General features: G+C 38.8%; 56 protein-coding genes and 1 tRNA gene (1 of these 57 running past the window's edge). 10 read left to right on the top strand and 47 right to left on the bottom strand.

Annotated elements, in window-relative coordinates:
- The 3 genes in view from pseB to ABYD77_RS01840 are tightly spaced (each overlapping or abutting the next) and all read left to right on the top strand, a layout consistent with a single transcriptional unit that may run on beyond the window.
- Positions 1-376 carry the 3' end of a UDP-N-acetylglucosamine 4,6-dehydratase (inverting) gene (gene pseB, locus ABYD77_RS01850; RefSeq protein ID WP_372766449.1) on the top strand. Its footprint begins 626 nt before the window's first position, so 376 of the gene's 1,002 nt are visible here — the last part of the coding sequence; its start codon lies beyond the left edge, outside the window; it ends in the stop codon at positions 374-376.
- Positions 373-1,515, top strand: coding sequence for a UDP-4-amino-4,6-dideoxy-N-acetyl-beta-L-altrosamine transaminase (gene pseC / locus ABYD77_RS01845; RefSeq protein WP_372766447.1), 1,143 nt, complete (start codon positions 373-375; stop codon positions 1,513-1,515). Before pseB ends, pseC begins: the two co-directional genes overlap by 4 nt.
- A complete protein-coding gene (locus ABYD77_RS01840) occupies positions 1,512-2,372 on the top strand; it encodes an aldo/keto reductase (RefSeq protein ID WP_372766445.1) in 861 nt (286 codons plus the stop codon). The genes pseC and ABYD77_RS01840 overlap by 4 nt, the downstream gene beginning before the upstream one ends.
- A 36-nt stretch (positions 2,373-2,408) precedes the next feature.
- On the opposite strand, the gene ABYD77_RS01835 is transcribed toward ABYD77_RS01840, so the two are convergent.
- From ABYD77_RS01835 to ABYD77_RS01795, 9 genes are read right to left on the bottom strand one after another with little or no spacing between them, the layout of a single operon-like run.
- On the bottom strand, positions 2,409-3,146 hold the full coding sequence (locus ABYD77_RS01835) for a WbqC family protein (RefSeq protein WP_372766443.1): 738 nt from the start codon (positions 3,144-3,146) through the stop codon (positions 2,409-2,411).
- On the bottom strand, positions 3,143-3,775 hold the full coding sequence (locus ABYD77_RS01830; protein ID WP_372766441.1) for a class I SAM-dependent methyltransferase: 633 nt from the start codon (positions 3,773-3,775) through the stop codon (positions 3,143-3,145). The genes ABYD77_RS01835 and ABYD77_RS01830 overlap by 4 nt, the downstream gene beginning before the upstream one ends.
- Positions 3,772-4,707 (bottom strand): DegT/DnrJ/EryC1/StrS family aminotransferase, encoded by a 936-nt coding sequence (locus ABYD77_RS01825; RefSeq protein WP_372766439.1) that lies wholly within the window; start codon positions 4,705-4,707, stop codon positions 3,772-3,774. The genes ABYD77_RS01830 and ABYD77_RS01825 overlap by 4 nt, the downstream gene beginning before the upstream one ends.
- On the bottom strand, positions 4,698-5,366 hold the full coding sequence (locus ABYD77_RS01820; protein ID WP_372766437.1) for a class I SAM-dependent methyltransferase: 669 nt from the start codon (positions 5,364-5,366) through the stop codon (positions 4,698-4,700). Before ABYD77_RS01820 ends, ABYD77_RS01825 begins: the two co-directional genes overlap by 10 nt.
- Positions 5,359-6,312 (bottom strand): glycosyl transferase, encoded by a 954-nt coding sequence (locus tag ABYD77_RS01815; protein WP_372766435.1) that lies wholly within the window; start codon positions 6,310-6,312, stop codon positions 5,359-5,361. Before ABYD77_RS01815 ends, ABYD77_RS01820 begins: the two co-directional genes overlap by 8 nt.
- Positions 6,305-7,678, bottom strand: a complete 1,374-nt coding sequence (locus ABYD77_RS01810; protein WP_372766433.1) for an NAD(P)-binding protein — start codon at positions 7,676-7,678, stop codon at positions 6,305-6,307. Before ABYD77_RS01810 ends, ABYD77_RS01815 begins: the two co-directional genes overlap by 8 nt.
- Position 7,679: 1 nt before the next feature.
- Positions 7,680-8,738, bottom strand: a complete 1,059-nt coding sequence (gene pseI, locus ABYD77_RS01805) for a pseudaminic acid synthase (RefSeq protein ID WP_372766457.1) — start codon at positions 8,736-8,738, stop codon at positions 7,680-7,682.
- Position 8,739: 1 nt separating this feature from the next.
- Positions 8,740-9,507, bottom strand: coding sequence for a cytidylyltransferase domain-containing protein (locus tag ABYD77_RS01800; RefSeq protein ID WP_372766431.1), 768 nt, complete (start codon positions 9,505-9,507; stop codon positions 8,740-8,742).
- Complete coding sequence (locus tag ABYD77_RS01795) at positions 9,507-10,832, bottom strand: aminotransferase class III-fold pyridoxal phosphate-dependent enzyme (RefSeq protein ID WP_372766429.1); 1,326 nt, start codon at positions 10,830-10,832, stop codon at positions 9,507-9,509. Before ABYD77_RS01795 ends, ABYD77_RS01800 begins: the two co-directional genes overlap by 1 nt.
- An 82-nt stretch (positions 10,833-10,914) precedes the next feature.
- Between ABYD77_RS01795 and ABYD77_RS01790 the strand changes: the two genes are divergently transcribed.
- A complete protein-coding gene (locus ABYD77_RS01790; RefSeq protein ID WP_372766427.1) occupies positions 10,915-11,901 on the top strand; it encodes a hypothetical protein in 987 nt (328 codons plus the stop codon).
- Here ABYD77_RS01790 and ABYD77_RS01785 read toward each other — a convergent pair whose 3' ends face one another.
- The 22 genes from ABYD77_RS01785 to ABYD77_RS01680 form a co-directional block, all read right to left on the bottom strand.
- The gene (locus ABYD77_RS01785) at positions 11,902-12,384 is read right to left on the bottom strand and encodes a GNAT family N-acetyltransferase (RefSeq protein WP_372766425.1); all 483 of its coding nucleotides are present in this window, start codon (positions 12,382-12,384) and stop codon (positions 11,902-11,904) included.
- Positions 12,371-14,479, bottom strand: a complete 2,109-nt coding sequence (locus ABYD77_RS01780) for a 6-hydroxymethylpterin diphosphokinase MptE-like protein (protein WP_372766423.1) — start codon at positions 14,477-14,479, stop codon at positions 12,371-12,373. The genes ABYD77_RS01785 and ABYD77_RS01780 overlap by 14 nt, the downstream gene beginning before the upstream one ends.
- Before the next feature lie 5 nt (positions 14,480-14,484).
- Entirely contained in the window at positions 14,485-14,769 is a 285-nt protein-coding gene (locus tag ABYD77_RS01775; RefSeq protein ID WP_372766421.1) for a hypothetical protein, read from the bottom strand.
- Complete coding sequence (gene fliS, locus ABYD77_RS01770) at positions 14,759-15,184, bottom strand: flagellar export chaperone FliS (protein ID WP_372766419.1); 426 nt, start codon at positions 15,182-15,184, stop codon at positions 14,759-14,761. Before fliS ends, ABYD77_RS01775 begins: the two co-directional genes overlap by 11 nt.
- Before the next feature lie 10 nt (positions 15,185-15,194).
- Positions 15,195-16,589 carry a flagellar filament capping protein FliD gene (gene fliD / locus ABYD77_RS01765; RefSeq protein WP_372766417.1) on the bottom strand — a complete coding sequence of 465 codons (1,395 nt, stop codon included), beginning with the start codon at positions 16,587-16,589 and terminating at the stop codon, positions 15,195-15,197.
- 34 nt (positions 16,590-16,623) lie between these two features.
- The gene (locus ABYD77_RS01760) at positions 16,624-17,028 is read right to left on the bottom strand and encodes a flagellar protein FlaG (protein WP_372766415.1); all 405 of its coding nucleotides are present in this window, start codon (positions 17,026-17,028) and stop codon (positions 16,624-16,626) included.
- Positions 17,029-17,112: 84 nt separating this feature from the next.
- The gene (locus ABYD77_RS01755) at positions 17,113-18,081 is read right to left on the bottom strand and encodes a flagellin (protein ID WP_372766413.1); all 969 of its coding nucleotides are present in this window, start codon (positions 18,079-18,081) and stop codon (positions 17,113-17,115) included.
- A 206-nt stretch (positions 18,082-18,287) separates the two neighbouring features.
- Complete coding sequence (locus ABYD77_RS01750) at positions 18,288-19,259, bottom strand: flagellin (RefSeq protein ID WP_372766411.1); 972 nt, start codon at positions 19,257-19,259, stop codon at positions 18,288-18,290.
- A gap of 439 nt (positions 19,260-19,698) precedes the next feature.
- Complete coding sequence (locus ABYD77_RS01745; protein ID WP_372766409.1) at positions 19,699-20,667, bottom strand: flagellin; 969 nt, start codon at positions 20,665-20,667, stop codon at positions 19,699-19,701.
- Positions 20,668-20,971: 304 nt separating this feature from the next.
- Positions 20,972-22,198 (bottom strand): flagellar hook-associated protein FlgL, encoded by a 1,227-nt coding sequence (gene flgL, locus ABYD77_RS01740; RefSeq protein WP_372766407.1) that lies wholly within the window; start codon positions 22,196-22,198, stop codon positions 20,972-20,974.
- 6 nt (positions 22,199-22,204) lie between these two features.
- Entirely contained in the window at positions 22,205-24,217 is a 2,013-nt protein-coding gene (locus ABYD77_RS01735; RefSeq protein ID WP_372766405.1) for a flagellar basal body rod C-terminal domain-containing protein, read from the bottom strand.
- Positions 24,217-25,203, bottom strand: coding sequence for a flagellar assembly peptidoglycan hydrolase FlgJ (flgJ, locus tag ABYD77_RS01730; RefSeq protein WP_372766403.1), 987 nt, complete (start codon positions 25,201-25,203; stop codon positions 24,217-24,219). Before flgJ ends, ABYD77_RS01735 begins: the two co-directional genes overlap by 1 nt.
- A gap of 160 nt (positions 25,204-25,363) precedes the next feature.
- Positions 25,364-26,458 (bottom strand): flagellar basal body P-ring protein FlgI, encoded by a 1,095-nt coding sequence (locus ABYD77_RS01725; protein WP_372766401.1) that lies wholly within the window; start codon positions 26,456-26,458, stop codon positions 25,364-25,366.
- An 8-nt stretch (positions 26,459-26,466) separates the two neighbouring features.
- Positions 26,467-27,150, bottom strand: a complete 684-nt coding sequence (gene flgH, locus ABYD77_RS01720; RefSeq protein WP_372766399.1) for a flagellar basal body L-ring protein FlgH — start codon at positions 27,148-27,150, stop codon at positions 26,467-26,469.
- A gap of 12 nt (positions 27,151-27,162) precedes the next feature.
- Positions 27,163-27,951, bottom strand: a complete 789-nt coding sequence (flgG, locus tag ABYD77_RS01715; RefSeq protein WP_372766397.1) for a flagellar basal-body rod protein FlgG — start codon at positions 27,949-27,951, stop codon at positions 27,163-27,165.
- A gap of 18 nt (positions 27,952-27,969) precedes the next feature.
- A complete protein-coding gene (locus tag ABYD77_RS01710; protein ID WP_372766395.1) occupies positions 27,970-28,716 on the bottom strand; it encodes a flagellar basal body rod protein FlgF in 747 nt (248 codons plus the stop codon).
- A 149-nt stretch (positions 28,717-28,865) separates the two neighbouring features.
- Positions 28,866-30,188, bottom strand: a complete 1,323-nt coding sequence (flgE, locus tag ABYD77_RS01705; RefSeq protein ID WP_372766393.1) for a flagellar hook protein FlgE — start codon at positions 30,186-30,188, stop codon at positions 28,866-28,868.
- Positions 30,189-30,265: 77 nt separating this feature from the next.
- Positions 30,266-30,952 (bottom strand): flagellar hook assembly protein FlgD, encoded by a 687-nt coding sequence (locus ABYD77_RS01700; RefSeq protein WP_372766391.1) that lies wholly within the window; start codon positions 30,950-30,952, stop codon positions 30,266-30,268.
- Between the two features lie 12 nt (positions 30,953-30,964).
- The gene (gene flgC / locus ABYD77_RS01695; RefSeq protein WP_372766389.1) at positions 30,965-31,387 is read right to left on the bottom strand and encodes a flagellar basal body rod protein FlgC; all 423 of its coding nucleotides are present in this window, start codon (positions 31,385-31,387) and stop codon (positions 30,965-30,967) included.
- Positions 31,388-31,389: 2 nt separating this feature from the next.
- Complete coding sequence (gene flgB / locus ABYD77_RS01690; protein WP_372766387.1) at positions 31,390-31,794, bottom strand: flagellar basal body rod protein FlgB; 405 nt, start codon at positions 31,792-31,794, stop codon at positions 31,390-31,392.
- A gap of 64 nt (positions 31,795-31,858) precedes the next feature.
- A complete protein-coding gene (locus ABYD77_RS01685) occupies positions 31,859-32,683 on the bottom strand; it encodes a protein-glutamate O-methyltransferase CheR (protein WP_372766385.1) in 825 nt (274 codons plus the stop codon).
- A gap of 17 nt (positions 32,684-32,700) precedes the next feature.
- On the bottom strand, positions 32,701-33,633 hold the full coding sequence (locus ABYD77_RS01680; RefSeq protein WP_372766383.1) for a chemotaxis protein CheV: 933 nt from the start codon (positions 33,631-33,633) through the stop codon (positions 32,701-32,703).
- A gap of 140 nt (positions 33,634-33,773) precedes the next feature.
- Here ABYD77_RS01680 and flgA point away from each other — a divergent pair, with 140 nt between their 5' ends.
- The 3 genes from flgA to flgN all read left to right on the top strand — a co-directional run bounded on the left by flgA (position 33,774) and on the right by flgN (position 35,353).
- Positions 33,774-34,484, top strand: a complete 711-nt coding sequence (flgA, locus tag ABYD77_RS01675) for a flagellar basal body P-ring formation chaperone FlgA (protein ID WP_372766381.1) — start codon at positions 33,774-33,776, stop codon at positions 34,482-34,484.
- Positions 34,485-34,615: 131 nt separating this feature from the next.
- The gene (gene flgM, locus ABYD77_RS01670) at positions 34,616-34,936 is read left to right on the top strand and encodes a flagellar biosynthesis anti-sigma factor FlgM (RefSeq protein WP_372766379.1); all 321 of its coding nucleotides are present in this window, start codon (positions 34,616-34,618) and stop codon (positions 34,934-34,936) included.
- A gap of 3 nt (positions 34,937-34,939) precedes the next feature.
- The gene (flgN, locus tag ABYD77_RS01665) at positions 34,940-35,353 is read left to right on the top strand and encodes a flagellar export chaperone FlgN (RefSeq protein ID WP_372766377.1); all 414 of its coding nucleotides are present in this window, start codon (positions 34,940-34,942) and stop codon (positions 35,351-35,353) included.
- A 28-nt stretch (positions 35,354-35,381) separates the two neighbouring features.
- Here flgN and ABYD77_RS01660 read toward each other — a convergent pair whose 3' ends face one another.
- The gene (locus ABYD77_RS01660) at positions 35,382-35,846 is read right to left on the bottom strand and encodes an LPP20 family lipoprotein (RefSeq protein ID WP_372766375.1); all 465 of its coding nucleotides are present in this window, start codon (positions 35,844-35,846) and stop codon (positions 35,382-35,384) included.
- A gap of 110 nt (positions 35,847-35,956) precedes the next feature.
- On the opposite strand from ABYD77_RS01660, the gene ABYD77_RS01655 reads away from it, so the two are divergent.
- Positions 35,957-37,102: a flagellar assembly protein T N-terminal domain-containing protein gene (locus tag ABYD77_RS01655; RefSeq protein WP_372766373.1), complete on the top strand. Its 1,146-nt coding sequence runs from the start codon at positions 35,957-35,959 to the stop codon at positions 37,100-37,102.
- 296 nt (positions 37,103-37,398) lie between these two features.
- Here ABYD77_RS01655 and ABYD77_RS01650 read toward each other — a convergent pair.
- From ABYD77_RS01650 to rppH, 10 genes are all read right to left on the bottom strand, one after another.
- Positions 37,399-37,475, bottom strand: a tRNA-Arg gene (locus tag ABYD77_RS01650).
- Between the two features lie 48 nt (positions 37,476-37,523).
- The gene (locus ABYD77_RS01645; protein WP_372766371.1) at positions 37,524-38,084 is read right to left on the bottom strand and encodes a FlgO family outer membrane protein; all 561 of its coding nucleotides are present in this window, start codon (positions 38,082-38,084) and stop codon (positions 37,524-37,526) included.
- 10 nt (positions 38,085-38,094) lie between these two features.
- Positions 38,095-38,751, bottom strand: coding sequence for a FlgO family outer membrane protein (locus ABYD77_RS01640; RefSeq protein WP_372766369.1), 657 nt, complete (start codon positions 38,749-38,751; stop codon positions 38,095-38,097).
- Complete coding sequence (locus ABYD77_RS01635) at positions 38,751-39,350, bottom strand: FlgO family outer membrane protein (RefSeq protein WP_372766367.1); 600 nt, start codon at positions 39,348-39,350, stop codon at positions 38,751-38,753. Before ABYD77_RS01635 ends, ABYD77_RS01640 begins: the two co-directional genes overlap by 1 nt.
- Positions 39,351-39,443: 93 nt before the next feature.
- Complete coding sequence (gene galU / locus ABYD77_RS01630) at positions 39,444-40,322, bottom strand: UTP--glucose-1-phosphate uridylyltransferase GalU (protein ID WP_372766365.1); 879 nt, start codon at positions 40,320-40,322, stop codon at positions 39,444-39,446.
- Between the two features lie 23 nt (positions 40,323-40,345).
- Complete coding sequence (locus ABYD77_RS01625; RefSeq protein ID WP_274761159.1) at positions 40,346-41,197, bottom strand: thymidylate synthase; 852 nt, start codon at positions 41,195-41,197, stop codon at positions 40,346-40,348.
- Positions 41,194-41,985, bottom strand: coding sequence for a prolipoprotein diacylglyceryl transferase (lgt, locus tag ABYD77_RS01620; protein ID WP_372766363.1), 792 nt, complete (start codon positions 41,983-41,985; stop codon positions 41,194-41,196). Before lgt ends, ABYD77_RS01625 begins: the two co-directional genes overlap by 4 nt.
- An 18-nt stretch (positions 41,986-42,003) precedes the next feature.
- Positions 42,004-42,807 (bottom strand): sulfite exporter TauE/SafE family protein, encoded by an 804-nt coding sequence (locus tag ABYD77_RS01615; protein WP_372766361.1) that lies wholly within the window; start codon positions 42,805-42,807, stop codon positions 42,004-42,006.
- A gap of 14 nt (positions 42,808-42,821) precedes the next feature.
- Entirely contained in the window at positions 42,822-45,098 is a 2,277-nt protein-coding gene (gene ptsP / locus ABYD77_RS01610) for a phosphoenolpyruvate--protein phosphotransferase (protein WP_372766359.1), read from the bottom strand.
- A 14-nt stretch (positions 45,099-45,112) separates the two neighbouring features.
- Positions 45,113-45,622, bottom strand: a complete 510-nt coding sequence (gene rppH / locus ABYD77_RS01605) for an RNA pyrophosphohydrolase (RefSeq protein ID WP_372766455.1) — start codon at positions 45,620-45,622, stop codon at positions 45,113-45,115.
- 419 nt (positions 45,623-46,041) lie between these two features.
- Here rppH and mutH point away from each other — a divergent pair, with 419 nt between their 5' ends.
- Positions 46,042-46,719 (top strand): DNA mismatch repair endonuclease MutH, encoded by a 678-nt coding sequence (mutH, locus tag ABYD77_RS01600; protein WP_372766357.1) that lies wholly within the window; start codon positions 46,042-46,044, stop codon positions 46,717-46,719.
- Positions 46,720-47,013: 294 nt separating this feature from the next.
- Here the strand turns inward: mutH and eno are convergent, their stop codons facing one another.
- The 5 genes from eno to rlmD form a co-directional block, all read right to left on the bottom strand.
- Entirely contained in the window at positions 47,014-48,306 is a 1,293-nt protein-coding gene (gene eno / locus ABYD77_RS01595; protein WP_372766355.1) for a phosphopyruvate hydratase, read from the bottom strand.
- A 105-nt stretch (positions 48,307-48,411) separates the two neighbouring features.
- Complete coding sequence (locus tag ABYD77_RS01590; RefSeq protein WP_372766353.1) at positions 48,412-50,046, bottom strand: CTP synthase; 1,635 nt, start codon at positions 50,044-50,046, stop codon at positions 48,412-48,414.
- Between the two features lie 105 nt (positions 50,047-50,151).
- Positions 50,152-50,943, bottom strand: coding sequence for a nucleoside triphosphate pyrophosphohydrolase (gene mazG / locus ABYD77_RS01585; RefSeq protein WP_372766351.1), 792 nt, complete (start codon positions 50,941-50,943; stop codon positions 50,152-50,154).
- Entirely contained in the window at positions 50,943-53,129 is a 2,187-nt protein-coding gene (gene relA / locus ABYD77_RS01580) for a GTP diphosphokinase (RefSeq protein WP_372766349.1), read from the bottom strand. The genes mazG and relA overlap by 1 nt, the downstream gene beginning before the upstream one ends.
- 5 nt (positions 53,130-53,134) lie before the next feature.
- The gene (gene rlmD, locus ABYD77_RS01575; RefSeq protein WP_372766347.1) at positions 53,135-54,457 is read right to left on the bottom strand and encodes a 23S rRNA (uracil(1939)-C(5))-methyltransferase RlmD; all 1,323 of its coding nucleotides are present in this window, start codon (positions 54,455-54,457) and stop codon (positions 53,135-53,137) included.
- Between the two features lie 95 nt (positions 54,458-54,552).
- Here rlmD and barA point away from each other — a divergent pair, with 95 nt between their 5' ends.
- Positions 54,553-57,324, top strand: coding sequence for a two-component sensor histidine kinase BarA (gene barA, locus ABYD77_RS01570; RefSeq protein WP_372766345.1), 2,772 nt, complete (start codon positions 54,553-54,555; stop codon positions 57,322-57,324).
- Positions 57,325-57,671: the final 347 nt, after the last annotated feature.

The raw sequence follows: 57,671 nt of genomic DNA, 5'->3' as shown, positions 1-57,671 counted from the left end.
TTTCGTACTTAAGAACTTTGAACGTATGCTTGGCGGTGAAATATTCGTTCCTAAAATTCCGTCAATTAAAATCACCGATTTAGCAAAAGCAATGGCACCCAATCTACCGCTTAAAATTATTGGTATTCGTCCTGGCGAAAAATTACACGAAGTGATGTGCCCAGCCGATCTATGCTATGACACATTTGAATACGATGATCACTTCGTCATTGCGCCAGGCATAAAGTTTAGTAGTAGAATAAATGATTTTACAGTGAACGCTATTGGTGAAAAAGGCAAAGCGGTAAAGCCTGGATTCGAATACAACTCTTTAGATAATGCTGATTATATGACGATTGAGCAAATTGCCAATTTTAATATTGAGGCACTTAAGTGATACCGTATGGCAAACAAGATATCAATCAAGACGATATCGATGCTGTTGTTAATGTTTTAAAATCGGATTACTTAACACAAGGCCCAGCAATTGATCAATTTGAACATGCCGTTAGTGAATATTGTGGTGCTAAGTATGCAGTTGCAACCAATAGCGCAACTTCAGCATTACATATCGCCTGTTTAGCGCTCGATGTCGGCAAAGGAGACTATGTCTGGACATCGCCAAACTCATTTGTTGCAAGCAGTAACTGCGCAATTTACTGTGGTGCAAAAGTCGACTTCGTTGATATTGATGTTAAAACAGGTAATATCTCGGTTGCTTCGCTGCGAGCGAAATTACAAGAAGCTAAAAAAAACAATAATTTACCTAAAGCCGTTATACCGGTACATTTTGCGGGTCAATCATGCGACATGGCAGAAATTGCAAAACTAGCAAATGAATACCACTTTAAAATTATCGAAGATGCATCCCACGCAATAGGTGCAAAATATCAAAATTCTCCTGTGGGTAATTGCCTGTTCAGCGATATTTGTGTATTTAGTTTCCACCCGGTAAAAATCATCACTAGTGCCGAAGGAGGCATGCTAACAACCAAGTGCGGTGATATCGCAACTAAGTTAAAAAAATTGCGTAGTCATGGCATTACAAACCAACCAAAAGATCTCGAGAGAGTTGATCAAGGGCCTTGGTATTATGAGCAGCAGTCGCTCGGTTTTAATTATCGTATCACAGATATTCAAGCTGCTCTTGGCCTCAGTCAAATGAAACGCCTAGATGAATTTGTCGCCAAACGTCACCAACTTACATCGTTATATACCAAGTATTTACCTACGAATCTAACTCACCTCATTCAATCGCGTGATTGCTATTCTTCTTATCATTTATATGTGGTGCTTTTGGATAATGCTGCAAAAAGAAAAGAAATCGTTATGCAATTACGTGCCAATGGCATATTTGCACATGTTCACTATATTCCGATTCATTTACAGCCTTTCTACCACAATTTAGGTTTTAGAGAAGGTGACTACCCAAATGCGGAAGAATATTATTCCAAAGCTATTACCTTGCCGCTTCACCCAAATTTAACTGAAAAAGATATAAAATATATAACAACTACACTCAGAGGGTTACTATGAAGTTAGCTCTCGGTACTGTGCAATTTGGTGTTGATTACGGCATAAGTAATCAAAAAGGCCAAACAAGTCTAGAAGAAGTAAAGCAAATTCTTCGCTATGCCAATAAACATCACCTTGAGTTACTAGATACAGCTGCTGCATACGGAGAATCTGAGCTTGTATTAGGAAATTGTGGCCTTGAACATTTTAAAATAGTTTCTAAACTGCCTCCTGTACCAAAGTCTGCCACTTTTTCAGAAATTGAAGAGTTTGCAGAGAACACTCTCGAGCAAAGCCTTAAGAACTTAAATGCAGAAAAAGTGTATGGTTACTTACTCCATTCAGCCAATGACATTATGTTATTTCCAACTTTATACGACTGGCTTGAGTCAAAAAAAGAGCAAGGAATAATCAAGAAAATCGGCGTTTCTGTCTACAACCCTATTCAAGCTCAAAATATTATTGATAAATTCGATATTGACCTCATTCAAATACCTTTAAACCTATTAGATCAGCGTTTTATTAGTTCAGGTGTCTTAAACAAACTCAAAAAGAAAGGGATTGAAGTACACGTTCGTTCGGTTTTTTTACAAGGTCTATTGTTGATGGAAGAACGCCCTGTTTACTTTAAAAACATCTCCCACTTATTCGACAAACTTGAAAGTGTTGCTACAGAATACAATATACACAAAGCAGCTATCACTTTGAACTTTGTTGCTCAATTACAGCAAGTTGACAGAGTAATTGTAGGTGTAAACGAATTAGCTCATTTAAAGCAACTCATTACTCTATTTGATACACCATTACCTGATTACCCCTGGCATGTATTTAGTTGTAATGACGAACATTTTATCAATCCCAGCCTCTGGCAAATATAAAGAAAATTCAGTTATCAGTATCTAACCAGTTCAAAACTATAATTCAGAATAGGCAACTGGTAATTGGTGTCCTTTTCGAATTAAAAACAAAGTTTGTTCTGGGCCGATATTAAATAAGCAATCAACCACTGCTAAGTGCGAGATAAAATCACCGAACAATTGTGTGTATTGTGGATGCTTAAAATTTTGATAAAGAACATTAATACCATTTTTAACAAGCTCACCTCCTGGGTTGTTTGTTTCAATGTAGGCTTTGGCACCCAATGGTGAAAGGTAAGTTTCGCCCTGTAAATGTTGACAGATACTGACTAATTTCCCATCTTTTACGCCTGACATATCAGGTAATTCAGAAGCTATGTAAAAATCACTTTCTATACCCATATAATTTGCCAACAAAACTATAAGACCAATATTAAACTGACCTAAACGGTAGGAATGGGACGCTTCAAAATAATTCTTTAATAAAGGATATAACTGTTCAAAAAAAGGCGCCTTTCGATAACAAGCTTCAATGCTTTTTAAATGCTTTTTGCGCCAAGGGTGACCGTTCGCGAACTCAGTAGTATTGATCTTCGCCGACATGCGTCCGACAGGGGTTGTGACCGCACAGGTTAGCATTAGCTCGCCACTTGCCGACTTAATACGATTTCTGACATGCCAATCACTTTTTTCAAGTTTTACATTATCAAGAAAAACAAATTTATCTGCACTATCAATTAAATCGAAATAACCTAACCATGGAAGATAAGTTGGCTGCATAACACTAATAATCATTTGTCTAGCTCTTTTGCGGATTTACTTATTTGCATCGTGAATTCGTAAGGAAAGCCACCATCTTTTGTTACGTAGTTATGTGTCAGCGAAACAAAAGGAGATAAAGAACGTTTACAGTAATCAAAGAGTAAGAGTGGCGAGACATAATACAATTCACTATCTTGGTAATCCACATAATCTGATAATGCATTAAAAATAACTGAACTCAAGCAGGCGTTATAACTCTTTGTTAATGTGTTTTTTATAAAAGAAAGATTGTCATCCATTGGATTATTAAAAATGCCACTAATAAGAACATGATGATAATTTTCTGGCAGTGGATCTTTATTAATATCAAATTCTATAAACCTTGCTTTACTATCATCTGCGTAAAGTTTGTTAGCAAATGCAATAAATTCAGGTACAAAATCACACCCCAAATAATTACCTTTAAAGCCATTTTTGCGTAAGTATGGCAACATATCACCTAATCCACAGCCTAAATCAATGACATCATCAGAAACATCAATCAATGTGTTGAATAAAGCAAAGCGCACCTCTTGAGATTGCTGTGATACATGCTGTACGGCATTATGGTTTGCACCATGAGTTTTAAATAACTCTTGATAATATTGTTTTAAATCTTTCATAACGATTGGTATTGATTAATACAGCGCACCATTTCATCAAGTTGTTGCTGAGATGTTTGAGGACGCACAAATAAGTTAATTATTTCATTCCCAACTCTTTCAGCATTGGGACATTGTGCTGTAGTTTGTAATTCGCTTAAGCTTTTATAATGCGTTGTAAAAAGAACACCTTGTTGCTTTGCAAAGCGAAGAAAGTCTTCTCTGTTTTTGCATAACAGCGGATATCGCCAATAAGCACACTCTTCTTGATAAGATAGCTTTTTAAACCGCGAATTAGTGATACTACGTTCTAAAAAAGCAATATTCTCCAGCCGTTGCTCAACATAGTGAGGTAAATTGCCAATTTCTACAATTAGTTTGTTGGCTACCTCATCATTATTAAATACACTTAACGCATTGTTGTTTATGAATGCTAATAACGCCTCTTCCTTATCACGCCCATTAACGAGCACCGCCCCGCCATAGCCTAAGTTTATTGGTTTATCATAGCCAAAACTTACAATCGAAAAATCGCCAAAACTACCAAGTGGACTGCCTTTGTGCATACTCCCATAAGCTAAACAGGCATCTTCTATTATCACTACACCTCTATCTTTAGCGAAGGTTACAATCGCTTCAATATCACAACTTCGACCATAACCATGCACAGCAATAATAGCACTAACGGTTTCATCATATACCGCAGAAATTTGTTCTACTTCCATCGAAAAAGACGCCAGAGACACGTCTGCAATTTTTACATCATATCCCGCAATCTGAATTGCAAATAATACAATTGGACACATACTTGCGGGGATGATTACGGTACTACCGAGAGGTAGTTTTGCACTGTGTAATGTGGCAATAATACCAATACTACCTGAATGAGTTAAAACTGCCTTTTCTCGCTGACAAAGCTCAGCTAGTTTGTGCTGCACTTTTGTTAAAGCCACAACCTAATATCCTTGCGATAACCAGAAAGTGCTAATTCATTGGGCTGTGTTAACACCTCAAATTGGCTGACCAAATCTGAAAGTTCACGTTCTAATTGCACAAAGTCGTAAAACTGCCATTGGGAATAACGATGAATGTTGGGTATTTTCTGCTCATAAGCCAAGTTACTCTTACTTTTGATCTCATTTTCATAGTTAGCATCAAGCACATCACCTATCAGAATAATACCACCAGGCTTAACAACCCTGATCATCTCTTTCACCACAGAAAGCGCGTATTCTCTATCAGGAAAGTAATGGAAAATACTGTAACTTAGCAATTTATCGAATGAACGACTGGCAAAGGGTAGTTTTTTTGCTTCGCCGCAATAAAACTGAGCATTTGGCAGTAATGCTTGTGCCTTATCTACCATAGCCTGAGCATAGTCAATACCGCTTACATACGCGCAATTAGTTGCAAGTTTAGAGAGCAATAAACCACTGCCACACCCAACATCTAATAAGTTATCTGTAGCATGTAACTTTAGCTTTTCAACAACATCTTTAGCTAAAAGTTGCCAGCTTTCATCGCTTTGTGGTCGGCCAACCTGAAGTTTGAGGTCATCGGACGATTCAGCTTGCTGCTGCCACTCCGTTTGCTTTGTTAAAAATTCACTCATAAACAACCTCTAGAATTTTTTTTGTTAAATTACTCACTGAGTTTCTATCAAAAAGACTTTTTTGAGCAGTTAACTGATTATGCATACTGTCATTGATAAATTGCGATAAATTTAAATTTAATTGATGTTGAGATGTTGCTTCTGCCAATCCCAAATCAAAACATAAATTTGCCTTGGCTAGCATCTTTGTATCTTCGTGCTGTTCTTGCGTCTGTGATAAAGCACAGTTAGGTTTTAAACAAAACCCCGCCTCATATTTAGTTAGGCCACCGCCAGAGATAATAATATCAGCCAAGTCATAAAGTTGGGCCATATCGTTAACAAACAGACGTTGCTCAACATCATTATTATTTGACTCAAAATCTAACTTCTTTGCTGCAACTAACATGATATGCGTATTTGACAATAAGTTATCTAGAGACTCCAAAAGGCGATGAGCAATTTGGTGCCTATCATGAGCACCAATAAAAACCAAAACATTTGAGATGGGATACTGTTGACTCTTCTCAAGTGTTTTATCTCTCACACTGATTAAGTCTTCAGCAAAAGGAAAAAAATCTAAATCCAGTGCATGGCGAGGTGTCACCCTGCAAAGAGATGCGGCATCATAACGAAAGTTTACAATTAATTTTATGAACTCATAATTATACTGATCAAAGTCATCGATAACGATGAGCTTGCCGCCGGCACTATCAATGGCCAATAGTTCTTTTTTATCTAATTGATAGTCATCACATAATACAGTTTGACCAGAGGAAATCTTTAGCTCGCTAGAACATGGAATGCCCGCAATAGTAAGTTTGCGATATGCGAAGTCATCAAAATGCCCACAGAATACCACCGAAGCACCATGTTTTTGCAGCGCCCGGGCAATATTAAAACATCGAGAAAAGTGGCCAAGCCCTGACCTTTTATTACCATGACAATGAATTAAAACATCATGCATATGCGCAAAACTGATTGATTTCTTGGTAGGCAAGTTTTAACACATCATTTTGCAACCAACAACGGCCACTAAACCTACCTGAAAGAATAAAATTATCAAAACTATTTGTCAGTTGTTCAAACTGAGCTTGTGTTACATTTGCGAATGCGTGTGTAGGTATAGGAAATGTATTGTGTACTGTTTGCTTCAAGCTTGAGAGAACACGCGCTGAGTCACTAATAAGACCTAAGGTTTTTAAATCAGCTAACCCTTTTTCTAAGGTGATATGCTCTGACTCTTCCTTAGAACTTAGCACTTCAGCTGTAAGTTGATAGCAACTATTTTGGCGAATATTATGATATAAAGTAATTCGAAATATGGGGGATATTGGATCCCAGTTCCATACATAATGTGCATTATCATTCAGTGGCTTCTCATTAAATGTATAATGAAGCAAATTAGCCGTTCTAAAACTAAGCGATACATTTGGCACCTCTAAATTTGCTGCCTTTAAGGCAAAAATAGGTGGGGCACTCCAGTAAATTAGATCACAAGCTAATTTACTGCCATCATTTAAGGTCACCTGTGTGATTTTTTTGTTTTCACTCTTAATATCAACAACATGAGAAGACATTACTAGCTTCACGCCACATTGAGAGGCTTTCTTAGCCAGGTTATTTACCCAAGTTTGCGCCCCTAATTCTCCTTTTGGATAATAATATTGAGTTGTATCTTGCCCTAAGCTTTCCAGTAGTTCATCGTACTCTGCGGCTGAGTGAAAACCAAGTTTATGATCGAAGAATGGCAGTTGCTTTAGTGTCTTTGTCGTATCTTTATCAAATGCTTTGATTCGACTTGCACCAAAATAGTTGATGCCCGTGCGTACAGCTAATTCATTACAATCAATTTCTTTGCCATAAAGTTTATGAATTATCGGTTTTGACAAATGTTGATAGAAAGTTGGCCCTAGTGTAGTTGATATATAACGTTCAATATTTGTAGTATCTGGGCTATCAACCAATGTCATAAACTCGCCAATGCCCTGTTGATAAATATGGCGTGGTAATTTACTCGCATCGATAGTTTGCGTTGTATTATCCCACTCACCGGCAAAATAATTACCCGTTTTCAATGGAGATAGAGCATACCAGCTTTCGACTAAATCATTGTCATCAAAAAGAATTTCATCTATTTCAGCAATACCTGTTTTTTCAGGGATATGTGTGCCTTGATCATAGCTATTTCCCAAGTTATCTCTAACGCAAGCCAGTAATCCCCCCAAGTTTTCTGACTGCTCTATTAAGTAAACCGAGTTAAATCGTTTTTTGAGTAAAATAGCTGCAGTTAATCCACTGATCCCCCCCCCAACAACAACACATGTATTCATTTTATTTCTCCACGAATCCAATTATCGAATCGCGGGTAACGCGATCACCTAATTCCACGTCAACAGCAAGTGTTTTCCCTATCACTTCATCATAATATTGGGTATGTAATCCAAAACCAGGTCGAACTGACTTAATATCTTCATCTGTAAGAATTGTTCCTGCACAAAGCTTCCGGGTAAAATATAACGAACGCCTAGCAAGCATATTTTTTTGGGCAGATTGAGTGATGTTATACTCAACCTTGCCTATTGCACATTCTGCATCTCTCACGCCTTGCACCATTTGTTTGAACTCAGGTTCATCCAATGAGAAGAAGGCATCAACTGAATCATCCGATTTATCTAGGATAAAGTGCTTTTCAATAATCTTACCTCCAAGCGCAATGCTCGTGATTGGCGAGACTAGTCCTAATGTATGATCTGATAAGCCCGCAACACAATTAAAGCGCGTTGCAATATCAACAATGGTGGCCAAATTACATTCAGAGAAGGGAGTTGGATATGCAGTAGTACATTTTAGAATAGCTAATTCTTTGCACCCAAACTCTCGAAGTGTTTTAACTGCGAGTTCAAGGTCATCTAAATTAGCGATACCTGTTGAAATAATCACAGGTTTACCTGTTTGAGCCACCTTTTTCAAAAGTGGAATATCTGTAATTTCTGGAGAAGCAATTTTATAAACCGGTGCATTAAGTGATTCTAATAATTCAACGGCACTGGCATCAAATGGTGATGAAAAGACATCAATCCCAATTTTAGCAGCCTCTTCGAAAAGTGGTTTATGCCACTCCCAAGGCGTATAAGCTTTTTGGTATAACGAATAAAGAGACACATGGCTTTGCCATGGATTATCTGATGGTAGACAAAAATCAGCCTTGTCGGTTTCAAGTGTAATGGTATCTGCGCGATAAGTTTGTAGCTTCACCGCATCCGCACCAGCTGCTTTTGCTGCATGCAGGATTTCAATGGCTTTATCTAAACTGCCGCCATGATTCGCCGACATTTCGGCAATAATGTAACACGGCGCGCCTTCACCCACGGCGCGATCATTAATTTTTATTTTATTCACTTCCCCCTCCAAATTCAGATTCTTGCAACAGTGAGATGGCCAACCCTTGATTTCGCTCAATATGTTGATTCAAAGACTTTATTTCGGGGTGTTGATCAAAAAACGATTTCACCGATTGGTAATTCATTTCTCGCACATTATGGTTTGCTTGATAAAGCGCTTCAATAACTTGCCAATCTTCAAAGCTATCAAGTGTATAGCGGTAATGACTATCATCCTGCTGATTTTTCATTTCAATACACTGGAATTTTCCATCATTATTCTCATAAAAATGAAGTGTTACATGTTCCTGCTCTGATGGTCTTAAAGAGTGACTATCAAGTTGTTTTAACTTTTGTGCGCTTATCACTTCACAATCTACGCCTTCCGCAAACCATTCACTCAAATAAGCATAATCAGCTCTTTCTTGATAAAAAGCGTCTATAAGTTGATCACAAATTATCGGATCAACTAAGGGGCTATCGCCCGTTATACGCACAATAGCATCAGCTGGGTAAAGTAAAAGTGCAGCTTGAAAACGTGCTAATACATTTTCTTCGTCTCCAGCAAACACCTTCACTCCATAAGCCTGAAGGCATTCAATCAGCTCTTTATTTTCAGGGTTTGTTGAAGTTAACACTACGATATCGTCAATATTTTGACTCAACCTTAATCGCTCTACAATATGAATAATTACCGGTTTATCATTAAGACTCTTCATCACTTTCCCAGGCAAACGCGTGGATCCCATGCGAGCTTGTACAAATGCTAAAACCTTCATTAATTCAACCTTTGAAAGCCACTGTGGCAAACATCATTTTCTATAAGAGATGTTAAATCAACACCTTGCTCCATTGCCTCCTTGATCATAATAAACACCTCTTTAACTGTAGTGAGGTACATATCAATCAATTTAGGCGTATGCGCGATAGATAAATAAATTACATTACTGGCTAGGTATCCTCGCTTTAGCATTTCTTGGGTGAATAACGTCTTTGTCACGAGAGGATCGTCACCTGGAAAAATAAAGATTGGCACACTATCAATACCGATAATCTTTAAATTAAACCCTGTATCTTCAATTATATGAGTCAGTCTTACTTTTAAATATTGTCCGATAGACTTCAACTTCTCAGGCACTTTTTGCGATTCAAACACTTCAAGTGTTTTTAAAGCTGCGACAAAGCCGACTCGCTCAGTCCAATAAGAGCTACTGATAAATGATTGCTGTGCGGCATCCATAACAGCATGTTTTCCAATAACAGCCCCTATAGGATGACCATTGCCTAACGCTTTTCCTAAAACGCAGATATCTGGTTCAATATCCCAAAGCAAATGAGAAGCCCCCGTGTTTAAACGAAACCCCGACGAAATTTCATCAAAAATAAGCACAATATTGTGTTGATCACATAATGCTCTAATCTCTTTAATAAAGTTTAAATCAGGTTCACCATGACGAAACACTTCCATCATTACAACTCCAAGTTTACTGCCATGTTTTGCCAGAATGTCTCGAAATCCCTCGATATCACCTTCTTTAAATGGCAATACAGAACCTCCAAGCTGCTGAGGCACACCCGCTGGTTTTAAGCCAGGAAGTAGCTGCTCATCAAGGTTACCTTTATCATTGATATTTGTAGCAAGATACCAATCATGCCACCCATGATAACCACAAAAAGCAACAATATCTTTTTTTGCATAAGCACGTGCGATACGGATTGCTAAAGCACATGATTCACCACCCGTTCTTGTAAACCTCGCAGCTCCGGCCCAAGGATGAATAGCAATTAACTTCTCTGCTAACTCAACTTCCTCAGGGCAGTTCAAACTCGACATAGAGCCCTCTTGAATCGCATTAATAACTGCTTCATTAACTTCAGGGTGTGCATACCCTAGCGAACTTGTACCAATGCCCATGATTGAAAAATCATAATAGTGATTATTGTCTAAATCCCATACTTCACAGCCTTTTGATTTTTTATAGTAAGAAGGCCAAGCCTCAGGCAAAAACATTTCAGCACGTTTAGAGAGTAATTGATTACCTCCTGGTATTATTTTCTTGGCTCGTTGCCAAAGCTTTACGCCTGAATTTTCTTTTAGTAACAAAATTTAAACTCCACAATGCATTGTTTTTAATGAAGTCATCTGCAATATTTACACCATAATAGAAAGCTATAATGTATTAATAATGACATCAAATAAAAAGCGATTACTCGTTTTCGTAAGTGATTTAGGGGCAGCGCAAATCATAACATCGCTCTACCACTTATTATCGGCAAAATTTGAGATTTGTTTATTGCTTTCAAAAACTGGATGCGCAAAACCCATAAAGAATTTCATTTACGTTGAAACTAAAGAGGAAGTATTAGCTCATTTAACACAATTTAGCCCTGATTTGATTCTGCTCGGTACTAGCAACAGCAATTTAATTGAACCAATAATAATAAGCACCGCGAAAACGTTAAAAATTAAAACAATCTCTTTTGTGGACCAATGGCATAATTACCTACAGAGATTCCAGTCCCAAGCACGACTTATCCTACCCGACAAAGTACTACTACCTGACCAAAATGCCCTTATCGAATTTAGTCAACTTGTATCAAAAAAAGTTGAACTGATAGCCTGTGGCCAACCATACTTAGCGCAGTTTAGGAAGTTAAGTAGGCAAACTAAACGGTCAAAAAATCTGAAGGTGTTACTGATAAGTGAACCAATTTCAACATCTTTAAATAAAGAGCAAAAAAATGCGTTATATGGATTTGATGAAAAGCATCTACTCAAAAGTACAATAAAAGTCTTAAATCTTCTAAAGGTTAATTACAAATTAACAGTTAAGTTGCACCCCAAAGAAATAAAGTTTAAAAATAAACATGAAAAGAGGGCACAATTTATCAACAAGGCGATTACGTTCCAGCAATTAGCTAGTTATGACATCATTATTGGCATGCACTCAACTATGTTAATAACTGCGTATCTAATAGGTCTAAAGGTTATTATTTTTCATCCAAATGGGATAAATCACTTCGATCATTGCATGTTAAGCAGATTCAACTATTTGAAACGCATAACAACTAATTTTGCATTACTGAAAGCACTTAAAAGGAGAAAGAGAGGTCAACATAGGTTAGCTTTACAAGACTTTAAACCTATTGATTTCGTTAACCATATCAAATAGCTAACAAATACCCAAACGCATATATAAACCTTCACTAGTTTCTTTATAAAGAGTAAATCCTAGTTTTCGATATGCGTTTATTGCTGCAACATTCTCATGTTCTACACCAAGCAAAATTGAATCAATAGCAAGATGCCGACTTAAATATTGTGCTGTTGCGGATATGACTTCCCCAGCAACGCCCTTACCTCGCCATGCATTATCACCGATCAAAATACCCATTGTAGCTTCTCGACGAACAACATCTATCGGCTCATATTTAATGTTACCAAGATGTTCACCTTCATTAAATATACCGAAAAACAAACAATTGCTAGCTTGTTCTTTTTCTTGAATATATTGTTGTAGCTGTGCCAAAGACTCAGCACGTTGAGCAATAAATTGCCGGGTTGTCACATCTTGAAACCAACTTAAGTAGCGCTCACTTGCATCATCAACAGTGAGCGTTCTTAGCAAAAATCGTTCAGTATTAATCGTCAACATTTTCTATGGAAGGTTTACTGTAATCAAAGCTATAGTCACTCAACTTATTCCAACGCTCACGATAGTGTTGAGGTGCATCTTTCAAGAAGGTTATCCACAATTTTAGAGCATTTTTATAAAATGGAACAATTGATTGTTCATCACCAAAGTTATATAGCATACTCAGTAACACAGAAGAGGTATACAAAGCCTCTCCTTCAAGTATCAAATATAGATGTGCATAACGTGCATTAGTTTTAAATGAGTATAAGTACCTCAAACTACTTAGCAAACAATTGAGCGAATCAGTTCTTGTCGATTGAGGTTCCTCTAAAAAAGAGGCCATTGTCATACATATTTCTTCAAAAACTTCAAAATTCAAATATTGTTCCAAAGATTTAGGTGTCTTTTCCTTAAAAGAATATTGTTTAATTTCTTGGATAACGTTTAATTTATCTGAAAAAGTGAGAAGAATATCCGAAGAATTTAGTGGAATTGTGCCTTCAATTAAGGTTCCATTGCTACAGTTAAAACAATTTAAATTGGTGTTGTTATATTCCCTTAACAACCGTTCCATTTGTTCTTTGCCTGTATGCATAAAGTGGTCTGTTATAACTTCCCCCCCAAAATTACCTGGCACTCTAATTTCACTCCCCATCTTCAAAGGGTTATGAATTGTTTGACCTTGGTTGTTATAATAATAACTTGACTTTGAATGATGATAATTTGGATCCACATACCCGTTATCAACACCAAATAAATAGATGTTTTCAAATCCTAGTCGAGCAAAAAAACTTAATGCCGTATTCCCAACTAAAGGATTGCAATAGCCTAATGTAGAAGTGATATTCTGAGTCTCAATATACTCAGAAATATGGTACATCATAGTACCCGCTTCACTCCCTTTAAGAGCGACACCTGTCCAAGGGAACAAATCAAGAACTTCCGGATACATTACATTAAGCACAAGTAAATTCATTTTCTGACGTTGCTCTTCGCTTAACATATATGATAAAAAGTCATGTGTTGCTTTTGTTCGCTCCAAGGCCACATGAAAGTCTGGTGTAATTCCTTGATTTATAAGAGCTGTTGATGCTGAGTTACAAGAGACAATAATGGCTTCATCTTGAAAACTCTTAATTAACTCAATATCGTTATCTAGCGAAGGTCCATTTGCCACAATAAAAATGGGCTGTGCTTTTGCGGTTTCACCTATATGGTAGTTTGAGTCAATAAGAGAAAATTGCTTCGTCGCGTTTTCACAAGTATGCGCAATACTGAGTAAAGCATCATCAAAAAAACCCCACCCCATAAAAATTTGGTGAAAGTTCAATTTTAACTCTGCAATTAATCGGTTAATTTCTTCAGACGGGTAATGCTGATAAAAATAAGAGTGTGCGATACTAAATGCCCCTAGGTCCTGAGCACGAAGATAGATTTGCTCATAAAGCTCATCTTCAGGGACACCAATTCCTAGGTGAAGTGAACACTGTTTTAAATTAATTTCTTCTAACAACTCCGCCCAGTTAATTACAAAAAGGCTTGCGAAAAAATAATCTTCATTAGGTTCGAAAATGCTGATGTATTTAGCACTGAATTTTTCAAATAATATGGGGATGTGGTATCCCAAACCAATACCAAAAATAACTGTACTTGGAATCACATCATCGACTTTGTGATTTTCTTGTAGACTGCTCGCGGCTTTATTATATTCTTTGCCTAATGCCTTCATTAAATCAATATGTAAGAAGTTTGTTTCATTTTTTAAGTGCTCAATTGCTGAATGATCAACTCTACTAATTTCAGGTTTTAATATTGATTTTTCTACTTGTTTTTGGCTTTGAGCAATAGGATCATCGCCATACATTGGCATACCAGAGTCATAATCTATAATGTTCGCGGCGTTATTTTGGTTTAAAAAGAGATCAAATTTTTCACTAGGCTGATAAGTTAAATAGCGCTCATAGATTTCCGGCATATATTTTTGAAAAGTTTTTAAATTCAATTCAAAACGTTTGTTCGCCAATTGTACGAATTGATTCTCCCTTTCAACTTTATCTTTGGCTTGCTCAAGTTGTAACGCCAGATCTTTTAATTCATTTTGAAGGTTTGTCATATGCTTTACAGGTTATATTTTTGTAGCTTTTTATTATTTTTGATAAAAGAGTGAAGTTCGTGTTTAGTTTCAGTTTGAAGCAAATTGAGCCTCTCAAACCACAAGTTATAACTTTCGTACAATTCAATAAAACTTTGTTGTTCCAATTCTGAAAGATGCTCAAAGTTAGTTTGCTTGATTAATTTTTCTAAATCATTATGAAATTGAGCCGCTTCAGAAAATGCTTTAGCATCTAAAGAGTGGGAAATAGCATTTTTGAGAGTGAAAAGTGCAGCTATTTTATCCGACACTTACACTATCCCCTTGCTCTAAGACCTGTTCTCTAATTTCAACAGGAATTGCATCCCAACCAGCCTTAATTTCTTTAATAAGAGAAGATACTTCCTCAACTATTACAACATCATTTTGAACACTTGCATCAAGTAAGCGGTCAATCATGTATGTGTACAGTGAATATAAATTTTCAATCACCTCACCACCCACATCAAAATCGAGACAACTTCGAAGCCCTTCAATGATTGAACTCGCTTTTGATAAGTGCTCAGCTTTCGCTTCTAGATTATTTCTTTCTATAGACACTTTAGCCATAACTAATTTTTCAATGGCTCCAGCTAGCATCATTTGTATGATCTGATAGCGGTCAGCACCAGCAATTCGAGTTTTAAGCGCTTCTTTTTGATAATTTTTAACTTTAGCATTATACATAAATTACTCTCTATTTATTCGACTTCGTAAACCCAGGTAAACTTGCCAACTGAGCACTCAAATAAGACTGAGTAGACTTCATCTCAGCTAGTAACACATCAAGGGATGAATACTGCTTACGAAGCCTTTGTTCAAGCTGACCCATTCGATATTCATGGTCTAAAACATCATCCTCAAGGTCACCAAGTTGCAAATTAAGTGAAGACTCTCGCTCTTTAATAATACCCTTAGAATCGATGTAGTTATCAATTAGGCCTTGAAATGCCTTTGCTATACCATTATCACCAGCAAATGCTTTCCCCACTTGATCAAAATATTTATCAAGTGAATCATTTACGCTTCTTACTAGTGTCGACTTTTCTAAATAACCTTTCTTATCGATACCTAAACCCATATCAAATATCGTGCCAAAAGGTTCAACACCTGTAAGTTTAGTACTGAGCATTGAAGGTAATTGATTCTCTAATGCACGCATTGACGCATCGCCATTTAACGGGTTACCAATACGTGTTTGAAAACCAATATTGCCAATCAGATTATTATAATTGGTAATAAATTCATCAATTAGAGTTGTAACCGAAGCTTTATCATAATCAACATTAATCCGCGCTGTTTCATTATTTTCACTGACTTTCTTTGCTGTTATGGTCATATCTTGTACAGCATTAGTAAAGGTATTGGAATCATTTGTAACTGAAATACCATCAACTTTGATGATTGCATTGGTCGCTTGGTCAGTTGCTGCAATTGATAAACCACCAGCCCCACCGCCATTTGCAGCAGTCGATACAGCGTCTAATTCCGCTGTATCGTTAGTGACGACCAAGTCGTTGCCAACTCCTGATTTATTTGAGCTTAAAACTAGTTTGGATTCAGTTCCAGTATTAATAATGTTTGCAACCACTCCAAAATTTGAGTTTTCATCATTGATTGCATTGCGAACATCTTCCAAAGTTGCTCCAGCAGCTAAGGTAACATTGAAGCTAGAGGTGCCAGCAGCAAAACTCAATGTCCCCCCAGAAGCAGTCACAACATCAGTCGCTGCAGAAAACCCCGTATTAGAAACAGCTCGACTTCCTTGCGCAAGTTGAACAACTTCAATGTCAAACTTGCCCGCTGTGGATTTATTGGTTGTTGTAACCCCTATAATTTCACCCGATGTAGGTTGGGTAATTGATGCTGTTCGCTTGTTGAAATTATTAATATCGCTAAGCTTTTTAACTGTAGACTCAAGTTGCGAAATTGCAGAACTAATTGTACTAATAGAACTTAGTTCATTTTGAAGAGATTTTTCTTTTGCAGCAAATGCTTGAAGCTTAGGAATATTCTCAGCATCAACGGAAGCTTTAATGATGCTTTCCAAATCGAGGCCAGAACCTACCCCTGCTGATGTAATACTTGCCATAATTAAACCTCTCTAAAATAGCACTCACTTCATTTTAAACAGAATCGTTAAAAAGAACCCCCGCAGGAGTATTTAATTTATCGGCCAAATTTTCAAAAGCTTTAGCGACTTCCCTTATTTCTTGAGGTGGGATTTCACGAATAACTTCATCGTTTGATTTATCAATTACTTTAACTACCGGTGGCTCACCCAACTCATCGAATTCGAATATCAAGTTAGTCGAACTGACTGAAATAAAGTCATTAATTTTCTTAAGATTCTCTTTTATTTCCTCAAAAAAGTTTCCGTCACCTGTTGTATTACCATGTTTAACTGGAACTACAGGCTCAAGCTCATTTCCACTAGCAGGATTAATGCCAACTGGCTGTTTTGAGCCTTGTTTTGCTGGTGTATTATTAGCATCGAATACACTCGTCAATGACTCTTGGATTGTATTCATAACAGTATCCTCTCTGAACAAGTATAGCTTACATTCTGATTGCAACAGCCTGTAAAGCTAATGCAATCAGAATAAACTTAGCAATTAACCTAATAAAGAAAGTGCAACCTGAGGACGCTGATTAGCCTGACTCAAAATAGACGTACTTGCTTGTTGCAAGATCTGGTTTCGAGTCAATGCAGCAGTCTCTGCAGCAAAATCTGTGTCACGGATACGAGATCTCGCAGACGTCAAGTTTTCAGAAACATTTGACTGATTACGAATAGTCGATTGGAAACGGTTTTGCACTGCACCAAGCTCTGCTCGTTTCTTATCAACTACTGCGATCATTGCATCCATACCTGCTAAAACGAATTGAGCATTACCTTGTGTCGAAACACTAATTGATGTTGCTCTGAAACGAGTTGCAAAATCATCTGTACCAGCAATGGCTGCACCACTAATGTCTGAAACACCAGCCGCTAGCGTTGTTAAACCTTTACCTGTTACATTACTAGCAATGCCTGCAATACCTGATACAGTAAAACCGGCATTAGCAGAAAGCGATCCTGTTGCAGAACCACCAACGTTTTGCATAGAAAAGCCTATCGTTTGAACAGCATCTGCACCTACTTGAAAGCTTGCATCAAAAGATCCATCAAGCAGGTTTCTACCACCAAATGTCGTGTCCGCTGAAACACGATTTACTTCTGTTGTTAATTGGCGAATTTCTTCTTGAATCGCCAATCTATCTTCGTCTGTATTTGAACCATTCGAAGCTTGTGATGCTAGGGTACGGATACGCTGAAACATACCTGTAACTTCATCCATCGCACCTTCAGCAGTTTGCGCTAAAGAGATCCCGTCGTTAGCATTTCGAATGCCTTGGTTTAAACCGTTAATTTGGCCAGTTAGACGGTTTGAAATCTGCATACCAGCAGCATCGTCTTTAGCTCCATTAATCCGGATACCTGAAGATAAACGCTGGAACGAAGTATCTAGCGCATTACCTGACTGACTTAACTGTCTTTGAGCATTTAAAGAGCTCACATTTGTGTTTACATATAAAGCCATAATTGCCTCCGCTTTATTAACTTAAGTATCTATTTACAAGTACCCCTACTCATAAATAGACCCAAACTTAGAATCCTAATTCAGGTGTTCTATCACTGTTATCGTCAACTGAAGCAAAGACTTTAGCTTTTTTTTAAATTTTTTTTTATTTTTTTATTTTAAGTATAAAAAAAGCTCCCTGATGGGAGCTTTTTTCCTTTAATATCTTAACCTTGGAGCAAACTCAAAGCAGCTTGAGGTCTCTGATTAGCTTGACCTAATATGGTTTGGCTAGCCTGTTGAAGAATTTGTGCTCTTGTCAATGATGCTGTTTCCATCGCGAAATCAGCGTCTTTAATTCGCGATTTTGCAGCACTTAAGTTTTCAGAAATATTTGCTTGGTTTCGTATCGTTGATTGAAAACGATTTTGTACAGCACCTAATTCAGCGCGTTTTTTATCAACAACTGCGATCATAGCGTCAACACCTGCCATCACAAACTGGGCATTACCCTGCGTTGAAACACTTATAGATGTCGCTCTAAAACGTGTTGCAAAATCATCTGTGCCAAGAATTGCTGTACCACTAATATCAGAAACACCAGCAGCTAATGTTGTAAGACCTTTACCACTAACAGCACTGGCGATTCCAGCAATACCAGAGACAGTAAAGCCACCATTTGCAGAGAGTGAGCCAGTTGCTGAGCCACCCACGTTTTGCATACTAAACCCAACAACTTGAACAGCATCAGCACCTATTTGAAAACTAGCTGAATATGACCCATCCAGTAAATTACGACCACCAAAGGTTGTATCTGAGGCAACTCGGTTTATTTCTGATGCCAGTTGTCGAATTTCCTCTTGCAGAGCTAAACGGTCTTCATCGGTGTTTGAACCATTCGCAGCCTGTTGTGATAATACGCGCATACGTTGAAACATGGTGGTCATTTCATCCATAGCGCCTTCGGCTGTTTGTGCTAGAGAAATACCATCGTTTGCATTTCGGTTTCCTTGATTTAAACCAAGTACTTGTGATTGAAGTCTATCCGAAATTTGAAGGCCAGCAGCATCATCAGCAGCACTATTAATCCGTAAACCAGAAGATAAACGTTTAAAGGCTGTATCCAAATCGCCACCTGACTTGTCAAGTTGGCGCTGAGCATTTAGCGAGCTTACATTCGTATTAACATATAAAGCCATAATCTTACTCTCTCTATCTCTTTTTATATGGTTAGATATGAGTAACCCGGTAAACGCAGTACAATTGCACCACTTGCAACATTGCCATAAGGGTTTAGGAAAATACTTGCCAACTTCAAATTAAAAGCGGCAATTTAACACCTAAATTTTCCTACATATCTTGTTCAGTAAGATCTAATTCAATATCTATGCCAAAAGTAAAAAAGGAGCCTGACGGCTCCTTTTATAAAATAAGAGAGTATGAAAGTAAGGGGCAAATATAGCGGTGTCAAAAAGTTTGTCTTATAATTGGTACTATATTTGCTTATTGTATTTAGTACGAGAGACCGCTCGGTTTCTTATACTTAACTTGTTAGGATATTTCAGCAGATGCCTCCGCTTTAAATATCCATCCCAATGCCCTTGCCTGTTACCCCATTTGGCGAGGGCATTTTATTTATTAACCGAGTAAGCTTAACGCTGCTTGAGGACGTTGATTAGCTTGACTCAAGATTGTTTGGCTTGCTTGCTGTAGAATTTGGTTACGAGTTAATGCAGCCGTTTCTGCAGCAAAATCAGCATCTTTTATACGAGATTTCGCAGCATTTAGATTTTCCGAAATATTCGCTTGGTTACGAATCGTAGATTGGAATCGGTTTTGTACAGCACCAAGTTCAGCACGTTTTTTATCCACTACCGCAATCATTGAATCCATACCTGCCAGCACAAACTGAGCATTACCCTGCGTCGATACACTGATTGATGTTGCTCTAAAGCGAGTTGCAAAATCATCGGTACCCGCAAGTGCAGCACCACTAATATCCGATACACCTGCAGCTAAGGTAGTTAACCCTTTTCCTGTTACATTACTAGCAACACCGGCAATCCCTGAAATTGTAAAACCACCGTTTGCAGAGAGTGAGCCTGTCGCTGAACCACCAACGTTTTGCATTGAGAAACCAATCGTTTGAACAGCATCGGCACCAACTTGGAAGCTTGCTTCATAGCTACCATCTAGCAGATTTCGACCACCAAAAGTTGTATCTGCAGCAACGCGGTTAACTTCAGCTGTAAGCTGGCGAATTTCTTCTTGGATAGCTAAGCGATCTTCATCTGTGTTTGAACCATTCGCTGATTGTTGTGCTAATGTACGAACCCGTTGGAACATACCTGTTATCTCATCCATTGCCCCTTCAGCTGTTTGGGCTAGTGAAATACCATCGTTAGCATTTCGGTTACCTTGATTTAAACCGTTAATTTGTGATTGTAAACGGTCTGAAATTTGAAGACCTGCCGCATCATCAGCTGCGCTGTTAATACGAAGACCAGATGATAAACGCTGAAAAGAAGTATCTAGTGCGTTGCCTGAATTCATTAATTGACGTTGAGCGTTTAATGAACTTACGTTTGTATTTACATAAAGTGCCATGACTCATTCTCCCGAAGTAAAATTAACTTACTTTCAAATTTCTCTAAATAAATTGATATTGATGTGTGTTTATTCAATATCTCTCTAAGTTAATTTTGTTATCGGGCGGAAAAAAATTTCCTTTAGATTATTTTTTCTATTTTTTTGAAAAAATTCAGTTGGTTAGAGCATGGCAAAAGGTGGGCTAACTAACTTATCGACGGTAAGTTTACTTTCTTTAGGCTTTTATGAATAAATTTATATAAAAGTCCCCTTTTATTAATAAAAAAGCGAGTTTCCCCGCTTTCACATCATTTCTAAAATGCTATCGAAGGTAATCAAATAAGGTTAATTTCGTCAAGCGGCCAAAAGTTGCCTGCGATGCCTGTAATGCCGTTTCTTCTTTTGTTAGCTCAGAAATGGCCTCAGCCATATCCAATTCGATCAGATTGGCCTTTGACTCTTTGTGGTTAATATTAATATCAGCGGTGGTAGCTAATAAACGTTCTGCAACATTAAGTCGACCACCGACATTTGCCTGTGTTATGGATACTTGATTTTGCGCATTGGTTAAACCTGTAATACCATCGGCTAGGTATTCATGCAGCGCATCATTAGATAATCCTGGCGTAGTTAAACCTGTAATTAGCCCTTCTAACGTATTTAACATATTTTTCTTTGTTGGTGGAGCAAGAGAAAAATCGGCCGTTCCTGGAGCGATGCCTGCTAAATTGATGTCCATACCCTGAAACCTAATTGTATCACCAGTATAGTTTCCACCTCCCACCGGGGTACCTCCTAATGTTATGGCATAGGTGTTTGGTACTCCAGCAGCCACGGTAACTTGTAGGTTGTTATTAGCGGGAACCAAAGGATCATAATTTGCCTTATGAAACGCATCAAATTGTGCCTGCTCTTTAACATAAACACTTCCTGACGTAATTCCCCCACCTACAGTTGGAAAGTTTGTATTAACATTAAGTCTAGCAGCGACATTTTCAAACGCATCAACACCGTTATCACTTGAACGAAGGGTAACGCCTACTGCTAGTTGCATTTCATGGTTCCCTTGATCACCTTGATAATCATAAGTACCCGTAGTGCTATTAAAGGTATATGTTTGTTTACTGTCTTGAAACCCTGAGAATATAAACTTGCCGTCTTCTGATTTGGAATTCATTAAGTCATATAAAGTTGCTTGAATTGATTTCATTTCTTCTGCAATTGTTTCACGATCTTGTTGTGATAACGCACCATTACCTGCTTGAATTGTTAGCTGATAACCTCGCTGAAGCGAAGTTTTAATATTCTGCAGAATACTTTCTTCAGTTTGCAGTTTACTCGTCAAATAACTGTTATTTTTTTGGAATTGATCATTAATTTCAATGCGCTCACTAAACAGTAAGGCTTGCGCTGAAGCGGCAGGATCATCAGAAGGGGTCAAAATGCGTGTTTGTGTTGACACTTTCTCTTGTGCTGTAGCCACCTTTTGCTGGTTATCTAAAATTTTATCAAGGTTGTTCTGATACATTATATTATTTGATAAACGCATTCTGTATTACCTCGCTGCATTTAAGATAGTGTCAAACACTGTTCTGGCTGTTGTTAATATTTGTGCCGCTGCAGAATATGACTGTTGAAACCTCAATAAATTGGCGGCTTCCTCATCTAAATTCACACCTGAAATTGATTCATACCAAGCATTTGATTGTTTCGATAATGCTTCAAACGCCACTTTGTTTGTTTTTGCTGCAGACGTTTTAATACCTACTTCAGTAATTAAATTGCCATAAGCTTCATTTAGTTTTGCCAAATTGTCGCCGCCAGGTGATGAAATAACATTGGCTCTAACTAGCTCTTTATCTTGCAGACCAGCCAGTAGTAGCCCGTTTCGGTTATCATCAAAGCCATTGGTATTAAATTCAAGTGAAAACGAGTCTCCGGTACTCGGAACACCTTTTATATTAAAGTCAAAGCCATAAGCGTTATAAGGTGCACCAGCTTGATTTAGTACATTATCATAAGGAACTGTTAACACCCTAGTTACAGTAACTGGAGGTGTGCCATCTGTAATGGTAAATTCATTCGGATTGGCTGTTTTTACAATTGTGATTGGACCATTTGTTAAAGATGGTGGGGGACCTGCTGTAAAGCCAGCAGCAGATGTGTCCGTTACCACTCCCGAGGAAATGCTTCCAGTGCCTCGATTATTCAAATTATTGCCGGTTCTAATTGGCGATGCCAAAGCTAGATCCTCGGGGCGGGTTGTTGCCAATTGAATATTAATTGATGCATCAGAGTTAAGTTTAAGTTCAAACTTATCGCCAACTGCAGCACCTGCGGTTAAATTTATTTGTAAACCAAATAACTCCCCCCCAACTGCCGACGTTGAGTTGGCTTGCCCTGCAACAACATTCGCCACAATTGGTGTACCTATTGGGTCACCATATTTATCTAAAGCAGAAACGGTAATTTGGTTAGCTGCTGTATACTCAATTAAAAAATCGGATGCGGGAATTTCACTACCACGCCCTGCTTCAACTGTGCCGGTCACTTGCGCTGTACCTGTGTTTGCAGCAAATGCGTACGCTCCTGAAGTTGGAATAGTGAATAAATTGCCACCAAACTCACCATCTGCATCTAATCCTAATCTGTTTTGTTGGTTAAACGCATCTGCCATTGCCAAGCTAATTTGACCTAATTTATTTTGCGATGGGATCAAAATATCTTCACGATACGCAAGCAAGCCGCCAATTTTTCCTTTTAATAAACGCCTATCTACTTCGACAGGTATCGCCTTACCTGAATCAACATCTAGCTTTAAATCCCTAAAGTTTGGGTCGGGATCACCAGTTAACGAGAATAAATTAAATGCACCATCCTCCATAACAACGGCTTCACCCGTACCCATAAACACCAGTTTTTCACCATTTGGTCCATCCAACGTTTCAACATCGATATATTCAGCAAGCTCTTTAATTGCTAAATCTCGTTGATTTATCGTACTATTAAGTGCACTTCCATCTGGTCCAGAAGTACCAGATGCAATAGCTAAATTGAGCTCACTGATTTTACTAATCAATCCATTTGCTTCTTTGGTATAAATCTCCAATTGATCGTTCACAATAGTTTTTTGATCAAAAACGATACCCGATAGACGGCCCAATTGATCAACATAACCTTGTGCATTATTGAAAAATAGTGAACGGCTTACTGAAGAAGAAGGCTGATTTAAACTTTCCTGCAGTGAATTAAACAACGAATTAATACTGGTTGATAAGCTATTCGATTCCTCAGCAAATAAACTGTCGACACGAGCCGATTCATCAACAAATTGATTAAAAAATGCAAGATTGGACACATCACGGTTCACTTGTTGTTGTGCAAAATCATTTACCAAACGAAACGTCTGCCCAAGACCAACTTGGTTATCGAACAGAGTTCTATGCTCGGTGCGTTCACGAACATAACCTTCAGTATTAACATTGGTAATGTTTTTACTGGTTGTTTGTAGCAGCTCTGAACTGGCGCGAACCCCTGAGTTAGCAATGTTAAGTAGATTAAAAGACATTAATTACTGCCTCCTAAACCTGTTATCGAACTTTTCATAATATCCTTTACATTCATTCCAGCAGCGACAGATTTAATCGCATCATGAAATTCACTTCTGTTTAGTACATTAATTATTTTATCAGCGTAATTAGGATCGGTTGCGTAACCCGCCTTTTGCAACTCGTTAAGGTATTCAGTTGGATTTGCAGTTGTATTAAGCGCAGATTGATAGCGAGGGTTTTGCTGAAGAAACTTAACAAAGTCATCAAAACTCTCTGCAATACTGTTGTAGGCCCTAAAGTTAGATTGCTTTTTAACTGCCACACCTTGTTCAAATTCAAGTGAGGCTTTTGCTGCTTTATCACCCTGCCAAGAGTTATCCGCTTTTATATTAAAAAAGTTATTTGAGCTTTGACCGTCACTTTTAGTAATAACATGTTTGCCCCACCCTGTTTCTAATGCCGATTGCGCAAGCATAACAGCAGGACTTAAACCAATTTTCTCAGCAGCTTGTTTCGCATGTTGCCAAAGTTCTGACACAAATGACTGCTCACTTTCAATTGGCTTTGTATTCGCCGACCTTGTAGTCGTTTCATCTGTGATAGCTTTCACGCTACTTGACTTAGAAACCTGAGGTGCAATCTGACTTGGCGCAAATAAACTTGCAGGTGTGTATTTTCCTGGGGTTGGTGAAAGCTGTTCCACAATGATGTCAGCGAGTCCTAATGCGCCGCTTTGAGATAACTCCATCGATAATTGCTGGTCGTGCATGTCTCGGTAAAACTTCACACTACTGGCATTAAATGGACTGTTTTCATCCTCAAATGCTTCATTTGCTTTACGCATACTTTTAAACAGCATTTGCGTAAAAATTGATTCAAATTGCGCTGCGACCTGTTTCAATGCCTTTTTATCTGGATCGCCTTGTAACGCTTCTTCCCTAAGTGAATTTAAATTACTTAGATCAAAAAAGCTTTGTTGTTGATTTATGTTGTTACCATCCATCACTCAGCTCTCATTCAAAAAATTGGCTTAGAAATACACTAACCATCTAATGCAATAATTAAGCCAAAGCATTTAAATAGCAGAGCTACACAAAAAAAGCCCTGCATTTGCAGGGCCATTCATTAAAAACCATCAACCTATTTCAGGACGGAACATAAAATTAAATCACAATTAGCTGCCCACTTATTGCTCCCGCTTCTTTGAGCGCCTCTAAAATAGCCATCAAATCTCCCGGTGCTGCACCAACTTCATTTATAGCACGTACTAAGTCATCTAAACTGGCCCCTGGATCAAACACAAACGCACGGGTATCATCTCGAGCCACATCGATTATACTTTGCTCGGTTACCACTGTTTGTCCACCGGCCAGTGCATTTGGCTGATTTACATTTTGCTGTTCAGCAATTGTTACTGTTAACCCGCCATGAGTGATTGCAGCAGGTTCGAGTGTCACATTTTTACCAATGACTATGGTCCCCGTACGAGAGTTAACAATAATTTTCGCGCTGTTATTAGCAGGTTCAAACTCAAGGTTTTCAAGTGTTGCAAGATACGCAACGCGTTGGGCTGGATCACGTGGTGCTAGTACTTTTACTGAAGCCGCATCCAATGCCGTTGCCGTATTGGGGCCAACTAAATCATTAATGGTATCTGACAAGGCTTTCGCAGTTGAAAAATCAGGACGATGCAAATTAAACGTAATATGATCACCTTGGTTAAATGGTGACTTAACAGCACGCTCTACAATAGCACCATTCGGCACTCGACCAACTGTTGGTGTATTGACTAATACTTTGCTACCGTCAGCGCCTTCTGCCCCCAGACCACTTACTACTAGACTCCCCTGAGCAATAGCATAAACATTTCCATCAACACCTTTTAAAAAAGTTTGGATTAGCGTACCTCCACGCAAACTTAATGCACTACCAATGGATGATACAGTTACATCTATGGTTTGACCGGGTTTTACAAAAGGTGGGAGATCCGCATGCACTGCCACTGCTGCTACATTTTTAATCTTTGGTTTAAGATTAGCTGGTAAGGTAATACCAAAGCTATTAAGCATCGCTTTAAAACTTTGTTCTGTAAAACTACTTTTTTCTCCGGTACCTGGTAAACCTACAACCAAACCATAGCCTACTAGTTGATTACTTCTCACCCCTTCCACAACAGTAACGTCTTTAATGCGCTCAGCAGTAACAGAAAAGTGAATAAGACCAATGAATGCGATAGAAATATAAATTAAATAACGCATACTACCTCCTAAAATGGGTTTAATGGGCTCAAGAAAAACTGTGCTAGCCACCCTGCTTCTTGTGCATCGGCAAGTGCACCTTTGCCAGAGTACTGAATACGCGCATTAGCAATACGATTCGACATTACCATATTATCAGCACTCACATCTTTCGGGCGCACGATACCTTCAAGTCGAATAAATTCCTCACCAGTATTTAGCGTTAACCATTTTTCACCGCGAATAACTAAATTTCCATTGGGTAATACACGCATCACATTCACTGAAATGTTACCGTTTAAGCTATTTGATTGATCCGCTTTTGCATCTCCCTTATAGGAGCCCTCAGAACCAACACCATATTGTAGAGCCTCACCATTTATAGTGATGGCCTTTCCACCCAAACCCGTAACAGGTGATAATGAAAAATCAGTTTCACGATCAGTTTGTGTTTTGGCAGTTTTAGAGGCCTGGGTTGATTCACTCAACACCACTGTAATAATATCGCCTTGTCGTAAGGCTTTTTGATCGGAATAGAGATCGTTAGAGTAATGAGTGTTAAATAGTGAACCTGTGTTGACCTGAGATACATTGGTATCTTCTGGATAAAGCGGTGCATAATAAGGGTCATCACGTTCAACAAAACGGTTAGCCGTGGTGACGCAACCACTTAAGAACACCCCTGAAACAACTACAAATACTAACTTACTCATGGGTTTCACCTTTTAAAGCTGTTGATTAATGTAACTAAGCATCTCATCAACGGATGAAATGACTTTTGAATTCATTTCATATACTCGCTGCGTTTCAATTAAATTAACCAATTCTTCTGTAACATTAACATTTGAAGTTTCAAGTGCACCTTGGACTATGACTCCTAAGCCATCAACACTTGGGTTTCCTTGAACTGGTGCCCCACTTACTGCCGTTTCGGTATATAAGTTTTGCCCCATAGGCTCCAAACCAGATGGGTTAATAAAATCAGATATTGTAAGCTGACCAATAACCGCATTATCAGCTTGGCCTGCAATACGTACCGACACCTCACCATCTTGCGATACAATAATTTGCTGAGCATCGTTAGGTACATTCATTTCAGGCTGAAGTGGATAACCAGCGCCCGAGGTTACAATGCGCCCTTCTTCATCAGTGGTAAACTGGCCGTTACGTGTGTACGCTAAGCTGCCATCGGGCATGGCTACTTCAAAAAAACCTTGTCCTTGGATCATCCAGTCCATTGAATTATCTGTTGTTAACATATTTCCTTGCGAGAAATTCTTTTGTGTTGCAACAACTTTTGAGCCAGCACCTAACATTAAACCTGAAGGTAACTGAGTATCTTGTGAAGAACGCCCCCCCGGTTGATTAATGTTTTGGTAAAGTAAATCTTCAAAAATTGCTCTACTCTTTTTATAACCAACCGTACTCGCGTTCGCTAGGTTATTTGATATTACTGATGTATCGGTTTGCTGGGCATCGATACCTGTTTTACTAATCCACAATGCAGGATGCATACTAACCTCCAAAAACCATTAATAAATTCGCATAAGAGAGCTTTGGCTTTCGTCAATTTTCTCTGCTGTTTTCATCATTTTGACTTGTAACTCAAATTGTCGTTGGTGTGAGATCATTCCCACCATTTCATCAACCGGATTGACATTAGACATTTCTAATGCGCCACTGGTTACTGTCATATTTGGGTCTGTATCGAGTACTTCCCCATCTTTATTTCTAAAAAGGCCATCAAGCCCTTTTTCAAGGGGTTGCACACCATAAGCACTGACCAACTTCAATCTATCGATGTCTTCGATAAAATTTGCAGGTGCGCCCTGTGGTCTCACTTGGATCATACCGTCTTTCGATATTTGTACCTTCTCGATAGGTACAGGTAAAATCACTGGACCCGCTTCGCCAATTACGGGTAAGCCATTTGCCGTAAATAACTGGCCGGTTTCACTCATTTTTAAATTACCCGAACGGGTATAGGCTTCTTGACCATTAGCATCTTGTACAGCTAACCAACCATTTTCACCAATTGCAATGTCGAGTTCTCGCCCAGTCATTGACATTGCACCAGCACTTAACCGTGACCCTGGTCTTTCTTCCATTGCAAATACACGTGTAGGTAACCCCTCACCAAATGCCTGCATTGAACGCGCTTGTTCTAAATCTGCTTTAAACCCTGTGGTTTTTGCATTTGCTAAGTTATTCGCTTTAACAGCGATACCAAGCATATTTTGCTTAGCACCGGAGGTGGCGATGTAGAGTAATTTATCCATCAGCACAACCTTAAAAAGTCTCTAATAACTAAAAAAAGCAAAAATAATGCCAATAAATAGATAAGAAAATTGACGCCAAGACAATAACAGTTTTTAAATTGAAAAAGGGCTGATTTATCAGCCCTTTGAAGAAGTGAAAAATACGAAAATTAGCGGATCTGCAAAATATTTTGTTGCAGCGTTGAGTTAACTTCTAATGCTCGGGAGTTTGCTTGGAAATTACGCTGAGCTGAAATCAAGTCAACTAGCTCATTTGTCAAGTTTACGTTAGATTGTTCAAGTGCACTCGAATTTACTGAGCCTAATGTACCAGAACCGGGCTCACCAGCAATTGGCTCCCCTGAGGTCAAGCTTTCTTTCCAAGCGGTATTACCTACCTGAGAAAGACCTTGAGAGTTTGCAAAACGCACCATTGCTACTTGACTGACGTAGGTTGAATCGCCATTACTGTATGACGCAACAATTTTACCATCAGTGCCAATGTCAATGCCCGTTAATCGGCCCACCGTCGCACCATCCTGCTCTAATGCCTTTACCTCGAAACGACTGGCATACTGAGTAGGAAGTTTATTTGCGGTATTTGCCTCATCACGCCAGTTAATATTGATATTATTTGGAAAAGTTGCACCATTTGATAAAATGCCTGAGATGTTAGCCGCTGTTAACGCCACTGGGTTAAAAGTTGTACTAGGAGCTGTTACAGGCGTTTGCGGTAAGCCACTCGAGTTGAATGTAAATGTGCTCACTGGGCCTGCTCCAGGGCTAGTACCCGTATTATCAAACTGTTGGCCATCAAGGGTTGCACGCACTTCCCATTGGTTGTTAGTCGCAGTTTTCAAAAAATAAAATTGCATAATATGCGGTTCACCCAGAGAATCGTAGACCGTAGTTGAAGTCGAAGCGTTAAACGTCGCAGAGTCAGTGGGGTTAAATGGTGTTACTGTGGGCTGCGTTGCCCCAGCATCTAAGTTGAATGAGGTATACACATTATTTGTTGCACGAGGTGCACCTGATGCATCTGGAATTTGAATCGGTGTTGCTGTACTCAAACTCACAGACGTTGTATCACCATTTGACGGATCAACGGGGAAACCTCGTAAAAAGTTACCTTGGGCATCCACCACAAAATTGTCTTTATTCAATTTAAATGCGCCTGCTCGTGTATAGGTATAATCTTGCGATGATAATGAATCTGTCATAGCAAAGTAACCTTCACCTGTAATGGCTAAATCAAGTGCATTTTGGGTAAATTGTAGTGACCCCTGATTAAACTGTTGTGCTACAACCGTAGTTTGAACACCATCACCGTTTTTGGTTTTGCCAGAGCTAAAAACAGATGCAGCATAAACATCAGCAAATTCAGCACGAGATTCTTTAAAACCAGTTGTATTTACGTTAGCAATATTATTTGCCGTGACATCGAGATCTTTTTGCGCTGCAGCTAATCCCGTTAATGCAATATTAAAACTCATAATTCACCTCTTAATTTAGCTGTCTGAGAAGAGCACAGCCTTACCTTAAGCTTTACTATTCAAATTTAATGCCAAGATTACCCTTGCGCGATCTCGACAACGTCACTTAATTTAATTGGTCCTGCGCTAGTATTAAGCACTAGCCCATGGGTGCCCTTTAAACTTACACTAGAAATGTTTAGAAAAGAGCCTGTAGGAAAGCTAACATATTTACCATCTGCCACACGCCCCTCTGCTGTCATCGCATAATTGCCAGGAGGCAATGGATTTCCGCTTTGATCTTTGCCGTCCCAATCAAACTTGGCAGCACCAGCAGATTTAGAGCCTATGTCTAATGTACGAACAACTTCACCAGCAGCATTTTTGATTTTTACTGTCACATCACTTGCTGCGGCATCAAGCGCAACACTGCCCTTTGACGTTTTTCCATCTGTAAGCTCTAATACAGTTGAAGGTACTAATGCATCTTTACCCACCAAGGTAGATGCTTGAAGGGCTGAGTTTGACGTCATCGATGAGGCAAAGCTTTCAAAATTGGTATTTAATTTACTAATCCCGTCTGCCATTGAAAAGCTTGTCATCTGAGCAATCATTTGATCATTATCTGCAGGCTTTGTCGGATCTTGAAACGATAGTTGTTGTGTCAACAAAGCAAAAAAATCAGCTTGCGTTAATTGGTCATTATTATTTGCATCTGGCACACCTGAGGGTTTTTGCCACTTTAATGAGTCAATATAGCTATCGTTAGATATATTATTAGTCATAGTCCTCTCCTATTAGCCCTGACCCATGCGCAATGTGCGTGATAGCATCTGCTTAGCGGCATCTGCCACTTGCACATTAGTTTGATAATTGCGCGATGCTGAAATCATGTTTGCCATTTCTTCAACCACATTAACATTTGGCTTATATATAAATCCGTCTTTATCAGCCAATGGATGCTCAGGATTAAACTCACGCTTAAGAGGTTTATCACTCTCCACAATGCCTAGAACCTTTACACCCACAGCTTCTCCTTGCTGGGCATTTAGTGCTGTACTAAGCTCAGCAGAAAAAACAGGGTGCCTTGCTCGATAAGTTTGTTCAGAACTAGAGCTTACAGTGTTAGCGTTTGATAGGTTACTCGCTGTGGTATTCAAACGTACTGATTGTGCACTCATACCAGTGCCAGAAATATTAAATACATTATACAAACTCATAATTATGCCCCCTGACCGCCAAGTGCTTTTTTCAAGCCTTTAAATTTACCACCTAGAAAATTAATACTCGCTTGATACTCCATCGCATTTTGAACGTATTTACCTCGTTCAACTTGCATATCTACCGTGTTTCCATCTCCGGTATCCGGTTGATTTGGAACACGGTAAAGTGAATTGCTTTCTAAACTGTTAATTGATAGCTCAATGTGCTTTTCGTGAGTGGTTACAAGGCGCTGTGATTGATTAGTTTTTGCTTGCTCTAATGCTTTAGAAAAATCAATATCACGCGCTTTGTAGTTAGGCGTATCTGCATTAGCAATGTTTGTTGCCAACACTTCTGCTCTTTGAGAACGAGCAAGTGTTGCTTGCGGATGTATACCTAATGCTCTGTCAAAACTGATAGCCATAACTTCTCCAAAAAAGTGACTTTAGAGAAGTTATGCAATTAGTAAGCCATACTAGGTTTTGAAGTTATTTTTTTTGGTAAATGATACCAGGATTACAGCGGATCATGTCAAAATCATTACTTAACCCACTCATTGATTCAGATGCACCTAAAAACAAATATCCTTTTGGATTAAGTGCTTGGTGGAATTGTTTTATAATCTTGGCTTTCACTTCAGGTGAAAAATAAATTAATACATTACGACAAAAAATGATTTCAAACTTGCCCATCAATGCGAAGGAGTCAAGCAAATTAAGGTGACGAAAAGTAACCATTCGTTTGATATCATCATTTACTCTTGCCATACCATGACCAGAATCATTGAAAAACTTCCGGCGACGCTCTGGCGAGAGCCCTCTTGCTAAAGCTAGTGAGTCATACTCAGCGTTTTTGCATATGTCCAACATGGTATTTGAAATATCTGTTCCAACGATACTCACTCCAGTCAAAGCGCCAGGTTTCATTTGTTTAAACTCTGCTGCACTCATCGCGATTGAATATGGTTCTTGACCGGAAGAGCTTGCAGCCGACCAGATTTTAATAGGTCGACGTAATTCTGCTAATTCAGGGAACAATTTATTTTTTAATAGTTCAAAAGGATAACTATCTCTAAACCATAAAGTCTCATTGGTCGTCATTGCGTCAACAACGGCTGCTCGTAATTGCCGCTCTCTGGGGCTTAGTGTTTTAGCGACCAATTCAGACAAAGAGCCGACATCAAAACGAGCCATCAACGGTGCAAGTCGACTTTTTACTAAGTATTGCTTATTGTCTCCCAACACAATACCGCATTGCTGTTCTAAAAAGCTTCTAAACTGCTGATACTCTTTATCATCTAAATTTTTGTTCAAATTTATTACTCGCTGCTCTACACTTCATGAACCCATTTTTTAACCGCAGTTGCTAATTCATCTGGGTTAAATTTTGCAATAAAATCATCAGCACCTACTTTCTCAACCATAGCTTGATTGAAAACACCACTGAGGGAAGTATGTAAAATAACATGCAGCGGCGCCGTTTTTGGGTCGGCTTTCAATTCAGCAGTCAATGTATACCCGTCCATTTCAGGCATTTCCACATCTGAAATTAACAATGCCACACGCTCAGTAATGACACTTTGGCAATCTTTTTCGGCAATTTCTTTCAGCCTAACTAAAGCTTCCCGGCCATTTTTTGCAACTTCTGTTTGCACACCTAAGGGTTCAAGTGCTCGTTTAACTTGATTTCTTGCAACCGTTGAGTCATCCGCAATGAATACAATGCGTTCACCTAAGTCCTTTTGCATTTCACCATCGGCAAGTAGGTCTGCACTGACTTCGGTATTAACAGGACAAATTTCATTAAGTATTTTTTCGACATCAAGAATCTCTACGAGCTCTTTTTCTATCTCAGTCACAGCTGTTAAATAAGAATAACGACCAGAGCCTGATGGTGGAGGCATGATTGATTCCCAATTGATATTGACAATCCGTTCAACAGAATCAACCAAAAATCCCTGAACAGAGCGGTTATATTCTGTAATGATAATAAAGCAATCTTTTATATTTTGAATCCCAGGACCTCCTATCGCGAGTGAGAGGTCTATAACGGAGATAGTTTGTCCACGAATATGTGCAACACCTTTCACAAAATGGTTAGATTTTGGCATCGCCGTTAAGTTAGGACACTGTAAAACTTCACGTACTTTAAATACGTTAATACCAAATCGCTGCCTGCCTTTTAATTTAAACAGCAACAACTCTAATCTATTTTGGCCTACGAGCTGTGTTCGCTGATTAACCGAATCTAAAATGCCTGCCATTTCAATCTCCTAACTTGAAACAATGAAAGGGTATACTTCTTGCTTCTTTGTTATTTTACTACTGTATAACACCATCGTGCCATAATTTTGACACTGTTACGTTATACCTTGTTTTACCCATAAAGCATAGTCGAAACATTATGAGTTTGTTTAAAAAAAACCTGTATTTATTCATTTTAATACAAATTACGTCTCTTGCTATGACTTCACTCAAAGCAAGAGCTTATACTGAGTTAGAACTTCAACAGTTGGCGATTGATTTTGTCAGCCAACAAATAAACACCGTTAACTCACCGAATTCAGAGTTATCCGTAACGGCATTACCACTTGATTCACGTATAAAAACTCGTACTTGCACGTCACCCCTGCAAGTTAGTTCTGCAAACCCAATTAATAATAATCGGCAATCTACTTTAAAAATTAAGTGCTTAGATAAAAATTCTTGGCAAATTTTTGTTTATACTCGACAACATCAATTGGTTGAAGTGGTAACGGCAGCTAAAGGGATTAGTAAAGGTCAAAAAATTACAGCACAACACCTCACAACTAAAAAAGTGGCTAGGCACCTCTCCCGTTCGAACCAGTTTAAATCCAAGCAGTTTTTAATAGGTGGTCGAAGCAAACGAAATGTTCGCGTGGGTCAATCTATCAACTACAATTACATCTGCAATGTTTGTAAAGGCGATAAAGTGACCATTCTTGCAAACTACAAAGGAATGACCGTTAAAACTCAAGGAGAAGCATTAGAAGATGGTAGAGTGGGTGACAATATTGCTATTCGCAATGTAAAGTCAGGTAAGAAAATTCAAGCACAAGTAACCAATACACAGCAAGTAAAAGTGATTATTTAACACTGTACTAAAAGATAAAATTCAGGTTTAATAACGGGTTATAAATAATAAGAAAATATCTATTATTTTATTAAAGGTTCTACCTTATAAGCCGATAACTAAGATGAGAAATCTTAGTAGAGAGAAATGTCATGGTTAATCAGATAAATCAAGGCTCAAATAGCCAAGCTAATGTCAGGCTTGAAAGTACTAAACAGCAAGCTGCCGAATCAGCTACCAAACAGGTGCAAGTCAATACTGCAACAGCAAAAGCGACTAGTGATTCTGTAAGTATCACACCACAGGCACAACAGCTTAAAAAGCTTAATGAAAAAGCAGAGCAAGCTTCCGGTATTGACCAAAAGAAAGTGAATGAGCTGAAAAAAGCCATTGCTAACGGTGAATACAAAATTGATGCTGAAAAGCTCGCTGAAAACATTAACAAGCTAGAATTTAAACTTTTTGGTCGATAACAAATGAATGTAGAACAGATATTATCGCAGCAACAAAGCGAGCTTGACGAAATGGCTCAGCTTTTAGCACAAGAGTTAGACGCAATTGTTGCCCGCGATCATGAGTTATTAATATCTGTTGTCGAAAGAAAAGTTGAATTACTTCGTTCTATGCAACAGCGAGACCAGCATATTGCGACGTTTATTGAGCAAGGAAAAGTTGATATTACCACTTTTCAAGAACAGGTTAATCAAATTAACCAATTACTTGCTGAGTGTAAAAATCAAAACGATGTGAATCAAATAGCAGCTAATCAAAGCCAAATCGCATCACAAAAATTGAAAGATATTTTGTTCGGTAAAAGCCAAACAGGATATGATAAAACGGGTAAATCTATCTCTCTACCAAATCCTATTGCCCGTGGATTAAAAGCTTAAAATATTCTAATTCTAAAGTGACTTACAATTAAAAGTAAGTCACTTTTTTTACACTTCGCGGTTTTGTTTGACCAATATAAAGGTCATGTACAAGCTTCATATCAAGTTCAACCTCTGTTGCATACATATCCCCAACGGCATAGCTTTTGGTTACTTTAGCACCTCTAACAACCCCCTGAACTCTTACTTTTAAAGTATCGTTATTGGCAACCATGCCTTGAACATTTGTTTGCGCGTCAACTTTTTGTCCATATACTTGCTCTGCCAACTCTCGATAGGCTTCAAGCTTTGAAGCTTTCATTGCCATAATTGCTTTTTGTTCAGAAGTAGTACCAGGTTGTAAGCTGATAGGTGCATAACCAATTGCTTGTAATACCGGAAAACTATCTGGTGTTTGGTACTCATATTCAACATGCTTATCAAATAACTGACTACAACCACTAAGTATCAAGCAGCTTGTAATAACCGTTGTTTGTAAAATAGATTTTAACATAGTGCACACCATCACAATTATATTTGCTTTTTTAAAGCAATTTTCAAGCCAGACAAAGCTTGGTACAAAAATTGAATAATCATATTACTATTTTTCTAGAGATGTTAACTATGCGCTTAATCGCACTACTACTATTTGTTAGTTTCTCAAGCCAAGCAATTTGGTATGAATCAACAGGACAAGCAAAAATTAGAAATGGTAATGTTGAACAAGCAAGGCTAATGGCAACAGAGGACGCTATTCAACAAGCGTTATTGTTTTCAGGTGCGCAAGTTAACAGCTTGCAACAGGTAGTGAATGGAGTTTGGCAAACACCTACCACACAAATTTACTCTCACGGCGCAATTGATCAGATCGAAGTGATTGATGAAGTCCAATCTTCCGAGATCTTGTCTGTTACTTTACGATTAGATATTCTCGACAACAGTGAGAATTGTCAAAACTCATCTCTAAAAAAGAATGTTGCAATTACCAGAGCTGGCTTTAAGTTTCCAGAACAAGCAACTTATGGTCAAATTTTTGAATTACCAAAAGCTTACAGTGACAAGCTAGTAACTCATTTAAATCAGTTCAATCATTTATTTAATTCAAAGCCAGATATATTTCGTAAATTAAATACTGAGTCATTTTTCACTGCATATAATGATGCATCTTCAAGCGCACTGATCCAACAAATTGCAGATCAAAATAACAGCCAATTTGTTTGGGTATCGCAAATAGAAGATGTATCATTGGGAGAACAACAGAGCTCTTCTCTCACCTTCTGGCAAAACAAGGCTTTTGAACGCTTCTTCAGCTTAAACACCGCTTTATACAACGGTCTTACCGGGGAGTTAATGACACAAAAGCGTTACGACACCTTTGCCACATGGCAAACTAAAAAGACAGCCCGCATTGATGTTAATAGTGAAAAATTTTGGACCATGCCTTATGGTCAAGAGATTACCGACATTAATGTAAAACTAGGGCAAGATTTAGCTAGTTATTTAGCCTGTGTCCCCGCTCAAGCGCGAATTCTAAGTATTGCTCACGACACCATTATTATTAGTTTGGGTGTTGAAAACAACTTAGTTAAGGGACAAAAATTAAAAGTGGCTTTACGCAAAGGTTTTAATCAAAAACAGTTAATTATAGACACTGATTATCAAGTTCGTGTTACACAAGTTAACCAAAACACTGCTATTGCACAAGTTATTGGTGACAAATTACTTGCTAATGTACAACTTGGCGATTTAGTCACCCTGGCAAGCTTCTAACTCATTAAACATATCATGTTAACAACATTAATTTAATAGCTATTGGTTAATATTACTAAAGCAAGCTTCACGATTATTCAATTTTAATATTTACCAGTTTAGTAATAATCACATTCTAGCAACTTTTAAAAGCGTCTTTAGTAGCAAAAAAAACATCTATTCAGGAAATACAGTCGATAAGATACTTTCTCAGTAAGGTGAATTTGCACTGCGAGATAAGTAAAGTACTCACATGGTGAGTGATTTTTGGAACAACATGAAGACTTTGACTTATCTGCAAAATTATTTAAGTTTTGTGGCGTTCCCGGCAGGAGTCGAACCTGCGACCCTTCGCTTAGGAGGCGAATGCTCTATCCTACTGAGCTACGGGAACATCTAGAATTGACAGCTAATATTATATCATCTAAACCTAAGTGATAGATTAGTTATCAAATGCAACACCGTATGGAATAATATACTTTGCACTTGCTAAAATACTCTGGTTATCTAAACTGGTAATTCTTGAATTAACAACAACTCCATTTTCCTTATAGAGCAATGTACCACTTAGCACAGCATTAATTTGACCTTTCGTATTCAATTGCAAAATATCTCTTGAATAACTGTAATCCCCACTGCTATCTATGCGCATCATTGGCATTACCTTATGGTCAACTACATTTAAACCAAATGCTTGCACTTCAGTAAGCATAGATTCCGCTAACTGATTGCCTAAACGGCTTGCAGTTTGCAGTGAACCGTCGAGATCAACAAAAGAGGTAACAGCTAGCCTAATTGTTCCTGGCTCACTAGTTAAATTTTCCATTAACTTAATGGCCAACTGTTCAACATATTCATCTAACAAGTAATCGTTTATTGGGTAAATACGAAATGAAGGTTGGTAAGTTTCAACTTTATTCGCGATGGGTTCTAAAATTTGCGGTTGAGTATTACTCACACAACCCGAAATTAGAATTACTGACAAAATATATGGATATTTCATAGTCACCTCTTCACCCTTTCCTTAGAGGAATGCCATCGTTATTTTTAGTATTCTGCAATGATTTAATCGCATAATCAGGAACTAACCCTTGTGCCGAGGCAACTACTGCTTTTGATTTAATACCAATTATTCGAGCATTAACTAAATACCCTTTTTGATGCTTGGTCAATGTACCAGACAATACATAATCAATCGGAAGATCCGCTCTTAGTTCCATATAATCACGACTAAAAATAAAATCACCGTCTTCACTGATTCTAAAAAAATCTGTCGTTTTGTAATCTAATACTGGCAAACCAAATTTATGTATTTCGTGCACAAAACTTTCAGCAATTTGGTTGCCCACTAAGGTAGTTTTTTGTAAGTCACTATCAAGCAGCACAAAACTCATTACTGCTATAGGCGTGTTTTGATTAACATACTTAATATTATCAGCAAGCTGATGCATCAATCCTCGAACATAATGGTTTATATTCTTAATTTCTTTTACGGAACCTTTATTAGCCATAAAAGACTCTGCACTATAAGCTTGAAAACGGCTATCGACCTGAGTTGCCGTTTTATCACTTGCTGCAACAGTTTCTCTAGGAGCATTAAAAACTGAACAACTCGCCACAGAAATCGCCAACGATGCGACACATAATGATTTAAGGAAATAATCTCTCATTAGTAATTGCTCCTATAAAGCTTTCCATCTCTAAGTACTACTTTATTTTTTTGCCAATTAATATTGGCAGGAAACATTTCAGTGGCAGCTGATACAACACGTTTATCAGATAAATCAATTAAACGTGCATTAACAATAAAGCCGTTTTCAACTTGACTAATCGTTCCCGTTAAAAAATAATTAACCGCCAATTCACTGGCTAAATCACTGTGCTTGCGTGATAACATAATATCTTGTTTATCGGCGATATTGATGTGTTCTGAAGCTTTAAACTCAATGACATTTGCACCTACTTGAGTGTAAAGTGTTTGCAAACTTGATTGGACCTGGTTTCCCAAAGTAAGCAACTGATCATTTTGTTGATTTTCTAAGTCACTTTCTGGCAAAAAAGTACCCACAGCAATTCGATTATCTGCGTTAAGTTTTGGCATAGAGTCAAACATAGTGACCGCAAGTTGTTTGGCAAAACTATGAAGAGTACGCTCTGAGACAGTTGCTTTATTAAAAACTGTTGCCTGTTTAGGCTCTGCGATCTCTGGCTCACTTGCACAACCTAAAAGTAGTACACTCATTAGAACGATAAAAACAAGCTGTTTCATTTATGACGCCTTCAAGTACGTTTTAAATCTAAATATCTAAAGCAAAAAAAATGCCACTTTAAGGTGGCATTTTCTAATTTTTTCAGAAATGAACTATAGCAATGTCTTAATATATGATTTTAGCTCATCTTTTAGTTCGTCACGGCGCAGTGCATATTCAATATTGGCTTTCATATAACCAATTTTAGAGCCGCAATCATGGCTTTTGCCTTTCATATAATAGGCATCCACTTGCTGCTCTTTCATTAACATGGCAATTGCATCAGTGAGCTGAATTTCATTGCCTGCCCCCAGTGGTGTTTGTTTTAACAGTGGCCAAATAGACTTATCCAGCACATAACGGCCAACAACCGCTAAATTTGAAGGTGCATCTTCACGGGTTGGTTTTTCCACAATATTTTTAATTGCAGTGCTGCCACCGGGTAACAAGTCGTTACCGTTAATATTTACAATGCCGAATTTATCAACATCCTCATCAGCTACTTTTTCAACCATAATTTGGCTGTGACCAGAATCTGAAAAACGTGTAATCATTTCAGCAAGATTATCTTTTTTTAAATCGCAGCTCGCATTATCTAAAATAACATCTGGCAGTATTACGGCAAAAGGCGCATCCCCTACGATTGGTCTTGCACATTCAACTGCATGCCCTAACCCTTTTGCTTCACCTTGACGCACATGAATAATAGTGACGTCTTTCGGGCAAATTGCCTGTACTTCTTCAAGTAATTGACGTTTTACACGGCGCTCTAAAGTTGCCTCAAGTTCAAAACTCGTATCAAAATGGTTCTCAATCGAATTTTTACTTGAGTGGGTTACTAGTACAATTTCTTTAATACCAGCAGCGGCAACTTCTTCAACAATGTATTGAATTAAAGGCCTATCAACAATCGGAAGCATTTCTTTAGGAATTGCTTTCGTTGCAGGCAACATACGTGTGCCAAGGCCTGCTACAGGAATAACTGCTTTCATTATTATTCTTTCCTTAGTACTTTTTATACGGCAAATGGGTATTTTATTGCCTCATGATATTGATAACCTTCCACGGTAAAATCATCAGTACTGACCCAGGTTTCAATATCTTCTAGTGATTTAATATTCGGGTTTATTTTTAGCGTTGGTGACTCAAACGGTTCACGTTTAAGCTGTACATCACGCATCAATTCCAGCTGATTTTCATAAATATGGGCATTTACGATTTTATGGTACGCCTTACCTGGTTTTAAGCCACAAATCTGCGCCATTAAAGCAAGTAAAACAAAACACTGAATTTGATTAAAATTAAGTCCTAGAGGCACATCACAACTACGCTGATAAGATGTTAAATAAAGCGTATCGCCCAAAAGTGAGAATGTATGTGTGTGCATACATGGGCGTAGGCAGCCCATATCAAACTCACCTGGATTGTAAAAGGTTAAGATTTCAGCGCGATCATCAATGCCATTTTTAAGGTTATCAACAATCTTTTTAAGTTGATCAAGCGTTGTGCCATCTGGCTTTTGCCACGAACGACCTTGCACACCGTATACACGCCCCATATCATCTTCACCTTTACGGTGTGGATTATTAAGCCATGCGCTATTTTCGTTAGCATTGGCGTTCCAAGTATTACACCCAATAGCTCTAAATTGCGCGGCGTTATCATAACCTCGTAAATAACCTAGTAGTTCGGCAATAGCCGCTTTATAAAAGCTTTTACGCGTTGTAATTAAAGGGAACTTATTGTTAGCAACGTCGTACTCTAAATCAGCATTAACGACGGTTAAACAACGAATTCCCGTACGTTTATTTTCAACCCAATGGCCTTCATCAACAATACGCTGACATAACTCTAAATACTGTTTCATGCGCTACACTCTTTTTGTTGTCGCTTTACAGCCCAAATCATCAATCCTAAACCTGCTAATACCATTGGCAATGACAAAATTTGTCCTTGCGAAATCACACCGCCATAAAGGCCGATGTGCGCATCAGGCTCGCGGAAATACTCAACAATAAATCTAAAGAAGCCGTAACCAAATAAGAATAAGCCACCAATAACACCTTCAGCACGCGGTTTTCTATTCACAAACTGAATAATCGCAAAAAGCACTAAGCCTTCTAAAATAGCTTCATATAATTGTGATGGGTGCCGTGCAACAGGCCCGCCGGTTGGAAAAACCATCGCCCAAGGCACATCTGATGCTCTGCCCCACAATTCACCATTAATAAAATTACCAATGCGGCCAAAGAACAAACCTAAAGGCACTAACGGCGCAACAAAATCGCCCACACCCAGTAGGGTTTTATTCTGTTTTTTAGCAAACCACGCAATTGCTGTAACAACACCTATTACACCACCATGGAATGACATTCCCCCTTCCCAAATTTTAAATAGGTAAAGCGGGTTTTCTAAAAAGTAACTGAATTGATAGAAAAAGACATAGCCAAAACGGCCACCTAAAATTACACCCAACATGCCATAAAATAATAAGTCGCTGGTTTGTTCTTTTGTCCAACCACTATTTGGTTTACTTGCAGCACGTGATGCTAAAAATGATGCAGTAACAAAGGCAATTAAATACATCATGCCATACCAATGCACTTTTAATGGCCCTAACTCAATAAATACTGGGTCAATATTAGGAAAATCCACTTATTTCCACCTTTCCTTTTAACTACTTAACATTCTAATCGCGACAATAACTAATAGTGCCGCAAAAATTCGTTTTATTATTTTAACAGGTAAATATTGCGCTGCTTTTGCTCCAAACTGAGCAAAAAATGCAGAGGTTAATACAATGCCAAACAATGCAGGCAAGTACACAAAACCAATAAATCCTTCGCTTACTTCATGGTATTGTAAGCCCAAACTAATATACCCGACTACACCAAAAGTAGCGATCAAAATGCCACAGAGGGCAGCACAACCAATGGCTTTACGCATATCGAGTTTAAAGTGTGTCAAAAATGGCACTAATAGTGCCCCACCACCAATACCGACCATACCTGAGATAGCACCAATTACGCTGGTACCAAGGGTTAAAATACTGCCATGCGGCAAAACTGATTGTTCTTTTGGTTGATGTGGTAAAATCATCCGAATAGCAATAAAAATAACACAGCAAGCAAAAATTAATTGCAAAGTGTCATTACTAATCCCTGTAGCAATCACCCCACTGAAAAGTGCACCAATTGAAACACCCACTAATACCCAAGGGGCAATTTTCCAGGGAATATTTTGATTGCGATGATGCGCAAAGGCTGAGCTCGATGATGTGAAAATAATGGATGCCAATGAAGTAGCAATTGCAACTACCATGGCTTGATCTTTTGGCACTAAATCAAGTGCTAACAATAAGTAGCTAAGCACAGGGACAATAATAAGCCCGCCGCCAATCCCTAATAAACCAGCCAAAAAGCCAACTAAACACCCGAGTGCTAAACAACTAAAAAAAACAATCGAAATATCAGACATGAATAACCTAGGTTTTAGTGGACGGAGCTAGTATACAGAATTTGGCTTAAATTGTGATGAATAATAAATTCACGTAACAATCGGTGAACTTGTTTTGCATTTTTAGCAGCTAAACAATCTTTTAATAGCAGTTCCATATCGCTCGCATTGAGGCGCCTAAGCACATATTTCACTTTATTAATGGCACTTGGACTCATACTTAAATCACGGTAGCCCATGGCTACCAATAATAATGCACCTTCAGGATCAGCCGCCAGTTCACCACATAAACTAAATGGTAATTGGTAATCTATACATTGAATTGCAATATCATTTAGCACTCTCAGAATCGCTGGGTGATAACTATCAAATAAATTAGCAACACGCGCGTTAGTTCTATCTACCGCCAACATGTATTGCGTTAAGTCATTACTACCAACCGAACAAAAATCAACACACTTAGCCCACTCAGGTAATAAGTACACACTGGAAGGGACTTCTATCATAATGCCAACTGCTGGCATTTCCAATTTACCTTGGGCTGGAACCCATTCTTCTTGCAGCTCAAAAAATGCTTGCTGGATAAGGCGCTTCGAAGATTCCACTTCGTTTACATCAGCGACCATAGGCAACATAATTTTAAGGTTTCCTAAGCCCATATTCGCTTTGAGCATGGCTTTAATCTGCTCTAAAAATAGCTCTGGATGATCTAAACTGATGCGAATACCACGCCAACCTAAAAAGGGATTTTCTTCCGAAAAGTCAAAGTAACTAAGGGATTTATCACCACCAATATCAAGTGTTCTCATGGTCACCGGTGCGGGATGATAAGCAGCCAAGATCTCACGATACCAAACTTCTTGATCGGTTTGACTAGGAAACGATTCTTGCTGCATAAACCATGCCTCGGTTCGATATAAGCCAATACCATCAAGGTATTTTGCATTGATCAAATCATTTGAAACCTCAAGCCCTGTATTTGCGTAAAGGTTGATCTCTTCACCATCAAGGGTTACTGCTTCTAATTGATATTCCGCATCAAAAATATCGTGCAAACGCGCATCTTCGCGTTTTAGTTTTGTGTATTCATTAACCAGCGCCTTGCTAGGAGAAATATAAATTCGGCCAGCATACGCATCTAAAATTAAATATTTTTCAGCTACATGTGATATGGGTAAGCCCGATAATCCCCAAATTGCAGGGATGCCCATAGCTCGAGTTAAAATGGAGGCATGTGAATTTGCCGCACCACTAATGCTCACTACTCCTGCCAACATCTCACGTGGTATTTCAGCAAGCATTGTAGGCGTTACTGTATCGGCAACCAGAATAATTGGAGAGTCAAAACAGTGTTTTTTAATTTCGCTATTGAGTAAGTGATGCAAAACTCGTAATCCAATATCTTGAATATCGATGGCCCTTTCTCGAATGTAGGAATCTTGCATCGCCATAAACTGCGCAACAAGAGTTTCAATCACTAATTTTAAAGCACTTTTAGCACACCAACCTTCATGTATTTTGGCTTCGACTTGATCGCCTAAGCTTTTCGCTTCGAGTAATTGTTCGTAGACAGTAAATACTGCCAAGGTTTCTTGTCCGAGCTCTGAATCTAACTGCGCTGCCATACGCCTAAATTCTTTACGGGTTGTAATTACGGCATGATGGAATAATCGCACTTGCTCTGCATGTGCATCCGATTTCATTAATTCTAACTGACTAAAGTCGATACTTGGCGCAACCACATAAGCGGTTCCAAGAGCAATACCTGGCGCTGAACTCAAGCCTTTTAAACAAGTCGTTTTTTGTTCTGATTCATCAAATTCAAGTAAGTGTTGAATTTCTGCGTTGGCTAATTGCGCGGCTAGTTGCGCTGATAATGTGACTAAAAAAGATTCTTCATCCTGACTAAACACACGTGCAATTATTTGCTGAACAACAATAACACCAAGGATTTTACCTTGATGTACAATCGGTACTGCTAAAAACGCGTTAAAGTTCTCTTCATCAACTTCAGGCGCTAATTTAAAGCGAGGGTGTGATTTTGCGAATGCTAAGTTAATCGCTTCTTCACGTTGCGCTACAAGGCCAACTAAGCCTTCCGTGAAGCCAATTCTAAATTCGCCAACAGCATCTGGATTAAGGCCTTCTGTAGCCATTAATACAAAACAATCTTGCGCATAATCTGCAAAATAAACCGAGCAGCAATCAGTGTTCATGGTGTTTTTCACATTTAAAACAAAACACTCTAGCGCTGCTTTCAAACTGGTTTGTTGCGACACTTTTTGCGCGATTTCTCGTAATGCTGTTAGCACAGTTACCTCATTTATTAACGCCTATGTCGCCAGACATGCTCTTTTTTGTGAAATGGCATTGCATGAGGAGCAAATTCTTTCATCACTCGACGATACACATCTCGCTTAAATGAGACAACTTGGCGAACAGGGTACCAGTAACTTACCCAGCGCCAATCATCAAACTCAGGGTGATTCGTTTTCGATAAATCAACATCTTCGTCTGGGCAACGCAACTTAAGTAAAAACCACTTTTGCTTCTGCCCTATACACACAGGGCTTGAATCACGGCGGATTAAACGTTTGGGTAGCTTATAACGTAACCAATGCTTTGAACTCGCAATAATTTCCACATCATCAGGTTTTAAACCGACTTCTTCGTTTAATTCACGATACATAGTCTGTTCGGCTGTTTCACCTTGATCAACACCACCTTGTGGAAATTGCCAAGAGTGCTGACCATAACGTCTAGCCCAAAATACCTGTCCCTGATTATTACAAATCACTATTCCAACGTTGGCACGGAACCCTTCGGCATCTATCACCCGCATGTGCCTCTTTTAATTCTTAATATAGCTCGATTGTTCCATAATCCTTACGTAACAGCAAATGAAAAACCAGCATATACTCAGCTTACCCACAAGTTGTGAATAAAATTATAAATAAACGCACATTTCTCAAACAAATCCACAATAGACTGTTATTTTTCATTAGTTCTCCACAGTTTCTGTGGATAACATTGTTTATATTTATGTATTTAGTGCATAAATACATCACAAAACATCAAACACCACACATTAAACACAAAATAAAAACTTAAATTTCAACAACTTAAAAAACAATTTCAGACAAAAAACAGCATCTACAAAAAGCAGCACATTTTCTATACAAGCAATTCGACTTTTAAGGTTATTCAAATAATCAATATTTGATAAACTTAGCTTTTATTTTTAAATGCATTTTTATGAACAAGCCACACGCCCCTACAGACATTCCAGAGTTAATGATGCGAGTTAATGCTATTGCAGGGTTAACACTTGGTGAAATAGCTGAGCAATATGCATTTAAAACTCCTGATAACTTACTTAGAGAGAAAGGTTGGATAGGCCAACTGATTGAATATGTACTTGGCGCGACTGCGGCATCAAAGCCAGAACCTGACTTTCCACATTTAGGTATAGAACTAAAAACTCTACCCATCTCCTATACTGGTAAACCATTAGAAACCACCTATGTTTCAATCACACCTCTCACAAATCTGCATGGTGTGACTTGGCAAAATTCTGTGGTAAAGAAAAAGCTTTCCCATGTTTTATGGTTGCCAATTTTGTCTGAGCGCGATCTTGCACCAACCAATCGCATTATCGGAAATGGTTTTTTATGGAAGCCAAGTCAGCCAGAAGAAGCCTTACTAAAAAAGGATTGGGAAGAACTCACCGAAATGATTGCACTTGGCAATATTGAGCAAGTAAATGGACATTTTGGCCAAGTACTGCAACTTCGCCCAAAAGCAGCAAACAGCAAAGCACTTACCCAAGCTATAGGTCCAAATGGTGGAGAGATTATGACACTACCAAGAGGCTATTATCTTAAAACTGAATTTACACGGCAAATTTTAGCCAAGCAGTTTGGTGGTGGGTAATAACACCAATTTTATTAATCATTTGATCATTCTAGCGAGTTAAATGACCCATAAACTGCGTTTTACAATTCTAAAGTAGAATAACTACATGTCGAATTATAAGCCTTGTATCTGAGCCATTTCTCTGTCGCAATAAATGACCAGCTAATTAATGCAATTGGTATAAGAAGTTTTTAGCATTCAGAGTTTAAGCGGTGAGTGAAAATCTGAAACCTGAAACCTGAAAACTGAAACCTATAAAATAAAAAACCGCTGTAAAAACAGCGGTTTTTTTAGCTACAAATCAAATGTCAATTATTGACCTTTGATTTCGCTACGACCATTGTAAATCGCTTTTTCACCTAACTTTTCTTCGATACGAAGAAGTTGGTTGTACTTAGCAACACGGTCAGAACGACAAAGTGAACCAGTCTTAATTTGACCTGCCGCAGTACCTACTGCTAAATCAGCAATTGTTGCATCTTCAGTTTCACCTGAACGGTGCGAGATAACCGCTGTAAAGCCGGCGTCATGCGCCATTTGAATTGCTTCAAGTGTTTCAGTAAGTGAACCAATTTGGTTGAACTTGATTAAGATTGAGTTACCAATCTTTTCATCAATACCACGCTTTAAGATCTTAGTATTAGTTACGAATAAGTCGTCACCAACTAGCTGTACTTTGTCGCCAATCTTATCTGTTAGTACTTTCCAACCAGCCCAGTCGCTTTCGTCTAAACCGTCTTCAATAGATACAATTGGGTAACGTGCAGAAAGATCCGCTAAGAAATCAGCAAAACCTTCTGAATCAAATACTTTACCTTCACCTTTCAGGTCATACTTGCCATCTGTATAGAATTCAGATGATGCACAGTCTAACGCAAGTGTTACATCTTCATTCATTTTGTAGCCAGCAGCTTCAACTGCTTCAACGATTACAGCAAGCGCTTCTTCATTTGATGATAAGTTAGGTGCAAAACCACCTTCATCACCCACTGCCGTGTTTAGGCCGCGTGCACTTAGTACTTTCTTCAGGCTGTGGAAGATTTCTGCACCCATGCGAAGTGCTTCTTTAAAGTTAGGTGCGCCTACTGGCTGAACCATAAACTCTTGAATATCTACGTTGTTATCTGCGTGCTCACCACCGTTGATGATGTTCATCATAGGCACTGGCATTGAGAACTTACCCGGAGTACCGTTTAATTCTGCAATGTGCTCGAATAACTCTTGGCCTTTGTCTTGTGCTGCTGCTTTTGCATTTGCTAATGAAACAGCTAGAATCGCGTTCGCGCCCAGTTTTTCTTTGTTTTCTGTGCCATCAAGATCAATCATGATGCCATCAATGTCTTTTTGCTGGTGAGAGTTTTTGCCGATTAAAGCGTCAGCGATTGGACCATTGATGAAATTCACCGCATTTAAAACACCTTTACCTAAGTAACGGCTCTTGTCACCATCACGAAGTTCTAATGCTTCGCGGGTACCCGTTGATGCGCCAGATGGTGCACATGCACGACCCCAAATGCCATTTGCTAAATGTACTTCAGCTTCAACAGTTGGGTTACCACGTGAATCCATTACTTCACGACCAATGACTTTTACGATTTCAGACATCTTATATCCTCTTTCCCATAAAGGTTGTTGTGCTAAGCCTGTGAAGGGTTCAAAATCACAAGCAGTTTAAATAAAAAAGCCGCGACACAAGTCACGGCTTAACAATTACTTTTCGTCTTTTTGTTGCGCGAATGCCGCACCCACGAAGCCTTCAAATAAACGATGGCCATCGCGAGGAGTTGAAGTAAACTCCGGGTGGAACTGTGCAGCCACAAACCACGGGTGATTTGGATGCTCAATCATTTCCACCAGCTTCTTATCTTCCGATAAGCCTGAGAAAACAAGACCTGCCTTCTCTAGTTGCTCAACGTAGTGGTTGTTCACTTCGTATCTGTGACGGTGACGTTCGAAAATTTCTGGCGCGCCGTATACTTCACGTGCTTTAGTGCCTTCAACTAAGTGACACTTTTGCGAACCTAGACGCATTGTACCGCCAAGGTCTGACTCTTCAGAACGTTGCTCAACGTTACCTTCTTTATCTAGCCACTCCGTAATTAAACCAATTACTTTATGCTCAGCATCTGCATCAAATTCAGATGAGTTCGCGCCTGCTAGACCTGCAACATTACGTGCAAATTCAATTAACGCAACTTGCATACCTAAACAAATACCTAGGTAAGGCACTTTGTTTTCACGTGCGTATTGTGCAGTCAAAATTTTACCTTCTACACCGCGACCACCAAAGCCGCCCGGCACTAAAATACCGTCAAGACCCGCTAAAACTTCAACACCTTTTGTTTCCACATCTTGTGAGTCAACATATTTAATGTTTACGGTTACACGATTTTTAAGGCCCGCATGCTTTAATGCTTCGTTTACTGATTTGTAGGCATCTGGCAATTCAATGTATTTACCAACCATACCAATGGTAATTTCACCGTTTGGATTAGACTCTTGGTAAAGTACTTGTTCCCACTCAGAAAGATCTGCTTCAGGTCTTTCAATGTAGAAACGACGACATACTAAATCATCAAGACCTTGTGACTTAAGCAGCGCAGGGATTTTATAAATACTGTCTACATCTTTTAATGAGATAACTGCTTTTTCTTCAACGTTAGTGAATAACGCAATCTTTGCACGCTCATTTGCTGGAATTTGACGATCAGAACGACAAATTAGAATATCAGGTTGAATACCAATCGAACGTAACTCTTTTACTGAGTGTTGTGTTGGTTTGGTTTTAACTTCACCTGCGGCACCAAGGAAAGGTACTAGTGTTAAATGCATGTAAAGCGCAGACTCACGACCTAACTCAGTACCTAGTTGACGAAGTGCTTCAAGGAAAGGTTGTGATTCAATATCACCCACCGTGCCGCCTACTTCAACAATTGCAATATCATAACCTTCAGCACCATCAAGTACACGACGTTTGATATCGTTAGTAATATGTGGGATCACCTGAATAGTAGCGCCAAGGAACTCACCACGACGCTCACGACGTAATACGTCTTCAAAAACACGACCTTGCGTAAAGTTATTACGCTTAGTCATTTTAGTGCGAATAAAACGCTCATAGTGACCTAAATCTAGGTCAGTCTCAGCACCGTCTTCGGTAACAAATACTTCACCGTGCTGGATAGGGCTCATAGTGCCAGGATCAACATTAATGTAAGGATCAAGCTTTAGAATCGTAACGTTAAGACCGCGCGCTTCTAAAATAGCAGCTAATGACGCTGCAGCAATACCTTTACCCAAGGAGGAAACAACCCCGCCTGTAACGAAGATAAATTTTGTATTCATGTGAACCCTAAGATGTCAGGAATTAATAGACAATATTGCCGTTAAAGGCAATCAACAAGACGGGAAAACATTATACTAAAAGTTGCCATTTTGCTCAAATGAAATTTACGCTTTCTCAAGCTTTTTCACTCGCTGCCAAACTGCTTCCATTTCTTCAAGGGTTGCTTCTTTCATCGGTTTGGATTTAGAGATTGTTAATTCCACTTGGTTAAAACGGCGAGTAAACTTGTTATTTGCATTGCGCAGCACGTGTTCTGCATTAAAACCAGCATGGCGAATTACATTTACCAACGCAAACAGCAAATCACCAAACTCTTCTGCGAGCTTGTTATCAGGTGCTTTTGTTTCAAGCTCTTCACGTACTTCTTGAAATTCTTCTTCAACTTTATCAAGCGCACCTTTTATAGAGGGCCAATCAAAGCCCACGCTTGCAACACGTTTTTGAATTTTTTGTGCACGCGATAATGCTGGTAATGCATGGGGGATATCGTCAAGAATATTGACCAGCGCTTTTTGCTTACGCTCACCCGCTTTTTGCGCTTCCCAATTTTCTCTCAATTGCTCTTCTGAAAGCACTTCTTCATTAGCAAACACATGCGGATGACGACGCACTAATTTATCGCAAATAGCGGCAACCACATCATCAAAGTTAAATAACTGCTGCTCTTTACCAAGCTGAGCATAAAAGATAATTTGAAACAGTAAATCACCTAACTCATCTTTTAATTCAAGAAATTGCTTATGCTCAATGCATTCAGCCACTTCATAAGCTTCTTCAAGAGTATGCGGCACAATTGACGCAAAGTCTTGCTTTAAATCCCAAGAGCAACCGCCGTCTGGGTCGCGCAGCTTAGACATGATATTTAGCAAAATATCGATATTGTGACTCTGGCTCATTATGTTCTAACCGCTGAAAAAACATCATCCACTTGTGATAACTTAACAAGTAGTTTGTTCATTTGATCAATGTTACTAATTTCGACTTTCATTTCAAAAATAGCAATTTGACGCTCGTTATTAGTTTGCAAATTCATATTCAGTACATTGGTTTTTTCATTGGCAAGTACAGAAGAGATATCACGCATTAACCCTTGGCGGTCGTTTGCCTCAATGCGAATGGTTACCGCGTAGTGTTCGCACACTTCATCAGCCCAACTAACATCTATAAAGCGCTCTGGAAACTGACCACGTAAATGCTCTAATTGCTCACAGTCACTGCGATGTACGGCAATGCCACGTCCTTGGGTGATAAATCCTTGAACACTGTCACCTGGCACAGGCTCACAACACTTGGCAACATGACTCAATAAACTGCCAACACCATCAACAATAATGCCGTTTTTATCACCTTTACGCGGTTTGCTTGATTTACGGAATTTGGGTAACTCGTTCTCTTGCGGCAAATGCTTATTTTGTAAAAAGTTAATCAGTTGGTTAATGCGCACATCGGCCGCACCAACGGCAACTTGTAAGTCTTCAATTGAATTTAAGTTAAAACGCGTTAATGCCGGTTTTAGGTCTTTGGTTTGTAAATTAAGCTTTGCCAGTTCAGTATCAAGTATTTCTTTACCTGCTGCTAAGTTTTTATCTCGGTCTTGCTGCTTAAACCAGTGGTGAATTTTAGAGCGCGCACGCGATGATTTTACGTACCCTAAAGACGGATTTAACCAATCTCGACTTGGGTTCGGCTCTTTTTGCGTCAGAATTTCAACTTGGTCACCAGTGTGAAGCTCATGAGTAAAAGGCACAATTTTGCCAAATACTTTGGCGCCAATGCAGCGGTGGCCTACATTTGAATGAATATAGTAGGCAAAATCAAGTGGTGTTGCCCCTGCAGGTAAATCTAGAATATCGCCGCGCGGTGTAAACACATAAACACGGTCTTCAACCACTTGGTTTTTAAGCTCTTCAGCAAACTCTTCATCGTCAACAACTTCTTCTTGCCATTGCAGTAGCTTTCTCAACCAGCTAATTTTTTGCTCATAGCCCGAATTTTTACCAGGCAGTGAACCTTCTTTATAAAGCCAGTGCGCAGCAACACCAAGCTCTGCATCTTGGTGCATAGCTTCGGTGCGAATTTGTATTTCAACGGTTTTACCTTCTGGGCCAAACACTACCGTATGAATAGATTGATAGCCATTAGCTTTTGGCGTGGCAATGTAATCATCAAATTCTTTATTGAGATGACGCCAGTTGGTGTGCACAATACCTAGTGCACCGTAACAATCTTGCAGTTCGTTAACCACCACACGCATTGCACGAATATCAAAGAGCTGATCAAACTCGTAGTTTTTATTTTGCATCTTTTTGTAGATGCTATAAATGTGTTTTGGACGACCATACACTTCAGCTTCAATACCCGCCTCAGCTAATTTAGCTTTAACCAGCGCCACCATATTGCTCATATAACTTTCACGAGCAATACGCTTATCATCGAGTAATTTAGCAATTTCTTTGTATTTTTCTGGATGAAGATAACGCAGAGAGAGATCTTCAAGCTCCCACTTTAATTGGCCTATACCTAAACGGTTCGCCAGTGGTGCAAAAATATTGTCAGTTTCTTTTGCGGCGACAACACGCTCTTCTTCACTGGCATTTTTTAGCTCACGTAATAAGCACACTTGCTGTGCCAATTTAATCACCACCGCACGTACATCTTCCACCATTGCAAGCAACATGCGGCGAATATTATCGATTTGTGTACTGCCCTTACCTTGGAAGCCTAGTGCACCAAGTGCTGCCATTTGCTTAACACCCGTTAACAACTCAACAACTGATTTTGAAAAGTGCTTAGCTAGATGTTCTTTGTCTAATTTTTTACTCAAATACAAAGGAGTTAAAAATGCTGTTAATAAGGTTTCCGCATCCATATTAAGTTCAGCAAGGATTTCGACAATTTCCTTGCTGGCAGGCAAGCTCGCTTCAAACTCACTTTCTAGCTTTTTTTGCTCACAAAATGCTAGGCAGTAGTCATAGGCTCGTTCAAGCTGTTCTTGCTTCTCATGACTTAATGCAAGCATTTCTAACCAAGCATTAAAGCTCTCTACATTAGAAAGTAAGTGAGATTGCCTAATGGATACCATGTCTATTAATTCTCCTTTTCAAACAGTGCCATCGTTTCAATATGGGACGTATTAGGAAACATATTCATTAATGAAATTTTACTTACTTTAAAGCCCGCGTTAATTAATAGCTTGCTGTCGCGTGCCATCGTTACCGGATCGCATGCAACATAAAGTACGCGAGAAAAACGCTTTAATTTAAGTTGAGTTAGAATATCAAACGCCCCCATACGCGATGGGTCTAGCAATAGTACCGAATACTCGCGATTAAACCAGTCTTGCGTCTTAATATTTTCAGTTAAATCCTGACAATAAAATGCCGCATTGGCCAATTGGTTTTCTTGAGCATTGTGTTTTGCCAGCGCAATAGCTGATGCAACACCTTCCACACCAACCACGTTCTTACACTGTGTTGCGAGCGGTAAAGTAAAGTTACCCACGCCACAAAAAAGGTCTAATACAGTGTCTTCTTTTGTTAGATTAAGCCAGTTAAGTGCTTGCTTAATCATGGTTTTATTTACATCTGCATTTACTTGAATAAAGTTATCAAAGCCAAAAAACAGCTTTAATTGATAATCATCAAGCAGGTAATACGGGGTCTCTTGACTATCAAAAAGCCCTTTATCGCTATTGAGTACCAACTGCCATTGATGTTCGAGGCACATGGTTTGTAGTTGCTTAATATCACTGTCTTTAAGGGCTTTAGTATGACGTACGATTAAATAATTACCGCTTTCAACCGAACATAACTGTAAATGTGAAATCGAATCACCTCCTTTTAATTGAGGTAATATCGACCTTACCGAACTGAAAACAGCTTGCCACGGCTTAAGCAAAACATCGCACTGTGAAATATTGATTATTTTTTTTGATTGTTTTTGACGATAACCAACTAAAAATTGATCTTTTTGCTTGTCGTAAATAACCGCAATACGACCGCTGCGCCGATAATGAACGGGCTCACTCGTTAACGGTTTTTGCCATGGTAAATTAGATACTTCAGTAAATTTCTCGAAGAGCTTGTTCACAGCAGTTTGCTTTTCTTGCACTTGTTGCTCGGCGTCTAAATGCTGTAATTGGCAGCCGCCACATTGTTCATAATGCTGGCAAAAAGGCGTTACTCGAAAAGCGCTTGGTTCAAGTACTTTTACCGTTTGGAATTTTTCAAACTTACTTTTATTAGAAAGCTGTTTGGCTAATACGGTTTCGCCAGTTAATGCCCCTTCAACAAACACCACTTTTTTATTATGACGGGTAACCCCTAACCCCTCGTGATTCATTGAATCTATAGTAAATATTTGTTTCTCTTGTGAAAGCTGCTTTTTCTGTGGTTTAAAAAACCTTGCCACTGCTATTAACCCTATAAATTGTTTGCCTAATACCGCGTTAGTCTTTAACCTTACCTATTAAGTGTCATAATAAATTATTATAACAATTGCACCCGATGAGTAGATTTGGTTTAAGAGATTGGATAATACTATTAACTTTAGTACCCACTTTAGCGGTTGGTATTATCCTTGGCAGTTATTTTACCTTAACTCGCTACCAAGAGCTTAATGATTTTCTTACAGAACAAGGTCAAACCATTTCTACACCTTTGGCAAAAGCCATTGAGCATGCACTTAATGAAAACAATGTTGCCGACCTGAAAAGTGTCATTAGTGACACGCACAATCAACATGCACCCTTAATAAAATCTATTGTTTTGTTTAATGCAAACCATCAACTGATTTTAACCAGTAACTACTACCCTGAAATTGAGCAATTTAAATTTGAAAGCGGCAATGCTCTACCCTCGCAACTGCACATTAAGCAACTAGAACACAGCATTTTATTCTCACTGCCTATATTTGATAAAAAAGCGCTCTCGACAGACCCCCTGTTAATCTCTCAGGATTTGCCGGTAATAGCCTATGTAAATGTTGAAATAAGCACTGATCGCGCTGTAATCGCAAAACAAAGGGCAATGTTATTTAGCATTATTATAATTAGCCTCGCCATTGCCACCGCTTTGATCATTGCATTTCGTTTTTCTAGTAGGTTAAGCGACCCTATCAAAAAATTAGTTTTTGCAGTAGATCAACTTAAAAGTGGTCAACTTGAGACCAATTTACCGCAAAGTATGACAGGTGAATTTGATATTTTACGTCGCGGTTTAAACAATATTGCCGAAAATATGGTTTCGCAAAAGGACGAAATGCAACGCCATATCGATCAAGCAATTAGCGATTATCGTGAGACGTTAGAGCAGTACGAAACGCAAAACATCAAATTAAATTTTGCAAAACGTGAAGCGCAACGAGCCAATCAAGTAAAATCGGACTTTCTTGCGAAAATGAGCCACGAACTGAGAACCCCGCTCAATGGTGTAATAGGGTTTACTCGTCAACTTTCAAAAACGCCACTCAATAAACACCAAAAAGATTATTTAGATACCATTGAATTTTCAGCCAAAAGCTTACTCACTATCATCAGTGATATCTTAGATTTTTCAAAACTTGAAGCGGGGGCAATGGAACTTGAACACATTCATTTCCAACTGCGAGATACCATTAATGAAGCACTTACCCTATTAGCACCTAACGCCCACGACAAGCAAATTGAATTGTCTCTTTATGTATCAGAAGGTATTTCAGACCATGTGATTGGCGACCCGACACGCTTTAAGCAAATTCTGATTAACCTAGTTAGTAATGCTATCAAGTTTACAGATCATGGCAGCGTCACTATCGATGTCACAGGGCGAATGATAGACGACTACAAACAAACGCTACTTATTTCCGTAAAAGATACTGGGATTGGTATTGATTCCGATAAACAGGATTCACTGTTTTTAGCGTTTGGACAAGCCGATTCAAGTATTACCCGCAAATTTGGTGGTACAGGGCTAGGCTTAATTATTACCAAACACCTAGTTGAAGCGATGGGTGGCAAAATTTCATTAAATTCAGCCATCGGCAAAGGCAGTTGTTTCACTTTTAACACCGTACTTGAAGTACCTAAACATCAATATGCGATTGATTTACCCCTTGTGCCTATTGAGCAAAAACGTATTTTATTCTATGAGCCATTTGAGCACAGCTTTGAAGCAGGTTGTGAATTATTTGAAAGCTGGCAATTGAATGTTACCCCCTGCGCCACGCTTGGCGAACTTGAACAAGCACATAATCAGACGTTTAATTTTGATATTGGTTTACTGGCCATCAATATTGACCCCAACGACCTGCAATCATGTCGCGATATAATTAAACGCACACGTGAGAAATGCGATTATTTATATGTATTAGTAAATACCATTTCACACAGTTACCGTGAAGTTGTGATTAATGCCGGTGCGGATGCCTGCTTGTCTAAACCTATGAACCATCGCAAGCTTTGTCATACATTGGCAGCTCCCTACCGCCTCGATCACCCAACGATTAGTACACCGACGAACAATGCTGAAAAACTGCCACTAAAAGCCTTAGTGGTTGATGATAATGATGCGAACTTACGTCTTATGTGTGCACTGTTACAAGATAAAATCGAGAGTTTTGACACTGCTCATAATGGCGCACAAGCTGTTAGCCTTGCAAAAAGCCGTAAGTACGACGTGATATTACTCGATATTCAAATGCCAATTATGGATGGCGTTACTGCGTGCAAGCTGATTTTAGAATCATCCCTCAATGAGCAAACCCCAATAATTGCGGTTACCGCGCATGCCCTTGCTAGTGAAAAAGAGTCGCTGTTAAGCAATGGCTTCACTAGCTATTTAACTAAACCTATCGATGAAGAAATATTAATGAAAACCATCGCTGAATTTGGTTCAAAAGATTATCAACCAAAAGTACAGCCAGCTAAACTTATCAGTAGTGAGCCACCATTTGAAAGTACAATGATTGACTGGCAGCTGGCTTTACAACGTGCTGGCGGAAAAGAAGATCTTGCCAATGAAATGCTCAGTATGCTGTTATTGAGCATCCCTGAGACTCAAAAGTTAATTAGTGAAGCATTCGGCGATAAGAATTGTAAAGAATTACTGAGCATTATTCACAAATTTCATGGTGCTTGCTGTTACACCGGTGTGCCAAAAATCAAAAACCTAGCAGAAACCATCGAAATCGCATTAAAACAAGGCCAATCACACAAAGACATTGAACCTGAAATATTTGATTTACAGGATTGCTTATCGAGTTTAATGCATGATGCAGGCGCAATTAAGAGTGTGGAGTAAGGTTTTCCTTTTTACCTGCATTTAAAATTACGAGAGGTTATTCTGAACTAAACCTATGGTTAAAAAAGATAAAATTTCTTTAATATTATTAGATAGCAAAGCAATAACGATTATCGAAATGATCGGTGGAGGCAAGCATCATGGATGAATTATCAAAACCAAATAGTTAATTCAAATGTCGCAAAAGTGCCAACAACTGTCATTCGTAGACATAATGACTCCCACACGGTGCTAGCCTCCGCATTTTCGTGGGTTAGCTTAAAGCCAGAGCCATAATTAGTTTGTTAAATAACTAAATAGCAGAGGCTAGCATGACTAAACATAACATACTTTTCATTGGCTTAGAT

Source organism: Pseudoalteromonas sp., assembly GCF_041629635.1.
GTDB lineage: Bacteria > Pseudomonadota > Gammaproteobacteria > Enterobacterales > Alteromonadaceae > Pseudoalteromonas.
The sequence above is the reverse complement of the archived record's forward strand: the minus strand, read 5'-3'. Positions and strand labels throughout refer to the sequence as shown.

Coding starts and splice junctions, on each gene's coding strand:
- ABYD77_RS01840 (WP_372766445.1), top strand. CDS start 1,512: ATGAAGTTAGCTCTCGGTACTGTGCAATTTGGTGTTGATTACGGCATA.
- ABYD77_RS01835 (WP_372766443.1), bottom strand. CDS start 3,146: ATGATTATTAGTGTTATGCAGCCAACTTATCTTCCATGGTTAGGTTAT.
- ABYD77_RS01830 (WP_372766441.1), bottom strand. CDS start 3,775: ATGAAAGATTTAAAACAATATTATCAAGAGTTATTTAAAACTCATGGT.
- ABYD77_RS01820 (WP_372766437.1), bottom strand. CDS start 5,366: ATGAGTGAATTTTTAACAAAGCAAACGGAGTGGCAGCAGCAAGCTGAA.
- ABYD77_RS01815 (WP_372766435.1), bottom strand. CDS start 6,312: ATGCATGATGTTTTAATTCATTGTCATGGTAATAAAAGGTCAGGGCTT.
- ABYD77_RS01810 (WP_372766433.1), bottom strand. CDS start 7,678: ATGAATACATGTGTTGTTGTTGGGGGGGGGATCAGTGGATTAACTGCA.
- ABYD77_RS01800 (WP_372766431.1), bottom strand. CDS start 9,507: ATGAAGGTTTTAGCATTTGTACAAGCTCGCATGGGATCCACGCGTTTG.
- ABYD77_RS01790 (WP_372766427.1), top strand. CDS start 10,915: ATGACATCAAATAAAAAGCGATTACTCGTTTTCGTAAGTGATTTAGGG.
- ABYD77_RS01785 (WP_372766425.1), bottom strand. CDS start 12,384: ATGTTGACGATTAATACTGAACGATTTTTGCTAAGAACGCTCACTGTT.
- ABYD77_RS01780 (WP_372766423.1), bottom strand. CDS start 14,479: ATGACAAACCTTCAAAATGAATTAAAAGATCTGGCGTTACAACTTGAG.
- fliS (WP_372766419.1), bottom strand. CDS start 15,184: ATGTATAATGCTAAAGTTAAAAATTATCAAAAAGAAGCGCTTAAAACT.
- fliD (WP_372766417.1), bottom strand. CDS start 16,589: ATGGCAAGTATTACATCAGCAGGGGTAGGTTCTGGCCTCGATTTGGAA.
- ABYD77_RS01760 (WP_372766415.1), bottom strand. CDS start 17,028: ATGAATACAATCCAAGAGTCATTGACGAGTGTATTCGATGCTAATAAT.
- ABYD77_RS01755 (WP_372766413.1), bottom strand. CDS start 18,081: ATGGCTTTATATGTAAACACAAATGTGAGCTCTTTAAATGCTCAAAGA.
- ABYD77_RS01750 (WP_372766411.1), bottom strand. CDS start 19,259: ATGGCTTTATATGTTAATACGAATGTAAGCTCGCTAAATGCTCAGCGC.
- ABYD77_RS01745 (WP_372766409.1), bottom strand. CDS start 20,667: ATGGCACTTTATGTAAATACAAACGTAAGTTCATTAAACGCTCAACGT.
- flgL (WP_372766407.1), bottom strand. CDS start 22,198: ATGCGTTTATCAAATAATATAATGTATCAGAACAACCTTGATAAAATT.
- ABYD77_RS01735 (WP_372766405.1), bottom strand. CDS start 24,217: ATGTCTTTTAATCTACTTAACATTGCTAACTCAGGGGTTCGCGCCAGT.
- flgJ (WP_372766403.1), bottom strand. CDS start 25,203: ATGGATGGTAACAACATAAATCAACAACAAAGCTTTTTTGATCTAAGT.
- ABYD77_RS01725 (WP_372766401.1), bottom strand. CDS start 26,458: ATGCGTTATTTAATTTATATTTCTATCGCATTCATTGGTCTTATTCAC.
- flgH (WP_372766399.1), bottom strand. CDS start 27,150: ATGAGTAAGTTAGTATTTGTAGTTGTTTCAGGGGTGTTCTTAAGTGGT.
- flgG (WP_372766397.1), bottom strand. CDS start 27,951: ATGCATCCTGCATTGTGGATTAGTAAAACAGGTATCGATGCCCAGCAA.
- ABYD77_RS01710 (WP_372766395.1), bottom strand. CDS start 28,716: ATGGATAAATTACTCTACATCGCCACCTCCGGTGCTAAGCAAAATATG.
- flgE (WP_372766393.1), bottom strand. CDS start 30,188: ATGAGTTTTAATATTGCATTAACGGGATTAGCTGCAGCGCAAAAAGAT.
- ABYD77_RS01700 (WP_372766391.1), bottom strand. CDS start 30,952: ATGACTAATAATATATCTAACGATAGCTATATTGACTCATTAAAGTGG.
- flgC (WP_372766389.1), bottom strand. CDS start 31,387: ATGAGTTTGTATAATGTATTTAATATTTCTGGCACTGGTATGAGTGCA.
- flgB (WP_372766387.1), bottom strand. CDS start 31,794: ATGGCTATCAGTTTTGACAGAGCATTAGGTATACATCCGCAAGCAACA.
- ABYD77_RS01680 (WP_372766383.1), bottom strand. CDS start 33,633: ATGGCAGGCATTTTAGATTCGGTTAATCAGCGAACACAGCTCGTAGGC.
- flgA (WP_372766381.1), top strand. CDS start 33,774: ATGAGTTTGTTTAAAAAAAACCTGTATTTATTCATTTTAATACAAATT.
- flgM (WP_372766379.1), top strand. CDS start 34,616: ATGGTTAATCAGATAAATCAAGGCTCAAATAGCCAAGCTAATGTCAGG.
- flgN (WP_372766377.1), top strand. CDS start 34,940: ATGAATGTAGAACAGATATTATCGCAGCAACAAAGCGAGCTTGACGAA.
- ABYD77_RS01660 (WP_372766375.1), bottom strand. CDS start 35,846: ATGTTAAAATCTATTTTACAAACAACGGTTATTACAAGCTGCTTGATA.
- ABYD77_RS01655 (WP_372766373.1), top strand. CDS start 35,957: ATGCGCTTAATCGCACTACTACTATTTGTTAGTTTCTCAAGCCAAGCA.
- ABYD77_RS01645 (WP_372766371.1), bottom strand. CDS start 38,084: ATGAAATATCCATATATTTTGTCAGTAATTCTAATTTCGGGTTGTGTG.
- ABYD77_RS01640 (WP_372766369.1), bottom strand. CDS start 38,751: ATGAGAGATTATTTCCTTAAATCATTATGTGTCGCATCGTTGGCGATT.
- ABYD77_RS01635 (WP_372766367.1), bottom strand. CDS start 39,350: ATGAAACAGCTTGTTTTTATCGTTCTAATGAGTGTACTACTTTTAGGT.
- galU (WP_372766365.1), bottom strand. CDS start 40,322: ATGAAAGCAGTTATTCCTGTAGCAGGCCTTGGCACACGTATGTTGCCT.
- ABYD77_RS01625 (WP_274761159.1), bottom strand. CDS start 41,197: ATGAAACAGTATTTAGAGTTATGTCAGCGTATTGTTGATGAAGGCCAT.
- ABYD77_RS01615 (WP_372766361.1), bottom strand. CDS start 42,807: ATGTCTGATATTTCGATTGTTTTTTTTAGTTGTTTAGCACTCGGGTGT.
- mutH (WP_372766357.1), top strand. CDS start 46,042: ATGAACAAGCCACACGCCCCTACAGACATTCCAGAGTTAATGATGCGA.
- eno (WP_372766355.1), bottom strand. CDS start 48,306: ATGTCTGAAATCGTAAAAGTCATTGGTCGTGAAGTAATGGATTCACGT.
- ABYD77_RS01590 (WP_372766353.1), bottom strand. CDS start 50,046: ATGAATACAAAATTTATCTTCGTTACAGGCGGGGTTGTTTCCTCCTTG.
- mazG (WP_372766351.1), bottom strand. CDS start 50,943: ATGAGCCAGAGTCACAATATCGATATTTTGCTAAATATCATGTCTAAG.
- relA (WP_372766349.1), bottom strand. CDS start 53,129: ATGGTATCCATTAGGCAATCTCACTTACTTTCTAATGTAGAGAGCTTT.
- barA (WP_372766345.1), top strand. CDS start 54,553: ATGAGTAGATTTGGTTTAAGAGATTGGATAATACTATTAACTTTAGTA.